This is a genomic window from Streptomyces phaeochromogenes (assembly GCF_001418655.1).
GTDB lineage: Bacteria > Actinomycetota > Actinomycetes > Streptomycetales > Streptomycetaceae > Streptomyces > Streptomyces phaeochromogenes.
Map to the genome: position 1 here is coordinate 1 of NZ_LIQZ01000269.1, position 43,670 is coordinate 43,670.

At 69.8% G+C, this 43,670-nt stretch carries 44 protein-coding genes; 12 read left to right on the forward strand and 32 right to left on the reverse strand.

The genetic code is table 11. The annotated features are described in order from the left end of the window. From AOK17_RS31505 to AOK17_RS31525, 5 genes are all read right to left on the reverse strand, one after another. Positions 1-501 (reverse strand): serine/threonine-protein kinase (locus AOK17_RS31505; RefSeq protein ID WP_245697495.1); only part of this gene is annotated, 501 nt, incomplete at its 3' end. 140 nt (positions 502-641) lie between these two features. Then, positions 642-2,870: a protein kinase domain-containing protein gene (locus tag AOK17_RS31510; RefSeq protein WP_245697490.1), complete on the reverse strand. Its 2,229-nt coding sequence runs from the start codon at positions 2,868-2,870 to the stop codon at positions 642-644. Positions 2,871-3,111: 241 nt separating this feature from the next. Then, positions 3,112-4,395 carry a sugar ABC transporter permease gene (locus tag AOK17_RS31515; protein ID WP_055615981.1) on the reverse strand — a complete coding sequence of 428 codons (1,284 nt, stop codon included), beginning with the start codon at positions 4,393-4,395 and terminating at the stop codon, positions 3,112-3,114. Continuing rightward, a complete protein-coding gene (locus AOK17_RS31520) occupies positions 4,389-5,171 on the reverse strand; it encodes an ATP-binding cassette domain-containing protein (protein WP_055615982.1) in 783 nt (260 codons plus the stop codon). Before AOK17_RS31520 ends, AOK17_RS31515 begins: the two co-directional genes overlap by 7 nt. Before the next feature lie 42 nt (positions 5,172-5,213). After that, complete coding sequence (locus AOK17_RS31525) at positions 5,214-6,302, reverse strand: sugar ABC transporter substrate-binding protein (protein ID WP_055615983.1); 1,089 nt, start codon at positions 6,300-6,302, stop codon at positions 5,214-5,216. Positions 6,303-6,624: 322 nt separating this feature from the next. On the opposite strand from AOK17_RS31525, the gene AOK17_RS31530 reads away from it, so the two are divergent. Both AOK17_RS31530 and AOK17_RS31535 read left to right on the forward strand, forming a co-directional pair. Beyond that, entirely contained in the window at positions 6,625-9,300 is a 2,676-nt protein-coding gene (locus AOK17_RS31530; protein WP_055615984.1) for a SpoIIE family protein phosphatase, read from the forward strand. Beyond that, a complete protein-coding gene (locus AOK17_RS31535) occupies positions 9,297-10,379 on the forward strand; it encodes a sugar ABC transporter substrate-binding protein (protein ID WP_055615985.1) in 1,083 nt (360 codons plus the stop codon). The genes AOK17_RS31530 and AOK17_RS31535 overlap by 4 nt, the downstream gene beginning before the upstream one ends. 77 nt (positions 10,380-10,456) lie before the next feature. Here the strand turns inward: AOK17_RS31535 and AOK17_RS51370 are convergent, their stop codons facing one another. Together AOK17_RS51370 and AOK17_RS31540 are read right to left on the reverse strand one after the other, a co-directional pair. Continuing rightward, positions 10,457-10,627 (reverse strand): hypothetical protein, encoded by a 171-nt coding sequence (locus AOK17_RS51370; RefSeq protein ID WP_169801962.1) that lies wholly within the window; start codon positions 10,625-10,627, stop codon positions 10,457-10,459. Positions 10,628-10,703: 76 nt separating this feature from the next. Then, positions 10,704-11,060, reverse strand: a complete 357-nt coding sequence (locus AOK17_RS31540) for a PRC-barrel domain-containing protein (protein ID WP_055615986.1) — start codon at positions 11,058-11,060, stop codon at positions 10,704-10,706. A 302-nt stretch (positions 11,061-11,362) separates the two neighbouring features. Here AOK17_RS31540 and AOK17_RS31545 point away from each other — a divergent pair, with 302 nt between their 5' ends. Further along, entirely contained in the window at positions 11,363-11,713 is a 351-nt protein-coding gene (locus AOK17_RS31545; protein WP_245697492.1) for an ANTAR domain-containing protein, read from the forward strand. Between the two features lie 189 nt (positions 11,714-11,902). On the opposite strand, the gene AOK17_RS31550 is transcribed toward AOK17_RS31545, so the two are convergent. Next, positions 11,903-12,562: a hypothetical protein gene (locus tag AOK17_RS31550; protein WP_245697494.1), complete on the reverse strand. Its 660-nt coding sequence runs from the start codon at positions 12,560-12,562 to the stop codon at positions 11,903-11,905. A gap of 280 nt (positions 12,563-12,842) precedes the next feature. Between AOK17_RS31550 and AOK17_RS31555 the strand changes: the two genes are divergently transcribed. After that, positions 12,843-13,661 (forward strand): SigB/SigF/SigG family RNA polymerase sigma factor, encoded by an 819-nt coding sequence (locus tag AOK17_RS31555; protein WP_055615988.1) that lies wholly within the window; start codon positions 12,843-12,845, stop codon positions 13,659-13,661. Positions 13,662-13,763: 102 nt separating this feature from the next. Here AOK17_RS31555 and AOK17_RS31560 read toward each other — a convergent pair whose 3' ends face one another. The 13 genes from AOK17_RS31560 to AOK17_RS31615 form a co-directional block, all read right to left on the reverse strand. Continuing rightward, complete coding sequence (locus tag AOK17_RS31560) at positions 13,764-14,480, reverse strand: GAF and ANTAR domain-containing protein (RefSeq protein WP_055615989.1); 717 nt, start codon at positions 14,478-14,480, stop codon at positions 13,764-13,766. Positions 14,481-14,558: 78 nt separating this feature from the next. Then, on the reverse strand, positions 14,559-15,320 hold the full coding sequence (locus tag AOK17_RS31565; RefSeq protein ID WP_079053387.1) for an ANTAR domain-containing protein: 762 nt from the start codon (positions 15,318-15,320) through the stop codon (positions 14,559-14,561). Beyond that, positions 15,317-15,538 (reverse strand): hypothetical protein, encoded by a 222-nt coding sequence (locus tag AOK17_RS49055; RefSeq protein ID WP_079053384.1) that lies wholly within the window; start codon positions 15,536-15,538, stop codon positions 15,317-15,319. Before AOK17_RS49055 ends, AOK17_RS31565 begins: the two co-directional genes overlap by 4 nt. A gap of 213 nt (positions 15,539-15,751) precedes the next feature. Next, on the reverse strand, positions 15,752-16,240 hold the full coding sequence (locus tag AOK17_RS31570) for a DUF5994 family protein (RefSeq protein WP_055615990.1): 489 nt from the start codon (positions 16,238-16,240) through the stop codon (positions 15,752-15,754). A gap of 6 nt (positions 16,241-16,246) precedes the next feature. After that, positions 16,247-16,516, reverse strand: a complete 270-nt coding sequence (locus AOK17_RS31575) for a hypothetical protein (RefSeq protein WP_055615991.1) — start codon at positions 16,514-16,516, stop codon at positions 16,247-16,249. Between the two features lie 5 nt (positions 16,517-16,521). Further along, positions 16,522-17,142, reverse strand: coding sequence for a DUF5994 family protein (locus AOK17_RS31580; protein ID WP_055615992.1), 621 nt, complete (start codon positions 17,140-17,142; stop codon positions 16,522-16,524). A gap of 167 nt (positions 17,143-17,309) precedes the next feature. Further along, complete coding sequence (locus tag AOK17_RS31585; protein WP_055615993.1) at positions 17,310-17,984, reverse strand: 4-carboxy-4-hydroxy-2-oxoadipate aldolase/oxaloacetate decarboxylase; 675 nt, start codon at positions 17,982-17,984, stop codon at positions 17,310-17,312. Between the two features lie 38 nt (positions 17,985-18,022). Next, entirely contained in the window at positions 18,023-19,255 is a 1,233-nt protein-coding gene (locus AOK17_RS31590) for an aspartate transaminase (protein ID WP_055615994.1), read from the reverse strand. A 1-nt stretch (position 19,256) separates the two neighbouring features. Then, positions 19,257-20,000 carry an SDR family oxidoreductase gene (locus tag AOK17_RS31595; protein ID WP_055615995.1) on the reverse strand — a complete coding sequence of 248 codons (744 nt, stop codon included), beginning with the start codon at positions 19,998-20,000 and terminating at the stop codon, positions 19,257-19,259. A gap of 74 nt (positions 20,001-20,074) precedes the next feature. Next, positions 20,075-21,391 carry an MFS transporter gene (locus AOK17_RS31600; protein WP_055615996.1) on the reverse strand — a complete coding sequence of 439 codons (1,317 nt, stop codon included), beginning with the start codon at positions 21,389-21,391 and terminating at the stop codon, positions 20,075-20,077. A gap of 24 nt (positions 21,392-21,415) precedes the next feature. Then, positions 21,416-22,420 carry a 5-oxoprolinase subunit C family protein gene (locus AOK17_RS31605; RefSeq protein WP_055615997.1) on the reverse strand — a complete coding sequence of 335 codons (1,005 nt, stop codon included), beginning with the start codon at positions 22,418-22,420 and terminating at the stop codon, positions 21,416-21,418. Beyond that, positions 22,413-23,168 (reverse strand): 5-oxoprolinase subunit B family protein, encoded by a 756-nt coding sequence (locus AOK17_RS31610; protein ID WP_055615998.1) that lies wholly within the window; start codon positions 23,166-23,168, stop codon positions 22,413-22,415. Before AOK17_RS31610 ends, AOK17_RS31605 begins: the two co-directional genes overlap by 8 nt. A gap of 1 nt (position 23,169) precedes the next feature. Then, positions 23,170-23,952, reverse strand: a complete 783-nt coding sequence (locus tag AOK17_RS31615) for a LamB/YcsF family protein (RefSeq protein ID WP_055615999.1) — start codon at positions 23,950-23,952, stop codon at positions 23,170-23,172. Positions 23,953-24,262: 310 nt separating this feature from the next. On the opposite strand from AOK17_RS31615, the gene nac reads away from it, so the two are divergent. From nac to AOK17_RS52645, 3 genes are all read left to right on the forward strand, one after another. Then, positions 24,263-25,231, forward strand: a complete 969-nt coding sequence (gene nac, locus AOK17_RS31620) for a nitrogen assimilation transcriptional regulator NAC (protein WP_079053385.1) — start codon at positions 24,263-24,265, stop codon at positions 25,229-25,231. A gap of 140 nt (positions 25,232-25,371) precedes the next feature. Next, complete coding sequence (locus AOK17_RS31625; protein WP_055616000.1) at positions 25,372-26,391, forward strand: 2-hydroxyacid dehydrogenase; 1,020 nt, start codon at positions 25,372-25,374, stop codon at positions 26,389-26,391. Positions 26,392-26,950: 559 nt separating this feature from the next. Beyond that, a complete protein-coding gene (locus AOK17_RS52645; protein ID WP_063997321.1) occupies positions 26,951-27,256 on the forward strand; it encodes an ATP-binding cassette domain-containing protein in 306 nt (101 codons plus the stop codon). Positions 27,257-27,388: 132 nt separating this feature from the next. Here the strand turns inward: AOK17_RS52645 and AOK17_RS31635 are convergent, their stop codons facing one another. From AOK17_RS31635 to AOK17_RS31655, 5 genes are all read right to left on the reverse strand, one after another. After that, complete coding sequence (locus AOK17_RS31635) at positions 27,389-28,267, reverse strand: geranyl diphosphate 2-C-methyltransferase (RefSeq protein ID WP_055616002.1); 879 nt, start codon at positions 28,265-28,267, stop codon at positions 27,389-27,391. Between the two features lie 50 nt (positions 28,268-28,317). Beyond that, on the reverse strand, positions 28,318-29,370 hold the full coding sequence (locus tag AOK17_RS31640; protein WP_055616003.1) for a family 2 encapsulin nanocompartment cargo protein terpene cyclase: 1,053 nt from the start codon (positions 29,368-29,370) through the stop codon (positions 28,318-28,320). Then, positions 29,367-30,794, reverse strand: a complete 1,428-nt coding sequence (locus AOK17_RS31645; protein ID WP_055616004.1) for a family 2B encapsulin nanocompartment shell protein — start codon at positions 30,792-30,794, stop codon at positions 29,367-29,369. The genes AOK17_RS31640 and AOK17_RS31645 overlap by 4 nt, the downstream gene beginning before the upstream one ends. Before the next feature lie 472 nt (positions 30,795-31,266). Further along, complete coding sequence (locus tag AOK17_RS31650) at positions 31,267-32,283, reverse strand: zinc-dependent alcohol dehydrogenase (RefSeq protein WP_206190867.1); 1,017 nt, start codon at positions 32,281-32,283, stop codon at positions 31,267-31,269. Positions 32,284-32,388: 105 nt separating this feature from the next. Continuing rightward, entirely contained in the window at positions 32,389-33,213 is an 825-nt protein-coding gene (locus AOK17_RS31655) for an IclR family transcriptional regulator (protein ID WP_055616006.1), read from the reverse strand. 47 nt (positions 33,214-33,260) lie between these two features. Between AOK17_RS31655 and AOK17_RS31660 the strand changes: the two genes are divergently transcribed. Beyond that, positions 33,261-34,976: a dihydroxy-acid dehydratase gene (locus AOK17_RS31660; RefSeq protein ID WP_206190866.1), complete on the forward strand. Its 1,716-nt coding sequence runs from the start codon at positions 33,261-33,263 to the stop codon at positions 34,974-34,976. A 14-nt stretch (positions 34,977-34,990) separates the two neighbouring features. Here AOK17_RS31660 and AOK17_RS31665 read toward each other — a convergent pair whose 3' ends face one another. Genes AOK17_RS31665 through AOK17_RS31680 form a run of 4 tightly spaced genes read right to left on the reverse strand, consistent with a single transcriptional unit; the run spans position 34,991 to position 37,896 of the window. Beyond that, positions 34,991-35,485, reverse strand: a complete 495-nt coding sequence (locus AOK17_RS31665) for an SRPBCC family protein (protein ID WP_055616007.1) — start codon at positions 35,483-35,485, stop codon at positions 34,991-34,993. Next, complete coding sequence (locus tag AOK17_RS31670) at positions 35,482-35,859, reverse strand: metalloregulator ArsR/SmtB family transcription factor (protein WP_055616008.1); 378 nt, start codon at positions 35,857-35,859, stop codon at positions 35,482-35,484. The genes AOK17_RS31665 and AOK17_RS31670 overlap by 4 nt, the downstream gene beginning before the upstream one ends. 22 nt (positions 35,860-35,881) lie before the next feature. Then, positions 35,882-37,207, reverse strand: a complete 1,326-nt coding sequence (locus tag AOK17_RS31675; protein ID WP_055616009.1) for an MFS transporter — start codon at positions 37,205-37,207, stop codon at positions 35,882-35,884. Then, on the reverse strand, positions 37,204-37,896 hold the full coding sequence (locus AOK17_RS31680) for an ArsR/SmtB family transcription factor (RefSeq protein WP_055616010.1): 693 nt from the start codon (positions 37,894-37,896) through the stop codon (positions 37,204-37,206). The genes AOK17_RS31675 and AOK17_RS31680 overlap by 4 nt, the downstream gene beginning before the upstream one ends. Before the next feature lie 101 nt (positions 37,897-37,997). Between AOK17_RS31680 and AOK17_RS31685 the strand changes: the two genes are divergently transcribed. Next, positions 37,998-38,609 (forward strand): NUDIX hydrolase, encoded by a 612-nt coding sequence (locus AOK17_RS31685; RefSeq protein WP_055616011.1) that lies wholly within the window; start codon positions 37,998-38,000, stop codon positions 38,607-38,609. A 19-nt stretch (positions 38,610-38,628) separates the two neighbouring features. On the opposite strand, the gene AOK17_RS31690 is transcribed toward AOK17_RS31685, so the two are convergent. Next, complete coding sequence (locus tag AOK17_RS31690; RefSeq protein WP_055616012.1) at positions 38,629-40,203, reverse strand: hypothetical protein; 1,575 nt, start codon at positions 40,201-40,203, stop codon at positions 38,629-38,631. Positions 40,204-40,456: 253 nt separating this feature from the next. Further along, complete coding sequence (locus AOK17_RS31700) at positions 40,457-40,864, reverse strand: RidA family protein (RefSeq protein ID WP_055616013.1); 408 nt, start codon at positions 40,862-40,864, stop codon at positions 40,457-40,459. Between the two features lie 150 nt (positions 40,865-41,014). Here AOK17_RS31700 and AOK17_RS31705 point away from each other — a divergent pair, with 150 nt between their 5' ends. From AOK17_RS31705 to AOK17_RS31715, 3 genes are all read left to right on the forward strand, one after another. Continuing rightward, on the forward strand, positions 41,015-41,395 hold the full coding sequence (locus tag AOK17_RS31705) for a winged helix-turn-helix transcriptional regulator (protein WP_055616014.1): 381 nt from the start codon (positions 41,015-41,017) through the stop codon (positions 41,393-41,395). Positions 41,396-41,513: 118 nt separating this feature from the next. After that, positions 41,514-42,764, forward strand: coding sequence for an NAD(P)/FAD-dependent oxidoreductase (locus AOK17_RS31710; RefSeq protein ID WP_079053386.1), 1,251 nt, complete (start codon positions 41,514-41,516; stop codon positions 42,762-42,764). Between the two features lie 151 nt (positions 42,765-42,915). Next, positions 42,916-43,670 (forward strand): SAM-dependent methyltransferase (locus AOK17_RS31715; protein ID WP_055616015.1); only part of this gene is annotated, 755 nt, incomplete at its 3' end.

Genomic DNA, 43,670 nt, shown 5'->3' on the forward strand with positions numbered 1-43,670 from the left:
GACACCGAAGTCGATGACGCGTGGGCCGTCGTCGGCGAGCAGCACGTTCGACGGCTTGAGGTCCCGGTGCACGATGCCCTCGCGGTGCACCGCCTGCAGCGCCTCGGCGACACCGGCGATCAGCCGCAGCACGGTGTCGACGGGCAGCGGCCCGTGGTCGCGTATCGCGTCGGCGAGCGACGGGCCCGGCACATAAGCCGTCGCACACCACGGGACGGAGCCTTCGGTGTCGCTGTCCACGACCGGGGCCGTATAGAGCCCGTGCACCCGGCTCGCGGATGCCACCTCGGCCTGGAACCGCTTGCGGAACTCGGCGTTCTCGGCCAGCTCGGGCCGGATCACCTTGACCGCGACGGCCCGTCCGCCCGGCGTGTGCGAGAGATAGACCCGCCCCATGCCGCCGGACCCGAGCCGCGCCACCAGCCGGTAGCCGCCCACGATCCGCGGATCGCCGTCCTCCAGCGGCTGGAAACCTCCCGCGCCGGGCCCACCGTTGCTCAACACGCCCACTCCGCCCCAAGATCTGTTCGGTGGCCCCATTGCATCACGGGTCACTGGGGTCCCGTCGCACAGCCGTTCAAGTGGGCGCCGGATCGGGGATCTGTGGTGAAGGTGGTGTGCGGAACGTGGTCCCAGGGCCTTCAGGCCCGGGGTATCGGGAGGGCGTACACCTTGTTGAAGTGCTGGGCGATCAGCGGGCCGTCGCCGGCGCAGGCGAGTTGCCAGTCGTTGATGCCGGTGTCCTGGCCGTCGGTGAAGTTCCAGAGCAGCTCGCCCTGTTGGGCGTCGATCGCGTAGAACCCGTCCTTGTTGCGGGCGGCCGTGACGAACACCGAGCCGCCGCCCGCCACGAGGGCGTTGCCCAGATCGAGCCGAGGGGTGCGGCGGAACCAGCGCCGGGTGCCGTCGGCGGCGTCGAACGCCTGGACGCCGTGCGGGTTCCTGGTGGTGCAGTACACCGTGCCGGCCGCGGCGGCCACGGAGGCGAATCCGCCCTTCTCCTCCTTCACCCGCCAGCGCACCGCACCGGACTCCACGTCCACGGCGATGAGTTCGCTGTCGACGGCGAAGACGGTAGCGCCGAGCACCACCGGGGCCGAGCGGGCGTCCGAGTCGGAGTTCATGGGCCGGCGCCACAGCACGTTCCCGCGGCTCGCGGTGCCACGAGCCGTGAGCCGGTGCAGCCCGTCCATGTAGACGAAGCGGCTGGCTGCTATGACGGGCTTCAGATCGAGGCCGATGTCCTCCTCGCTGATGGGGATGACATTGGCCCGGCGCGCCCGCAGATCCGTGTTGAGGACGACGTTCGTGGAGGTGGCCGACCCCTGCGACCCGTCCGGGCGGCTGAACCGCAGACCCGAGATGGTGACCCGCTGGTCGCTGAACCCGCCGAGCAGCGTGTCGAACCGGAAGTCCTCTCCGAAGTCCAGGGAGAACCGCTCGACGCCCGTGGCCGGGTCGACGCCCAGCACGGTCGCGCCGGTGCCGAGGGCGACGACATCGCCCGAGACGAGGAGGGGCGGGGTGGGGGACTGGCTGATGCCCCGGTAGGTCCACCGGGGACGGGTGCCGTCGGCGAGGCCGAGGGAGAACAGCGTGCCCGACTGCGACTTCAGCAGGGCCGTGTCCTTGTAGAAGGCCGCCGGTGCCTTGACGAGCGCGGCACCCTGGTAGACCCACAGTGGCTTCGGCGCGGGACCGGCCGGCTTCGGGGCCGACCCGGTCCGCTCCTCCGGCTCACCGAGCAGTGCGGCGACGCCGGAACCAAGAGTGACGGCGCCGAGCGCGGCTGCCGCGAGGACCGTACGGCGGGAGGGGCGCGGCCGGGACCGGCGCCGTGAGCGGTGGGTGACGGGGTCCGCGTCGGGCGCCTTCTCGGGCGGCGGGCTGGGCGTCGGCACCTCGGGGAAGACGACACGGCTGGGGCTGGGGCGCTCGGTGACGAGCTGCTGAACGGCCACGCGCGGGTCGGTGCGGACACCGGCGGCGGCCGTGCGGCCGGTGGTGGCGCGGGCGGGCCCGCGCTCGACGACGTCCGCACCCGATCCGGGCCCGAGGTCCAGGTCCATGAGGTCGGCGGCCTGCCGACTGATCTGGGCGGCCACGGGTTTCGGCAGCCAGCCCTCCCAGTCCAGGGCGTCGGCGCCACCGGGCGCGCACGCCGCCGACACCCGGTCCGGAGTGGGCCGGGCCGTCGGGGACTTGTCGAGACAGAGCTCGATGATCGTGTCCAGCGGATCCGGAACACCCGTCAGATCGGGCGTACCGTGCACCACTTGATACAGCAGCGTGGCCGCCGAAGAGCCGTCGAAGGGCGCGTTCCCGGTGGCGGCGAAGGCGAGGACCGAGCCGAGGCAGAACACGTCTCCCTCCGGGCCCATCGGGTCACCCGTGGCGTGCTCGGGGCACATGTAGCGCGGGGAGCCCAACAGCACACCGGACAGCGTGAGTTCGTAGCCGTCGGTGGCCCGGACGATGCCGAAGTCGATGACCCGGGGGCCCTCGGCGGAGAGCAGCACATTGGACGGTTTCAGATCGCGGTGCACCAGCCCCGCGGAGTGCACGGCGATCAGCGCCTCGGCGAGTCCGGCCCCGAGGGCCAGTACCGACTTCGGCGGCAGCGGCCCGTGTTCCTCGACCGCGTCGGCCAGCGTCGGACCGAGGATGTGCGCGGTGGCGAGCCAGGGGACGGGGCCGTCCGGGTCGGCGTCCACGACGGTGGCCGTGTACCTGCCGCTCACCGCCCGCGCCGCGTCCACCTCGCGCCGGAAACGGATCCGGAAGTCCCTGTTCGCGGCCAGCTCCGGCCGGATGACCTTGACGGCCACGGTCCGCTGCTGATCGTCCCGGGCGAGGAAGACCTCCCCCATCCCTCCGGCGCCGAGCCGCGCGACAGGACGGTACGGTCCCAGGTGCTCCGGATCCGTGGGACGAAGTGGCTCCATTGCCCTCAGCTCGCCTGTTCATCGTCGAATGGACTTGGGGCGAGAGTAGGTGCTGGAGGGACAGTTGGTGTACGCAACCGAGCAACCTATGGCCATTACTTGACGTTTCAGATAGATACCGCCCGGACGGTCTTCCAGGCGGTCGCGACGGATGCGTACGAGTGCGTCAAGCCCTTCCGCGGGCCTGCTGGGAGCGTCGCGACAGCGAGTCGATGAGCACCGCGGCGAAGAGCACCCCGCCCGTGATGATGAACTGGACGGCCGTCGGGGTGTCCGTGATCGCCATGCCCGAGGCGATCGACTGGATGATCAGCATGCCGAGCACCGCGGACCAGGTGGTGCCGCGTCCGCCGAACAGGCTGGTGCCGCCGATGACGGCCGCCGCGATCGCGTTGACCAGCAGGACGCCGGAGCCCGAACCCTGGCTCACCGACGTGATGCGCGAGGCCAGGAACAGGCCGCCGATCGCGGCCATGGTGCCCGAGACCGCGAGCACCGCGGTCTGCACCCGCGTCACACTGAGGCTGGCGCGCCGGGCCGCCTCCATGCTGCCGCCCAGTGCGTAGACCTGCCGCCCGTAGTGCGTACGGCGGAGAAGGACGTCGAGGCCGGCCACCATCACGAGGAAGATCAGGAGCGCGAGCGGCAGCCCCTGGAAACGGTTGAGGAGATACGCGGCGGCGAACGCGACCACCGCGACCACTCCCGTGCGCACCGTGATCCACCGGAGCGAGCGGTGCGGCATACCGACGGCCTTGCGTCGCCGCATGTCCTGGTAGGACACCAGGAAGACCATGCCCGAGGCGATCGCCGCCAGACCGTAGGCCGCGGCGTCGTTGGTGAAGTAGTAGCTGGTCAGCTTGGCGACCAGCCCGTTCTCGTCGAGGTTGACGGTGCCACTGGTCCCGAGGATGTAGAGCATGAGGCCGTTCCAGGTGAGCAGCCCGGCGAGCGTGACGACGAACGCCGGCACCCGGGTCCTGGCCACGGAGAAGCCCTGGACGGTTCCCGCCAGCGTTCCCGCGAGCACCGCAATGATGACGGCGAGCCATTCCGGCACGCCGTGGTTGACGTTCAGCACGGCGAAGGCCGCCGCCGCGAGACCGCTGATCGAGCCGACCGACAGGTCGAGTTCACCGAGCAGCAGTACGAAGACGATGCCGACCGCGATCAGACCCGTACCCACGATGTCCACGCTGAGGTTGGACAGGTTCCGTGGGGAGAGGAAGTTGGAGTTGAGCGACTGAAAGGTGATCCAGACCGCGGCGAGGACGAGGACGACGGGGAGCGAGCCCAGTTCGCCGGCCCGCAGCTTGCGCCGGAGGTAGGCGATCGCCCTCTCCGCGGCACGGGCGACGGCCCGTCGGCGGTGCGGCCGACCGGCCCCGGCGCCGGGTGGGGTGGGCTCGGACCTGGTGGTGTCCGCCGTGTCGCGCGTCCCTTTCACCATCCCGCCTCCTGGGAGGCCGTCCGGCGGGGCACGTTCTCCGTGGCGCCGGTGATGGAGGAGATGATCTGTTCCTGGGACGAGGTGTTCACGTCGAAGAAGCCGTTGTTGCGGCCCAGTCGCAGGACGGCCGCCCGGTCCGCGAGAGCCTTGATGTCACCCATGTTGTGGCTGATGAGCAGGACGCCCAGACCACGGTCGCGCAGCTGGTCGACGAGGTCCAGGACCTCGCCGGTCTGCTCGAACCCCAGCGCCGCGGTCGGTTCGTCCAGGAGGAGCACCCGCGGGTCGCCGAGCAGCGAACGGGCGATGGCGACCGTCTGCCGCTGACCGCTGGACAGCGAGACGACGGGGGCACGCAGATCGGGGATGCCACGGGTCAGGCGGTCCAGCAGGCCCCTGGTGCGGCGCTCCATCTCCACCTCGTCGAGGAACCCGAGCCTGCGGATCTCCTGCCCGAGGAACAGATTGCCGACGACGTCGAGGTTCCCGCACAGCGCGAGGTCCTGGTAGACGGCGGCGATGCCGAGGTCCCGGGCGTCGTGGGGACGCCTGATGTGGACCGCCCGGCCCTCCCACTCGATGGAGCCCTTGTCCGCGGGGGAGACCCCGGAGATCACCTTGACCAGGGTGGACTTGCCCGCACCGTTGTCGCCCAGCAGAGCGACGACCTGCCCGGCGTGGATCTCCAGCTCGATGTCGTCGAGGACCTCGATGACGCCGAAGCGTTTGCATACGCCGTGCAGTGCCAGCAAAGGGGGACTCGGCACGGAAACCATCTCCTTCCCGGGGGCGGGCCGGACCTGGTCGGAACCTCTTTGTCAGGTGAGTCCGGCCCTCTCGCAGGCGGCCCCGAGTTGGGGGGTGCAGATCTGCTCGACCGTGTACACGCCGTCGTCGACCAAGGTGTCCTTGATCGTGTCGACCGTCACGGACACGGGGGTGAGCAGGACGGCCGGAACCGTGTGCCCGCCGCGGGGCGTCACCTCGCCCTTGGCGACCCGGTCGAGGCTTTCGTGGCGGGCCGCGGCCACGGCCATGGCGGCGCCGGCGGAGGCCTCGGGTTCGAAGGGCTTGTAGACGGTCATGTACTGATCGCCCTCTACGATGCGCCGTACGGCTCCGAGCTCGGCGTCCTGCCCGGTGACCGGGGGCAGCGGGGCGACCTTGTTCGCCTTGAGGGACGAGATGCAGCCGGCGGCGAGGCCGTCGTTGGCCGCGTACACCCCGTCGATGTTCTCGACACCGAGGGCCGCGATCGCGGCGGACATGTTCATGTGCGCGGTCTCCGTCCTCCACTGGAGGGTGTCGTACGCCTCGCCGATCTTCACCCGCCCCTGGAGCACGGACAGTGCGCCCTTCTTGAACGACACCGCGTTGGGGTCGGTGGGATCGCCGTTCATCATGACGATCTGGTCGTCGGGCGCCCTGTCTCCCATCGCTGTCAGCAGCGCCCTGCCCTGGAGCCTGCCGACCTCCTCGCCGTCGAAGGAGGCATAGCCCGCGATCGGGCCTTCGGCGAGGCGGTCGTAGGCGATGACCGGGACGCCCGCCTCGTCCGCCTTCCTGACGGCGGGGCGCAGAGATCTGGCGTCCACGGCCACGAGGATGATCGCGTCGACGCCCTTGGTGAGCATCGAGTCCATCTGTTCCTGCTGGATGGCCACGTCGCCCTTGGCGTTGGCGTTCTCGACCTCGCAGTCGTCGCACAGCTCCGTGATTCTCTCCTGGAGCAGGCGCCGGTCCTGTGTCTCCCAGCGGGCTGTGGTGGAGTCCGGAAGCAGCACGCCGATTCTCAGCGTGTTCCCCGTGTCGGAGTTGTCCTCGGCGTCCTGCCCGCAGGCCCCAAGGGCGACAACCGTCGAGATCACGGTCATGACGATGGCCGCGCCCCGGATGCAGGCCTTCATGTGAAAGACCTCCCTTGTCCTTCACCTCGCGTGACGAGGGGCGCTCACGGTTGTCCGCGCCCGGCCTGAAGCGGTCAGGGGGACCGGCGCCTCGTGGCGTCAAGGGCTGGCGTGTGACCGGCGTGGCAAGACGAACACGTCTTAACTGTGGCACCGGCCGTGGTGATCTGCGAACGCAGCGGCCCGGCTCCGGCCGTCGGTCGCGGCGGTGACGGCAATCAGCCGGATCTGTCGTGTTTGTTCTTCTATGCGATTCTGGTAGATGGGCGCCTGATCTCAACCCAGCGGCACCTGCCGCATGGACCGGAGGTAGGTCGCGGACATGCATCATGACGGCCGCGCCCTGGCCGGAGTCTCGGAGCCGCGGGAGTCCCGGACCGGCGCCGACGACAACGGTTCACGGCCACCCCTGCCGAAGCCCGCCGCGAGCGACAGGTCCCTGACCTTCGCCGGAGTGGCTTTGGCGGCGGTCTATGTGCCCGACGCCGCGAACGGCGATCTCCGGCTGGTGGAGACCGCCGGGCGCGCCACCTCCCAGTACCTGCCGCCGGAGCGGCTGCCCCTGTCCGGTGACTCACCTGCGGCGCACGCCTTCCGCACCGACCGGCCGCTGTGGCTGGACCTCGCGGAACTCGCTCCCCGCTCGGGGGACCGGGACTCCGAGGATCGGCACTCCGAAGTCCGGGACTTCGAGGTCCGGGATTCCCCGGGCCGGCATCCCGGGGGCGGGCCGGCGCCCTCGTCGACACAGGCGCAGCAGGCACAGGCCCCGCCAGCAGAGGCACCGCTCGCCGCCCTGCCGCTCGGGACGGAGGGCAGGCGGCTCGGCTGCCTCGTCGTCGTGGGAGCGTCTCCGGTCGGCTTCGAGGCCGAGCAGCGGCGTTTCCTGGAACGGTACGCGGACGCGATCGCCGGACTGCTCCGGACCGAGGACGGCCGCCTCGCGCCGTCGTCGCTGCTGAGTCCCGCCCTGCTGAGTCTGGGCGTCGGCTCGTTCGTCCTGATGCCGGAGACCGGTCTGATCGAGGCGGACGAGGCTCTGCTCGATCTGGTCGGCATCACACCGGACGACTTCGACGGCAAGGTCGACACCCTGCTCGCCCACGCGCTCCCGGAGGACATGCACGCGCTGATCTCGGTACTGGAACCGTCCACGGAGGCGTTCGGCCGCCGGGAGCTGGAGTTCCGTGTCCGCCGTCCCACCGGTGGAATGCGCTGGCTGAGCCTGACCTGCCGGGTGGTGGCGAGCACCGACGACAGTCCGGAGCAGGTGCTGGGCGTGGTGACGGCGACCTCGGTCCTGCGGCAGAGCGCCGACGACGTGTCCAGGATCCAGTGGCTGACCGCCGCGCTCGACGACGCGACAACGGTCCGTGACGTCGGCCGGGTGGTGGTCACCGCCCTGCGCGAGCCGCTGGGCGCCGACCGGGTGGCACTCGCCGAGTTGCGGGACGACCGGCTCATGGTCACCGTGCTCGACCCGCCCCAGCCCGCCGCCTGGCCGGAGTCATGGCGTTCCGAGTGGCGTTCGGAGTGGCCCGACGCACCGGTCAGCGCCCTGCCCACCCTTCAACTGGCGCTGCGGGACGGGCGGATGAACCTGTGGTCCGCCGGCACCGCCCTCGAACCCGCGCTCGCGGGCATCGGTGCCGGAGGTCTGGCCGTGCTGCCGCTTCCGGCCAAGGGCCGGGTCGCGGGCGTGTGCCTGGTCGGCTGGGACGAGCCCCACGACTTCGTCCCCGAGGAGCGGTCCCTGTTCACCGCCACCGCGGCGCTGGTCGGACAGGCCCTCAACCGCGCGCACGCGCACGACGCCGAGCAGGAACTCGCGACGATGCTGCAGCGCAGCCTGCTGCCCCGGCGCCTCCCGGAGCTGCCCGGCGGGACGGCCGTCGCCCGCTATCTGCCCGCCCGGCGGGGACTGCAGGTGGGCGGTGACTGGTACGACGTCATCGCCCTGTCCGAGGACCGGGTGGCGCTGGTCATCGGAGACGTACAGGGACACAGCGCCGGAGCCGCGACGATCATGGGCCAGATGCGTACGGCGGTCAGGGCCTACGCGGTCGAGGGCCACCCGCCCGACGTGGTCGTCTCGCGCGCCAACCGGCTCCTCGTCGGCATGGAGACGGATCTCTTCGCCACCTGCTGCTACGCCGAACTGGACCTGGAGGAGGGCAACACCCTCTTCGTCCGGGCCGGGCACCTCTCACCGCTGATACGCCATCCCGACGGCAGGACCGAGGAGGTGCAGGTCGAGGGCGGGCTCCCGCTGGGCATTCTCGCGGAGGCCGAATTCCCCATGACCACCGTCGCGTTGACCCCCGGCACGGTGCTCGCCCTGGTCACCGACGGACTGGTCGAGGCGGCCGACCTGCCTCTGGACGAAGGCATGCGGCGCACACGCGACGCGCTCGCCGCCGCCGATCCCACGGATCCGGGGCGGATGGCCGACGAACTGCTCGGCGGTGTCGACCGTCGCGAGGACGACGTGGCGCTGTTGCTGCTGCGCTACGACGGGATGAAGTCCCGGCCGATCCGGGCAGGTTGGGCGGTGTGGCGGCTGCCCGACGCTGTCATGCACGCCCGCCGGTTCACGGCGCGCACGCTGCGCAAGTGGCGGGTCGAGGACGTGGCCGACGCGGTGCTGCTGGTCGTGTCCGAGCTCGTCACCAACGCCCTGGTGCACACCCAGGGCCCGGTCCGCGTCGATCTGATGCTCCGCGGGGACCGGCTCCGGGTCTGCGTGACCGACTCCTCGCCGCGCGCGCCCGCCAAGCCCGTGTCCGTGGACTGGGAGTCGACGGGCGGTCGGGGCCTGCTCCTGGTCGAGGCGATGTCCGAGTCCTTCGGCTCGATGCCGGTGGCCGACGGCAAGCAGGTGTGGAGCGAGATCGTCGTGCCGCGACGCGAGCCGACCTCCGCGGACCCTGAGTCCGGGACGGGACAGGAACCCGGGACGGGACCGGAGCCCGGGACGGAACGAGGGGCCGCGCCATGAGAACCCGTACGCGGCAACTCCTCGCGGCGCTCGTCGCCGGGCTCATGGCGATGTCCCTGGCCTCCTGTGGAGGAGACGACGCGGCCGACATGGACAGCTTCACCGTCGGTCTGCTGCTCCCGAGCCGGGCGGTCCCCCGCTGGGAGCATTCCGACAAGCCCTTCATCGAGCAGCGCCTCAAGGAACTGTGCCCCCGCTGCACCGTGGAGTACGTCAACGCCGAGAACGACGCGGCGAGGCAGCGGCAACAGATGATGTCCATGATCACCAAAGGAGTCGAGGTCCTGATCCTCGATGCCGCCGACACCCGGGCGATCCGCTCCTCGATCCAGGAGGCACGCAAGGCGGACATCCCGGTCGTCTCCTACGACCGGCTCGCCGAGGGCCCGATCTCGGGCTACGTCACCGTCGACGGCGGACAGGTCGGCAAGCTCCAGGGCGAGGCCCTCCTGAAGGCCATGAGTGACAGGGGGAACGGCGAGAACGTCGTCATGCTGAACGGCGATCCGACCAGCCCCAACGCGGCCTGGTACAAGCGGGGCACCCTGTCCGTCATCCGAGGCAAGGTGACGATCAGCAGGTCGTACGACATCCTGGGCTGGAGCAAGGACAACGCCCACACCAACATGTCCGCCGCCATCGCGGCCCTCGGCCCCGACCGGATCGACGGTGTCCTCGCGGCCAACGACTCCATCGCCGCGGGCGCCATCGCCGCCTTCAAGAGCGCCGGTGTCAGGAAGCTGCCGCCCATCACCGGCCAGGACGCCGACATCGAGGCCGTGCGGCGCATCCTCAGGGGCGAGCAGTACATGACGGTGTACAAGCCCTTCGCGGCCGAAGCCGACGCGGCCGCGACCATGGCCGTCGCCCTGGCCCGCGGCGAGGAACTCGACGACGTCGCCAGGACGACGACCGACAGTCCCACCACCGAGGACATCCCGTCCGTTCTGCTCACGCCGAGCGCGGTGACGGTCGACACCATCAAGCAGACACTGGTCAAGGCCGGTGTGTACACCGTCGACCAGATCTGCACCGTGGAACTCCGGCGCGCCTGTGAGAAGGCGGGGCTGACCGACTAGGCGGGGCTGACCGACTAGTGGGGATGTGGGCCCCGATCTCCGGGACCTTCCACGACGACGCCCTGCCGCCGCCCCTGTCAGCGAACGGGACGCCGCCTGGCGCGCCGGGACCAGACGACGGCGGCGACGATCACGTCGGCCGCCAGGAGCATGATGCCGATGACCAGCAGATAGCCCAGGCCGTCCGCAGCCACGCCGATGATCCCCAGGACGACTGCGGCGAGGACGACCAGCAGGAAGAGCACCATCGCGGGCACACCTCCCTTCGGGTTCCTTCGAGCTGATTGCCGTCTCAGTAGATTGCCGTCTCGGCGGAGCGCGGTCTCAACGGCGAGCGAGTTGCCGTTCGCCGTTCGCACCCGGCTTGTAGGCGATGCCGTAGTAATGGAAGATCTCTTCCTCCTGCTCGGCGGGCAGAATGTCGTCCGTGCCGATCGACGGAGCCTTCTTCACCAGGCTCTTGGCATAGGAGACCTTGAGGTAGCCCGGCCCGAGGGTCGTCTCGTCGAGGGGGACGAAGACAAGACGCTGCCGGGTGGGCAGTCCGGTCCGGACGGTGGCCACGGCCGGTTCGTCGGTGGCGGTGTCCACGTAGATCGCTTCGAGCACGCCGATCCTGTGTCCCTTCGGATCGACGACATCCTGGTTGCGCCATTCTCGGATGTCGGCTGCTTGGATCATGCCGTTCCCCTCTGAGTGAGGCGCCTGCCGGTGCGCGTGAGCGTGCACCAACCGCAACAATTTTACTACGGTCCGTGCTGGTCGGACATTCGCGAGTGCCCCATCGAAAGGGTCCTTCCCGCGTGGTGCGCCAGGGGCGGAAGCCGGCGATCGGGGCCGGTGCGGCAGCCGTCCATCGCAGCGAGTACCCGCAGACGTCGCACCGTATCCGCAACCTTTGGGCAGGACTACGCTGTCGAGTGAGGCCCCAGTCCCCGGCAGCGATGTCCTGTTCCGCTCCTGGGAGGCCCACCGTGCACCAGGTGACCACGCACCGCGAGGAAGAGCGGCCGGTGACGGCTGTCGCTCCGGCGAGGGACGCGGCTCTGCTGGCCGAGATCGTCGAACTACGAGCCAGGAACGAGCAGTTGGGGCGGGCGCTGGTGACGCGTGCGGTCATCGACCAGGCCCGCGGGATGGTGATGGCCATGGCGCCGTGCTCCAGCGAGAGGGCCTGGGACCTGCTGGTGGGGGTGTCTCAGCACTGCAACATCAAGCTCCGGGACGTGGCCGCGGCCCTGGTCGCCACGACGGACGACGAGACGCTCCCGGAAGAGATCCGGCGCGAGTTCCGCCGGGCGCTGCGGCGCCTGCACGCGGCGGACCGGGGGTGACGGGGTGCGCCCGGCGGATGGCACCGGGAGCTGTGAACTCAACTCTCCGGTGCCTTCGTCCCGGCCGGCCGTCGGACGCCCCTGCTGAGTAGCCCTGCCGGCGAGTCCCAAACACCCCCACGATTCCTGTCCCGTTCGGTCACTCGGCCCGTTCGATTCCTGGCCCGCTCGGCTGTTCGGCCCGTGAGGCTACTCGGGCCGTTGGGTCCGGTCGTTGTGGGCGAGGCCGTCCGGATGCTCCGACGTGCGTTCTCCGAGGGGAAGAACCAGTACCTGCAAGGTAGTTGGGCCGGGAAGCCGGTGGATCTGGCCCGCCTCCTGCCAGCCCCAGGTCGTCAGGGCCGCGCAGGTCGATTGATCGGAGCGGTCCACCAATGTGACGCCGAGCGAGGCCTCGTGGTCACCGAGCAGTCGTTCCTGCAGCCGGCGGGCGAGCCCGTGGGCGTGCTGGTGGGGGTGGACGACGGTGTCGAGGATCGCGAAGACATGTCCGGACGCGGTGAGTTGCTCCAGGTTCTGCGGCAGCGGCCCGTGGAACCCCTCCCACCAGGAGCCGTCGCGCGGCACGGGGACTCCGAAGGCACAGCCGGTCAGGGACTGCGCCTCGGCCACCAGCATGTCGAATCCCGGCAGTTGTACGTCGTCAGCCAGGCGGCTCAGGAACTTCTGCCGGTCGCGGAACTCCTCACCGGGCGAGGCGGCGGACGACTCCACGTACAGATCCGCCAGGTCCTCCCGCAGGCCCTCGGCCTGCCAGCGGTTCAGTCGGCGCAGCCGCACGGTGTCCATGGTGGACGGCTCGGAAACTTCGGAGACTTGGGGGTCGTGTGGTTGCGGCGGGGTGCGCATGGGCGCCTCGGTTCCAGACACTGGGAGAGGTGTGGGGACAGGCATCGTTGCCAACTGGCAGTGCACCGCCGGGGTCTGGGACGTGTACTTCGCAGCATAGCCCCGAATCGGCCCCGGGCCGGGGCCCGTTGGGCGTTTGAAGGCGGGCTGCCCGGGAACTCGTCCGACGTGCTTCAGACCGGAGGCACGCCCGTGGGAGCGGCTGTCGCTGCTCCCCAGTGTGCTGCGGTCCGACGGCTCCCACGGTGAGCGATGCCACCGATCAGGGAGACACGTGCCCATGCCGAACGCACCCACGCAGAACCGGCCGCCCAGGCGTCTCTACGACGACGCCCCGGATACCGACGCCGCGTTCCGTCGCATCGCTGCTTTACCGAAGGGCCCGGAGCGCTCGGCACTGGAACAGGAAGTGGTGTGCGCCTGGGCGCCGATGGCCGTACGGCTGGCCCGGCGCTTCCGACATCGCGGCGAGTCCTTCGAGGACCTCAAGCAGGTCGCCCAACTGGGCCTCGTCAAGGCGGTGTCCCGCTTCGACCCGACCCTCGGCACCGCCTTCCCCAGCTTCGCCATACCGACGATCCTCGGAGAGGTGAAGCGGCACTTCCGCGACGACCTGTGGGTTGTGCATGTACCCCGGCGCGTACAGGAGCTTCGCAGCAGGGTCCGCTCCGCCGGCAACGAGTGGGCTTCGCTCAACGGCCGCGAACCCTCCGCCCTTGAGATCGCCGCGCACACCGGACTCACCGAGGCGGAGGTACGACTGGGCCAGGGAGCCCTGGAGGCGTACACGGCGCTGTCCATGGACGCCCTGCCCGGCCACTCCGCGGACGGCTACGCCCTGACCGACACCCTCGGCGGCATGGAGCCCGGCTTCGACCGGGTCGTCGACCGCGAGGCGCTCCGGCCGCTTCTGCAGGCACTGCCCGAACGGGAGCGGCAGATCCTCTACATGAGGTTCTTCTGCGAGATGACCCAGCAACGCATCGCCCTGCAACTCGGGCTCTCCCAGATGCATGTCTCCCGTCTGATCACCCGCATCTGCGCGGGCCTGCGCGATCAGGTGTGGGCCGAGGCCCACGATCTGAGGAGGGTGTCGTGACGACGTGCCGAGGGCGCGGTGACGCATGCGCGGGTGACGCGTGCACGGGGTGAGACATGCACAGGTGACATGGGGTGACTGCCGGGGTGCGGGCCCGGACGGTCAGGCGCCCAGACCGACGAGGGGTTCGGAGCCGTCGATGAACGCGCGGGCCACATCGACCAGGCGACGGTTGTGGGAGCGGGCGTAGCCGCGCAGCGCGGTGAAGGCCTGTTCCATGTCGATGTTCTGGCGCTCGGCGAGCTTCCCCTTGGCCTGCTCGATCAGCACCCGGCTGTTCAACGCCGTCTGGAGTTGTTCGTTGAGGACGGTGCTGCGGTGCGTGGTGCGCTGCTGCAGAAGGCTGATGGTGGCGACGTCGGCCAGGGCCTGCGCGATGAGTGTGGCGGCCGGGTCGAAGGGGCCCGGGGTGGCGCGGAACAGGTTCAGCGCGCCGACGACCTCGTCCCGCAGGCGCATGGGCAGGGCTTGCACGGCGCCGAACCCGCTGCGATGGGCCGCCGTGACGAAGCGCGGCCAGCGGTCGACCTCGCGGGTCAGGTCGGGGACGATCACCGGTGCGCCGGTGCGGAAGCACTCCAGGCAGGGGCCCTCGTCGTTCTGGAGCTGGAAGAGCTCCAGCAGGCGCACCTGTTCGTCGGAGGCGGCCATCACCCGCAGTTTGCCGTCCCGGTCGGCGAGCAGTACCCCGGCGGCGCCCGCGCCGAGCATGCCGACGCAGCGGTCGGTGAGCAGACGCAGGAAGTCGATGAGGTCGAAGTCGGCGACCAGGTTGTCGGCCAGCTCGACGAACGTCTTGGCCAGGAGCTGCTGATTCATCGTGACACCCTCGGTTGAGACTATTCCCGCCGGGGAGGGGCGGGAAGTGCAGCACGTTCGTCGGACGGCACCGATGCGTCAGGTTTCCTCGTCGGTCCGGTCGGGTTCCGCGTCGGGGGAGAGGCGGAGCCGGTGGGCCACCACGTCGGCGGCCACGTCGGCGAGCCGGAGCCCTTGCACATAGGCGTGGGCGCGGAGCCGGATGAACGCTTCCTCGATACCGACGCCGAGTTGGACGGTGAGGATGCCGCTGGCCTGGTCGATCTCCGCCCGGTACGTGCCCAGGTCCTCGAAGCCTCGCTCCGGCGCCGGCCCGCCACCCGTGGGGTCCGCCTCGACGATCTGCGTGTCGAGCAGGAGCAGTGTCGCGAGATCGGCGAACGCCAGCGCGTCGGCCAGCTGCTCGGCGTCGAGCACGGTCGGCACGTCGGCGTACAGGTCCAGAACTCCAGGGATGATCGCACCAATCTGCAAGGGGAGCGCGAAGACGGCGCGCGCTCCGGCTTCCAGAGCCGCGTCGGCGAACACGGCCCAGTGCTCCTGCAGTTCACCGGTGAGCAGATCGGGCGTCAAGACGGCGGAACCCCGTACGAAGGCGTCCACGCACGGTCCCTCGCCCAGCGTGAGCTGGAGCTCCTCCAGCTGTGCGCTGATGTCGTCCGTGCTGCACAGCGGATGGCTCGCCGCGGTCCGGGACATCGCCGACAGCCCGGCCCCGCCGACCGGCAGCGCGGCCACGGCCGCGGTGCACACGTCCACCACGCCGGCCCGGGCGCCGCGCCGGGCCGCCTGCTCGGCGACCAGCACCTGTATCCGGTCCGAGCGACTGCCGGGCCTCACGAGGGCCACCGCGTCCAGGCATCGGAGGCGAGACGCTTGAGAAAGCGCCGGCGGTCGGCCCGGTCGGCCCGGTCGGCCCGGTCGGCCCGGTCGGCCTGGTCGGCTCGGTTGGCCTGGTCGGCTCGGTTGGCCTGGTCGGCTCGGTTGGCCAGCCGGTGCGGCTCCCGGTGCGGCATCTCGCGGGAGGCAACGTACGGATCCGCCAGTTTCCCGCTCATGTCCTCCGCCTGGGACGAACACCCATGGTTCCCACATCCTCACGTCGAGGCTGTCTCCCGGACCCGAGTGGTCCGGGAGACACTCGGCACGGGAAGACCCCGGCCTGTTGTCCGTGGTGCGGCGGCCGGGGTCATGGGCTGCGGGTGGTGCCACTGGCTGAGCGCTGCCGCTCCTGCCGGAGCCGTCAGTCGTCAGTTGTCAGCCGTGCGTGGTCAGCCGGGAGAGCGGGACGGTACGACGGTCCGGGCGGCCGGGGTGACACCGGCGGCGGCGAGGACATGTTCGGCCGAGACGGCGTTGTCGTCCCGTACGGCCATGGCCATCGCGGTGTGGGCGGGGCCGGGGGCCGTCTGGGGAGGGACCACCAGGAACAGGAAGTGGTCCTGGGCGCCCCGGGTGACGATCATCGTGCTGTCCCCGACGGCGGACCAGTCGATGTGGACCGTGTGCCCGGCGACGACCAGATGGCCCGGGGTCTCGTCCCAGCCGCTCGTGTCGAGGCCGACGCGGGAGATCGTGCCGAGGCGGGCCGTCAAGGCGATGAGCAGGCCGGACAGCTGGCTTCCGATGTCGCGGGATCTTGGCCACCATGCGCCGTCGAACGTCCCCGTGCGCCTGGAGGTCGTCTCCAACCGCAGCACCGCGGTGCCCGGACGCACCGGCTCACTGCTGGTGTCCGCCAGGAGCTGGACGGGGTCCATGACGACTCACTTCCCTTGTGTGCGGGCCCAGGCCCAGGACCGGAGTCGCCCACGGCCTCCGCCGTCATGGCTCCGTCGATCACCCGCTCCGCTCGTCGCGGCGCGACCCGGAACCTGCTCAGGAGCTGATGGCGCCGGTCCCCGTACAGCCGGCAGCGAGCGGCTGAAGCGGAACGCCGCGATGCGCTCGTCGTGCTGGTTGTTGAGCCGATGGATCAGGAACGCGCCCAGAGCGACCATCGCCACGATCACCACTACGGTCACGAAGGTCTCCATGGCCGTCACACCTCCTTCGCCGGACGCGGCGTCGCAAGAGCGACCGCCGATGTGCCGATTACCGGAGCAACCACTGCCGGGATCCGGGGAGTTGAGGGCAGGCCACCGGCCTCATGGCCTCCTTCGGAGTCCCAGACCGCCTCCACGGCCCGGTCGGTCTCCGTCACTGTGCCGAGGTGCGCCGCCTCCGCCATCAGTTCGCTGGCGGTCGACGTACGTATCGGATCGCTCGCGGCGGCGAGCAGCCAGGCCGCCGCGACGGGATTCGTCTGCGGAGGGATCACCAGCAGGTCCCAGCGGCCCACGCGGTAGGAGAGCAGCAGCATCTGGTGCGGGTCCTGCTGGGCCATGAACGAGCCGACCTTCACCACATGGCCCGCGACGGGCACTTTGCGTGGGACGGTCGGCCAGTGTGCGGGATTCACCGTGACCCTGGTGATCCGCCCCCACAGAGAATCGAGTACGGCGGTCAGTGCGGGAAGTTCCGCCCCGAGGTCGCGGGAGCGGGGCCACCAGGCGCCGTCCAGCAGAGCCGGTGCGGAACCGGCGGGAGCCAGCGACATACGCAGAGCTGGAGGAGAAGGCCGGTCTTCGAGTGTCGGCGCGTACGAAACGGTCGCAGTCATGATGCGAACCCTGCTCCGGGCGGTCGGAACCGGCCCCGGGGTAGTCAATCGCCGAAAACGACACGAGCATGGAGGCCGGTGCGCGAAGTACTCTCGGTAACCCCAGCCTACTCCTCCGACAAGCCTCACGGACTGCTGTGCCCGGGCGCAGCGGCGGAGGCGGGCGGCTACGCGTCGATGACGAGCCCCTTCGCCTCAAGGACGGCGGCGAGGTTGCTGACCTCGATGACGCTCTTCCCGGAGCGGTAGGCCGCGATGTAGGCGTCCTCGGCCTCGACCCGTTCCTGGGACTTGCGCACGACGTCCGCCAGGTCGTCGCGCCGTACCACCACCACGCCGTCGGCGTCGGCGCGCACGACGTCGCCGGGATGGACGATCTCGCCGCCGATCAGCACCGGTTCGGCCATCGGCCCCACGGTCTCCTTGACGGTGCCCTTCATACAGACGCTGTACGAGAAGACCGGGAAGCCGAGTTCGCGGAGTTCCCGGGTGTCCCGGACGCCGGTGTCGGTGACCAGGCCGCCCAGGCCCTTGGCGACACACGCGTTGGCCAGTACGTCGCCGAAGGAGCCCGCCTCGGCGTACTCGCCGGCGGAGACCACGATGACGTCACCGGGCCGGGCGTGGGCGATGGCGACCTGCAACATGATGTTGTCGCGGGGAGCGCAGCGCACGGTGAACGCGGGGCCGCACAGCGACATCGCGGGGTCGACCGGCTTGATGGTCGAGTCGAGGGCACCCAGGCGGCCCTGCGCCTCGTGGATCGTGGCGGCGGAGTACTTGCTCAACTGCTCGACCAGGTCCGGGTCGGGCCGGTCGAACTTCGTGTTGACGCGGATCATGACGCTCCTTCGGGTCTTCAGGAGGGGCGGGCAGGAATTCAGGAGGGATCGGCCGGGGACAGGTCCGCGCAGGCGCGGCCGATGCGCTCGCAGGCCTCGGTGAGGACATCGGTGGAGGTCGCGAAGGAGATCCGGAAGTAGCCCGGTGATCCGTACGCGGCACCGTGGATGACCGCCACCTGCTGCGACTCCAGCAGATGGCGGGCGAAGTCCTCGTCCGAGCCGATCACTTCACCCGTCGGAGTCCGCTTGCCCAGTACGCCCGTGCAGTTCACGAAGGCGTAGAAGCCGCCGTTGGGCGGGGTGCACGACAGACCGGGGATGTCGTCGACCAGCTTCACGGTCACGTCGCGACGGCCGCGGTAGACGGCCACACACTCGCGTACGAAATCCTGGTCGCCGGTGAGGGCGGCGGCAGCCGCGGCCTGGCTGATGGACGACGGGCAGGACGAGATCTGCGACTGCAGGGTGTTGACGGCGGCCACCAGCGAGGCGGAGCCGGCGCCGTAGCCGATCCGCCAGCCGGTCATCGCGTACGACTTGGAGACACCGTTGGTGAGGAACACCCGGTCGGTCAGGCGAGGTTCGACAGCGGCGAGGCTGGGGACCCGGCCCGGCTCGAACCAGATCTCGTCGTAGATCTCGTCGGTCAGCACCTGGACGTGCGGGTGCGCGAGCAGCACATCGGCCAGGGCGCGGAGTTCGTCGACCGTGTACGCGGCTCCGGTGGGGTTGCCGGGGGCGTTGAGGATCACCCAGCGGGTCCGGTCGGTGATCGCCGACTCCAGCCGTTGCGGAGTCAGCTTGAAGCCCTCCTCCTCCGGGCAGGGCACGACGACCGGTGTGCCGTCGTTGGCGAGGACCATGTCGGGATACGACACCCAGTACGGAGCGGGGACGATCACCTCGTCGCCCGTGTCCAGCGTGGCCATCAGCGCGAGGAAGATGACCTGCTTCGCCCCTCCGCCGACAGCGATCCGGTCGGCGGAGTAGCGCAGTCCGTGCCGCTGCTCCAGCTTCTGGGCGATGGCGGCCCGCAGTTGGGGGGTGCCGTTGACCGGGGTGTACTTGGTGTCGCCCCGCCGGATCGCCTCGACGGCGGCTGCCTTCACATGCTCGGGGGTGTCGAAGTCGGGCTCGCCGACAGTCAGGTCGAGGATGGCGAGTCCCTGTGCCTTCAGTTCGCGGACGCGCTGGGCCGCCGCGGTGCTCGCCGAGGGCTTGATGCGCTGGACGCGCAGGGCGGTCGTGGAGCTCGTTGCCGTCGTCATGTCAGTCGGTCCGCCTCTCGAAGTTCAGGCCACCCGGCACCTGGAACGTCGGCAGGATCTCGACATGGCCGATGTTCACGTGGCGCGGCGAGCCGACGGCGAACTCGATGGCGTCCGCGATGTCCTCCGGCTTGAGCGACTCGTAGCCGTCGTAGAACTGCTTCTGGGCCTCCTCCATGTCGCCGAGGAGCCGGCCGAAGATCTCCGTCTCCACCCGGCCGGGGCAGATCTCGGTCACGCGGATCCGGCGGCCGTAGCCGTCGACGCGCAGCTGCCGGGAGAGGGTGTGCACGGCCGCCTTGGTGGCGTGGTAGACGGTGTTCCCGCCGAAGTTGTAGACGCCGGCGATCGAGCTGATGTTGACGATGTGCCCGAGGTCGCGCTCGACCATCCCGGGCATGATCAGGCGGACGAGGTGCAGTACGGCCTGGAGGTTGACCGCGATCTGCTCGTCCACGGCGAACTCGTCGGCGGAGAGGATGTTCCCGGTGCGGGAGACCCCGGCGTTGTTGACCAGGACGTCGACCTCGATGCCCCGCAGGGTCTCGGCGAGGGCGGCGGTGTCGGTGATGTCGACGGCGTGCGGGATGCAGCCCGTACGCCGGGCGAGGTCTTCGAGGCGTTCGGCGTTACGGGCGACGGCGTGGACTTCGAGCCCCTGCTTGGTCAGCCGCTCGACGACCACCGCTCCGATTCCGGTGGAGGCTCCTGTCACCAGGGCGGTGTTGTAGTCGGAAAAGGGCATGTGGATGCACTCCTAGAGATCCTGGAGAGAGGTGGGGGGTGAAAGAGAGTGGGGGGTGAGGGCGTTCCGCCGGGCTACGCGTCGCGCAGCGGCAGGTGGGCCCTGTCCTTGACCCGGGACACGGCGATGAGCGTGCCGATCGAGGTGACGACCGCGTAGAAGGCGGGCATGTTGACGTTGCCCGTCTTGTCGATGAGGTAGGTCATCAGCAGGGGAGCGGTACCGCCGAAGAGGGCGGCCGAGACGTTGTAGCCGAGCCCGTAGGCGGAGTAGCGCACGCGGGTGGGGAAGAGCTCGACGAGCATGACGTGGATGACGCCGGTGTGGCCGGCGAAGATGACCGCCATGATGCAGGCGCCCAGGATGGCGAGCGGGACGCTGCCGGTGCCGATGAGCAGGTAACAGGGAATGCCGGCGATGGCCATGGCGACGGCGGCGCCCGCGAGGACCTTCTTGCGGCCGATGCGGTCGGAGAGGCTGCCCATGTACGGGATGGCGATCGAGATGGCCACCAGGCTGGTCGCGGTGACGAGCAGACCCTGCACCTTGCTGAAGTCGAGCTCGGTGTTCATGAAGGTCGGCATGTAGCTGAACAGGACGTAGTAGCCGGAGCCGTTCATGAGCGGGATGAACAGGGCGAGCAGCATGGCCCGGCGGTGCTCGGGGGAGGAGAAGGCCTCCTTGAGCGGGTTCTTCGACAGGCCGCCGGTCTCCTTCAGGCGGGTGAAGTTGGGGGTGTCGCTGATCCGCTTGCGGATGTAGATGCCGGTGATGCCGAGCGGCACGGCGAGCAGGAACGGGATGCGCCAGCCCCACGACTCCATACGGTCCTGGCCGAGGCCGCTGGTCATGGCGGCGGCGATCAGGGTGCCGGTGAGCAGGGAGAGGAAGGAGGCGATCTGGGCGTAGCTCGTGTAGAGGCCGCGCTTGCCCTCGGGGGCGTGCTCGGCGAGGAAGCTCATCGCGCCGGAGGCCTCGCCGCCGACCGAGAAGCCCTGCGCGACACGCAGCAGGATCAGCAGCGCCGGGGCCGCGATGCCGATGCTCGCGTACGTCGGCAGGATGCCGATCGCCGCGGTCGCGACGCTGATCAGCATGATGACGAAGACGAGCATCCGCTGGCGGCCTATGCGGTCGCCGAGGTGGCCGCAGATGATCCCGCCGAGCGGGCGGAAAAAGAACGAGACGGCGTAGCCGAGGAAGACGAACTGGACGGCGGTCGCGTTGTCCGCGTTCGGGAAGAACACGACGGCCAGGGTGCCCGCCATGAAGCCGAAGATCCCGTTGTCGTAGAGCTCGGCGAAGATACCCACGCACCCGGCGAGGGTGACTTTTCGCGCGGTTTTCGGATCGACGGTGTTCGGCACCGGCTGAGCGGCCACGGTACTCATGACGTTCTCCTGTCTGCAGGCAGGTTACGGGGAGACGGGGACGGTGCGTGCGGGGCTCGAGGGGATGCGCAGGGCGTCGAAGACGGTGCGCACCCGGTTCTGGAGGGCGTGGACGGCGTTTCGCTGGGAGCGGTGGGCGGCCACCGCCTCGGCGACGGTCCGGCGCCGGAAACGGACGGTCTGGCCCGGTCCGACCTGGCCGAGCGAGGACAGGCCGGTCGCGGTCACGACGGCCAGTACCGGATAGCCGGCGGTGACGCCGCGGCCACGGTGCAGGACGAGCAGCTCGTCGCCCGCGGGGACCTCGACGGCGCCGACGGGGACGCCGCGCGAGAGCACCTCGCCGGTTGCCACGCGCCGGGGCACGTCACCGGCCATCCGCAGTCCGATGTGGTTGCTCTGCGGGCTCACGGTGAACTCCGACCGGAACAGCCGGTCCGCCGTGTCACCGAACTCGGCGAGGTCGGGGCCGTCGGTCACGTCGATCGTCCAGGGCGTCGGCAGGCGCGGCACCGGTGCCCGCAGCCGGAACAGCGGGATGCGGTACTCCGGGTGGTCCACGGGCGGGCAGTGCCGCTGAAGACCGAGCTCGTCCCCGTCCCGCAGCGAGCGGCCGAAGCCGAGGATCGTGTCGGGGGCGCAACTGCCTTGTAGGTAAGGGGTGTCGAACGAACCCAGCACGGCCAGGTAGACCCGGATGCCGCTCCGGATCCCGCTGATGCGGATCGTCTCGCCGGACCGCACGGAGAGGGGCTCCCACCGCGGTCGTACGACACCGTCGACGGTCAGGTCCGCGGGCGCGCCGGTCACCGCGACGAGTACGTCGGTCGACGGAGTGCAGCTGAAGTCAAGGGCGGTGATCTCCAGCAGCGGCGCGCCCTCGTCGTTGCCGCAGAGCACGTTGGCGACGCGGGCGGAGTGCTGGTCGAGCGCGCCGTTCACCGGCAGGCCGTAGCGGGAGCGCCCGAACCGGCCCAGATCCTGCACGGTCGCCATACCGGCCCGGAGGATGTTCAGGGTGTCAGCCATGCGACACCGCCAGGGAGCGGCCCGCGTGGTCGTCCCACTGCTCGGGTGTGATGGGTACGAAGCGGAAGGTGTCGCCGGGCCGGTACGCGGTCAGCGGGTCGGCGTCGAGGTCCTCCAGGACGCGCAGGGGCGTGCGGCCGAGCAGCGGCCAGCCGCCGGGCGACGGCATCGGGCAGATCACGGCCTGCCGCCCGGCCACCGCGACCGAGCCGGGCAGCACCCGGATGCGGGGCGAGGACAGCCGCGGTACGGGCCGGGGGAACGCCGGGCCGTCCATCATCGGGGCGCCGGCCGGTGCGCCGAGACAGCGGACGGTGAGGTCCGCGGCGGAGTGCAGCTCCACGACCTCCCGCTCGCTCAGCCCCAACTGGTCGGCGACGACGGGAAGATCGGGGCCGAACTCGCCGCCGTAGACCACCGGGACGACGAAACGCCGGGCCGCGGGCGGCGTCACCGGACCCTCGCCGAGCCGGTCCGCCTCGTGCCGCAGCACACGCCGTACCGTGTCGTGATCGGTGTCGGCGCAGTCGAACTCGACGAGCAGCGAGTCGTAGGTGGGCACGATGCCGTGCACCCCGGCCAGCCGCACCGCGTCGAAGGCGTCGGCGAGGGCGTGCACGGTCCGCCAGGCACGCTCGGCGTCCATGCCGACGGCCTTGGCCACGACGCCCGAATCACCGCAGTCCACGATCACGACGCTGCCGCGCGCGGTGTCGGCGCCGTCCACGACGCCCGTGCCGCTGTCCATGTCAGGCGGCCTTTCCGTCGAGTACGTCGGCCAGGGCCGTGATCTCGACGTCGGCGGCGAGCAGGTCCTGGCGCACGCGGTGGGCCAGGGAGATCGCGCCCGGGGTGTCTCCGTGCAGCAGCACGGTGTCGCAGTCGACGGGGATGTCACGCCCGTCGACGCTGCGTATGACGCCCTCGGTCACCATGCGGATCGTCCGCTCGGCGATCTCCTTCTCCTCGTGGATGACCGCGCCGGGCTCGCTCCGCGGCACCAGCGTGCCGTCGTCGCGATAGGCCCGGTCGGCGATCCCGACGATGCCCACCCGCAGACCGCGGGCGCGTGCGGCGTCGGCGAGCTCGCCGTCCTGGGCCAGCACGATCAGCGACGGGTCGAGGGAGGCGACCGCGTCCGCGACGGCCGCCGCGTAGTCGGGCCGGGTCGCGACCAGGTTGCCCAGCCGGCCGTGCGGCGCCACATGCCGAAGCCCGGTGCCGTTCGACACGGCGAACGCCTGGAGCGCCCCGACCTGGTAGAGCACGTCGGTGCGGACCTCGTCCGGTGTCACGTCCATCGCACGGCGGCCGAACCCGACGAGATCGGGAAAGCTGGGGTGGGCGCCCACGGCCACGCCGCGCCGCACGCAGTGGCGGACGGTGGAGTCCATGATCCGTGGATCGCCCGCGTGGAATCCGCAGGCGATGTTGGCCGATGTCAGCACATCGAGGAGGGCCTCGTCGTCGCCCATCGTGTAGGCGCCGAACCCCTCGCCGAGGTCGGCCACGAGATCAACCCTGTGCGTCATGACATCCTCCGGACAGAAGAAGAAAACGGCGGCGCCGCATTGCCGATCCGGCGCTCTCCGGGCAGCGTCTGTACGCTGCCTGAAAAGAGGGATTAACGGGGCCGTTACATTTCCTGCGAGATATGCGAGCCGTTCGCTCGAGCGACCTGGAAATCGCGTTTCGGTGAACGTAGTCCGAACGAGAGGAGGCGGCAAATACCCGTTGTGCGTGACGTAATCACCGTTGGGTATGACGTCGAGCACACGCGCCAAGGGTCGTCCGGCGGCCCCGCGCCTACCATGAGGCTCCGCCCCCGCTGGAAGGCCGCACATGGACACCAGGCGTCTCTACTCGTTCGTAAAGATCGTGGATGCCGGGAGCATCACGCGCGCGGCGGACATCCTGCACATCGCGCAGCCCGCACTCAGCCAGCAGCTGTCGGCGCTGGAGGCCCAGTTCAAGCAGCAGCTGTTGATCCGCAGCAAACGAGGGGTTGCCCCGACGGAAGCGGGCCGCGCGCTGTACCGGCACGCGCAGCTCATCCTGCGCCAGATCGACCTCGCCCACGCGGCGGTCGACATCTCCGGACGGGCGCCCGCGGGCAGCGTCTCGGTGGGCCTCGCCCCCTACAGCATGGGCGCGGCCCTCGCGCTGCCCCTGCTCAGGAGCGTGCGCGAGCGCTACCCCGACATCCTGCTGCACATCAACGAGAACTTCGGCGGGGTGATCAGCGAGGCGATCATGACCGGCCGGATGGACATGGCGTTCATCTACGGGGCCGGGCCGCTGCGGGGCGTGCAGTTCGAGCCGCTGCGCACCGAGGACCTGTTCCTGATCGCCGCGCCGGGCGGGGCGGTGCCCTCCGGAGACGGCGACGTCTCCCTCGAAGAGCTGGCCGGCGTCCCGCTGCTGCTTCCCAGCCGCATCCACACCATCAGACAGGTCGTCGACGCCGCGTTCCAGCACGCCTCCCTCGAACCGAGGGTGGTCGGCGAGATCGAGTCGGTCCTGACCCTGATCAGCGCGGTGGGCGCGGACGTCGGGGCGACGGTCCTGCCCTGGTCCGCGGCGCGCGCCACCCTCGACGTACAGAATCTGGTGGTACGCCGGATCGTCAATCCGGCGATCACGGTGAAACTGTCGCTGTGCACCTCCGACCATCAGCCGCTCTCGGAACCCGCGCACGCCGTGCACGACCTCTTCCATGAATTGATCACGGAATTCGGTGAGGATGTCGCCTTCGGAGACGCGGAGATGGAGTCTTCGGCGTCGTCGGATTCTTCGGGGGTGTCGAAGTAATGCATCCCGATTTTCTATGACGTCACGCAAATTGGCTATTTGTTGCTCTGGTATGTGCTGACTAGCGTCTTCACGAATCGAATCGAGTCAAATCGATGTCACTGATTTCGTGAAACGCGGATCAAGTACGGGAGAAACAGATGAAGCAGCGTGTGCTCACCACCCGGGCCGCCCTCCCCGGCGGGGGAATCGCCCGCCTGGCGTCCCACGCGGAGGTCGTGGCGTGGCCGGGGACGAGCAAGCCCGAGCCAAGGGATCTGGCGGAACTGGCGAAGGGCGCGAGCGCCGTCCTGGCCCTGGGCAACGACCGGGTGGACGCCGCCCTGCTGGACGCGGCCGGACCCACGTTGCATGTCGTCGCGCTGGCGAGCATGGGCTACGACGCGGTCGACCGGGAGGCGGCGGCCGAACGCGGCGTCGTGGTCACCCACACCCCCGGAGTTCTCGCCGAGACCACCGCCGACCTCACGTTCGCGCTCATCCTCATGGCCCGCAGGCGCCTCGGCGCCGCCCGCGACTCGCTCGTCGCCGGCCAGTGGGGTCTGTTCCGGATGGACGACTACCTGGGCCTGGACGTGCACGGCGCCACGCTCGGCCTGATCGGCTACGGCCAGATCGGACGAGCCGTGGCGCGCCGCTCCCAGGGCTTCGGGATGCGGGTCATCCACCACGACCCTTACGCGCCCGACGACGCCCTCTCCACATCGGTGGACCTGCCCACGCTGCTCGCCGAGGCCGACGTGGTCTCGCTGCACGTCCCGCTCACCCCGCAGACGCGGCACCTCATCGGCGCCGCCGAACTGGCCGCCATGAAGCCCACCGCCACCCTCGTCAGCACCTCGCGCGGTGGTGTCGTGGACGAGGACGCCCTGCTGCGGGCCCTGCGCGACGGCGTCATCCACTCGGCGGGTCTGGACGTCTTCGAGCGCGAACCCATGGGCCAGGAACTCTCCCCGCTGGTCGCCGAGCCCCACGCGGTCACGCTTCCGCACATCGGCTCCGCGACCGAGGCCACGCGGGCCGCGATGGTGGACCTCGCCGTGGACAACATCCAGGACGTACTCGCCGGAGGCCCGGCACGCACACCGATCCCGGGCGGCGCGGCCACCCCGGGACACGACAGGGCCCCGCGCCCGGTGGGCGGGCGCGGGGCCAGGTGACGCGGGCGGGCCGCAGCCGCGGCCCGCGGGTGGGTCGGAGCGCGGCGGCTGCGCTGTGCAGGTTCTTGGCCGCCAGCGCGAGTCCCTCGGTCTGGGAGTAGGCCGCGTCCTCGTGCTCGATGTTCACGGCCATGTCCGGGTCGATCTCCGCGAGGGCACGCAGGAACTCGGTCCAGTAGGGGACGTCGTTGCCGTTGCCGACGGCGACGAACTTCCACGCCGGGTTCTTGGGCCAGGCGTTGCACCAGAAGCCGTAGCCGGTGGGCACCTTGTCGGGCGCGTCGGCGGGCACGCGCGTGAACGACGTGTCCAGTACGCCACGGATGTCGGCGCCGGCGCAGAGCGTGGCGTCCTTCGCGGCGGCGTGGAACACCAGCGGGCCCAGCCACTTGATGGAGGCGACGATGTCCATGCCCTGCCACATCAGGTGGGAGGGGTCCATCTCCGCGCCGACGTTCGTCAGGCCGCCCGCGTCGACGAGGCGCTTGAGGGTGACGGGGGAGAACACCACCAGCACACCGCGCGACTGGTCAGCGCCGGTGTCCTCAAGGAGGGCGAGGTGACAGGGCTCGGCGCGCTGGGCCTGCTCAGCTCACGTGACGCCAACAAGGCCGTGGCCGAGCTGTCCATGGGACAGCAGCGCCGACTCGACCTCGCCCTGGCCCTCGCCGCCCGCCCACACGTCCTGCTGCTGGACGAGCCCACCAACCACCTGTCCATCGCCCTGGTCGACGAACTCACCCAGGCTCTCCACACCACCGAAGCGGCCATCGTCCTCGCCACCCACGACCGCCAGATGCAACGCGACATCCACACCTGGCCGCACCTGTCGCTGACCCTCCCCGTTGAGGCTGTTCGCGTGTAGGAGCGGCCGACGGAGTACGGGAACCTGACAGCCCAGTTGCCCTGACACAGGCAACGGCACGGCGCAGACCGGTCCTGGTGACCGGTCTGCGCCGACTCCTCGGTGGTACGTCGGTGGTACCTCGGGGGTACGTCAGACGCGGTCGGCCGCGATCAGCAGGTACTGGAAGCTGCCGTTCTTGTACGCGGTCAGGAACGTGTCCTCGATGCCCGTGACCAGGTGGTCGGCCTGCTTGCGGAGTTCCCAGTAGGGGAGGGCGTCGGCGGTCAGGTCCTGTACGTGGACGGGCACCAGCCGGTTCCGGGCCATCGCGCGGAAGTACTCCGACCGTGGGTGGATGTCGCAGATGTAGTGGGCGTTGATCAGGGACACCTCGCGGGAGGCCCGCCCGTACGCGTCGTTGTAGCAGCCGGTGATCGTCACATAGCGTCCACCGCGGCGCAGCAGCCGGGCGTGCTCGGCGAACAGCAGGTCCAGTTCCACGTACATGGTGGACTCGTTGTTCCAGGACGCCGCGTACGCGCCCGACGGGAAGCCGGTGTCCAGCATGTTCCGGTGGTGATAGGCGACCTTGTCGTCGATGCCCCGCTTACGGGCCTGCGCGTTGGCGAACTCGGCCTGCTTGGCGGAGATGGTGACTCCGTCGGCGTGGCAGTCGTACCGCAGGTTCGCCACGACACTGCCGCCGCCGCGTCCGCAGCCGGCGTCGAAGACACGGTCGTCGGGGGAGAGAGGGCCGAGGTGGCTGGAGAGGAGAACGGCCTGTTCCTGCTCCAGACGGTGCAGTTCGGCGGTGAGCCGCTCCCGGTGCAGGTCGGGGTCGGTCTCGTCGAGCACGGACCGGTCGGCGGCGCCGATGCCGTAATGATGGTGGTACAGGTCGTCGATCCTGCCGAGTTCGAGGTTGACCGGGTTCTCCTCGGCGTTCCAGTAGTCCGCGACGCGGGTCTGGTACGTGGACTGGGTCGGCACCGGGGCTGTCGTGATGGAGGCGTGGGGGGCGGTGGTCAACGGTGACTCCTCATGCTGGTGCGTGTGACGATGTGTCAGTTCAGTGCGCTTCACCAGTAGTTGGGCAAGTGGTAGCGGTGGGTGTTGGTGGCGTGCCACTCGTGGTTGCCGGCCACCCAGTCGGACAGTCCCTGTGCGTAGCGCTCGACCAGGGGGGAGGTGGCGGACAGGAGCGCCGACTCCTCCTCGAACGCCGCCATGACCTTGTTGTGGATCTCGACCGCCTTGAGATAGGCGGCCTTCAGACCGCGCTTCTCGTTCGCGGCGATGACCTGGGGCAGATTCAGATGTGTCGGATCGCTGGCCAGCTCCTTGGTGAAGGAGTACAGGTCGTTGACGATCGTGGTGGCGTTGCACGCGAGGGCGGTGATCCGCTGGATCTCGGGTCGCGCGTACACGGCTTCGGGCAGTTCGTAGCCGTCCACGGCGTCGACGATCGACAGACAGGGCCGGAAGTTGTTGAACTGCCGCATCACCAGGTACTCCCACACCTTCGGCACGTACCGGATCTCCGACCAGGCGGCCTCGCCCAGGTAGCCCAGATGCAGCCGGGCGATGTCGTGCACGAACCTGTCGGTCTGACTGGGAGTGGCGAGGACGGCGTAGTCCCGCAGCGCGAAGTGGTACGAGCGCAGCGGCCCGTCGGCCCGTACGCCGCGGCGCCACTCCTCCTCCAGCTCGGGAGTGCCGTGGTAGGGATCGAGTGCCGCCTGCGCCATGATCAGCCGGCCGCCCAGCCCGCGTGGTGAGCCGCCCTTGCCCTCGTCCTCCTCGCAGTAGAGGTTGTCGACGAGGTTCTCGGCGAGGAGCAACTTGCCTGCCGAGGTGAGGCGTTCGAGGTCGGCCGCGCAGGGATGCTGGAGGACGACGGCCCGGCCGAACTGGAAGCCCGAGAAGTCCCCCTTCCACGCCGCCGGGAACAGATCCAGCCCGTGCGCCCACTCCTCCAGTCTGCGGTCGACCTCGGCGGCCTTGGCCGGGTCGGCGGGGGCGACGGGCCGGTACCGCAGCCCGGGGATCGCCCCGCCCCGCCGGGGCGGGCGGGCGAGGCTCGGCGGACCGGGCAGCCGCGACGGCGAACCGGAAGCCGGCGGTGTGCTCATTCCGCGGTCCGCCCGACCTGGACGTTCTCCAGGATCCCCGCGGCATCGGGCACGAGGATGGCCATCGAGTAGTAGGCGGTGACGAGGTAGCTCATGATCGCGGTGGTGTCGATGCCCATGAACCGCACGTTCAGACCGGGCTCGAACTCCTCGGGAATGCCGGTCTGGTGGAGACCGACGACGCCCTGGTCCTTCTCTCCGGTGCGCAGCGCGATGATGCTGCTGGTGTGCTGCGGACTGATCGGGATCTTGCCGCACGGAAAGAACGGAACACCCCGCCAGGAGGGCACCTCATGGCCCTCGACGTTCACCGTGCCGGGCACCAGGCCCCGCCGGTTGCACTGCCGGAAGAAGGCGGCGATCGCCTTCGGATGGGCCAGGAACAGCCGGGTCTTGCGGCGCATCGACAGCAGCTCGTCGAGGTCGTCGGGTGTGGGGGCACCGGAGTACGTGCTGACGCGCTGGCTGTAGTCCACGTTGTGCAGCAGACCGAACTCGCGGTTGTTGACGAGCTCCCACTCCTGGCGCTCGCGGATCTCCTCGACGGTCAGGCGCAGTTGCTGCTCGGTCTGGTCCATCGGGTGGTTGTAGAGGTCGGCGACCCTGGTGTGGACGCGCAGCACGGTCTGGGTCAGGGACAGTTCGTACTCGCGAGGCACGAGGTCGTAGTCGACGAAGCCGCCGGCGAGGACCGGCTCGCCCACATGACCCGCCTGTACGGGGACATCGGCCTCGCCCTTGCGGTTCATGGGTTTGCTCTGCTGCTCCGCGAACGCGGCCAGCTGGGCGGCGAGGGACGGGGTACGGTCCACGAACTGCCTCAGGGAGTCCCAGTTGAGGGCCAGGACCACGCCCGCGGTCTCGGCCCGCACCGAGTTGAGCCACAGGGGGTCGGCCTGGCCGATCGCCTCGTCCCCCATTCCGTCGCCGTCCGTGATGACGCCGGTGACCTCCTCCTCGCCGTACTTTCCGATGGTGTAGCGGGTGAACCGGCCGTGGACGACCAGGTAGGCCTCCGTGACGGGCTGCCCGGCGTCGAAGATGATCTGGCCGGCGCGCACCTCCCGCACCCGGAACCGGGAGGAGATCTCCTTGAGGGCCGCGGTGTCGGAGTAGCCGCGCAGGGCGGGCAGTTCGGTCAGCGTCTCGGGGATGACCTTGATGTCGTCCGCGCCGTTCTGCTCGAACTGCACCCGGCCCCGGCCGACGCGGAGTTGGAGTCGCCGGTTCACCCGGTAGGTGCCGCCCTTGATGTCCACCCACGGCAGCATCTTGAGCAGCCACCGTGAGGTGATGGCCTGCATCTGTGGTTCGGACTTGGTGGTGGTGGCGAGCTGACGCGCCGCCTGGGTGCCGAGGCTGGTGAAGCGTTGTTCGTCGGTGGGCCCGGCGGCGCTTTCGGGCGAGCTTTCCGGGGCAGACACATTTCCTCCCAAGGCATGAGCGGACGTGAGGGGACGCGCACGAACATGGCTGAACAGGGTGGTGTCGGGGGCATCGGGACTCGGGAAGGGTGCGGGCGGCTCGGACCTGACGCGCTGTCAGGGAGGCCGGGTGGGGGAACGCCCGGTCGGCACCCTCGTGTTGGTCCGGGCAACTTGGCAGCACGCGCTGCATGTCAAAGCCAAACAGCCCCGGCCGCCACTCGGGAACCGCGCGAAAGGGGCGTGTTCACGCCCCGACGACGCCACCCCACGGTCCGAAGCAGCCCCTCGACGAGCGCGCACCCCCACGCCGGTCGAGTGCTCCCTCCCACCGGCGCGGAGGGCGCACACATGCCTCGAAGCCTCTACGGACGCTCCGCGCCACCGTGGTCCGTGATCGTGACTGTGTCCGTGTCCGTGTCCGTGTCCGTGTCCGTGCCCGATTCCGCGTTCACCGCGGACCGGCTTCTGCTCAGGTCGGTCGGGGATCTACGTGGATCTTGGGACCGGGCCCGGCATGGGTCGGTCGGACGCCGGCCAGGACGTCACCGACCTTATCCAGGCCGACGGTCGCGGCGACGAGGGGGCCGGGGTCGACGGATCCCTCGGCGTAGGCGCGGATGGTGGCGTCGAGGCCGGGGGAGGCGGACAGGATGCCGACCGCCGTGACGTCCTTGAGGGCGAGGGTGCGGGTGTCGATCCGGCTCGGTTCACCGGACAGTCCCACGTACACGACGCGGCCGGCCGGCTCGACCGACTCCAGGGCCAAGCCGGGCAGATGGACGGCGTTGGAGGCGTCGATCACCGCGTCGAACGGCAGGTCCGGGACGGAGTTCTCCGTCCAAATGTGTGCGAAGCCCAGCGTGCGGGCGAAGGAGAGCGACTCTTCGGTGCGGCCCATCAGATGCACCTCCGCACCGGCGGCGCGGGCGAACATCGCGACCAGCAGCCCTATGGTCCCCGGACCGAGCACCAACGCCCGGTCACCGGGCCGCAGTTCGGCGGCCTGTGCGGCGCGCAGGGCGTTGCCGCCCGGCTCCACCAGCGCGCCGAGTACGGGACCGACGGAGTCGGGCAGAGCATGCAACGAGGAGGCAGGTACCGCGAGTTGCTCCGCCAGAGCGCCCGGCCGCTGTCCGCGTATGCCGACCTCCTGCCGCTGCTCGCACACGTGCTGATGACCCCGACGGCAACGCCGGCAGTGGCCGCAGCCCAGCATGGTGTCACCCATGACCCGCCTGCCGATCCAGGCGGGATCGACGCCGTCGCCGACCGCGGCCACGCGACCGGCCCACTCGTGGCCGATCCGCGTCGGGTAGGTGGAGTGGCCCTGGTGGAGGTAGGCCATCGCGCCGGTGAAGAACTCCACGTCGGTGCCGCACACACCGACCCGCTCGACATCGACGACGACCTCGCCGGGAACGGCCACCGGCACCGGAACCTCCTGGACCGCACACTTCCCGGGCCCGGTCAGTACGAAGGCACGCATGAGGGACACGAGGTCAGTCTCCAATGGTGGGGCGGTGAGGCATAGGAGGGGGAGATGGTGGATGACCGGGCCCGGCTTGGACAGTCGACCCCGGTGGTGGGTCGGTCACCGGTGCGGCTCTCCCAGAGGCCCGAGTACGGCACGAATCTCGTCGAGGGCGCCGACCAGGGTCTCCAGGGGTGTCCGGTACGCCAGTGCGCTGATGCTCAGAGCGCCGGAGGGGGCGGTCGGCGAGGTCGCGTACACCGGCAGGGAGAGACAGTTGACACCGGTCTCGTTCTCCTGGTCGTCGACGCCGTAGCCCCGCTCGCGCGTGATCCGCAGTTCGCGGTGCAGGGCGGCGGCCGAGCACAGGGTCCGCGGAGTGCGGGGCACCAGTGGCGTCGAGCCGATCCAGGCCTCGACGTCGTCGAGCGTGTCCAACTGCTGGGCGAGCAGCAGCTTTCCGACGGCGGTGGTGTGCGCGGGATTACGGCCACCCACCGTCGAGGTCAGCCGGACGGCTCCGGTGGGCGGGTCGACCTTGGCGCGGTAGACGACCTCGCGGCCGTCCAGGACCGCGTAGTGCGAGGTCTCGCCGAACCGGTGGGCCAGTGCTTCCAACGCCGGACGGATACGTACGTGCTCGGGGCGGGCCTCGTGGTGGGCGAAGGCCATCCGGAGGAACTCGTCGCCGAGCACATAGCGACCGCGGACGTCCTGGTCGGCCAGACCGGCCCGGCGGAGGGCACCGAGCGCCCGGTGCACGGTCGGCTTGGGACTGCCGATCACCCGTGTCAGCTCCTCAAGACCCACCCCGTCGGGAAACCGGGCGAGTTCCTTGAGGACGGCGAGCACCCGGTCCGATCCCACAAGTCGGCTGCTCTCGGCGCCTGTTGAGCCGTCCGCGCCGAGGTCTGTCGATCCTTCGAACGCCTGCGTATGCTTCATGGCGTTCCAAAGATTAGACCCCTGTGTCGATTATTGGAAGGAGCTCAATGGTGACGCTCCGCAGCGCCCAGTGGTACGCGGGCCAGGACCGCAACGCCTACATCCACCGGGCGTGGATGCGCCGAGGTGCGCCCGGTGACGCCTTCGACGGCCGCCCCCAGATCGCCATCGCCAACACCGCCTCGGACCTGACCCCCTGCAACGCGCATCTGAACGAGGTGGCGGCATCGGTCCGCAACGGCGTCTACGAGGCGGGCGGCATTCCGCTGGACCTGCCCGTGGTGTCGCTGGGCGAGACACAGGTGCGGCCCACGGCGATGCTCTGGCGCAACATGGCGGCGATGGCCACGGAGGAGATGCTGCGGGCCAACCCCATCGACGGCGTCGTCCTGTTGGGAGGCTGCGACAAGACGATCCCGTCGCTGCTGATGGCCGCCGCCTCGGTGGACCTGCCCGCCGTCGTCGTGCCCGGCGGCCCCATGCTGACCGGCACCTTCCGCGGTACGCCGCTGGGATGCGGCACGGACGTATGGCGGCTGTCGGAGGAGGTCAGGGCAGGCACGCTCTCCCAGGAGCAGTTCACCCGCTCCGAGTCGGCGATGATCCGCAGCCGCGGGCACTGCAACACCATGGGAACCGCCTCCACCATGGCGTTGGTGGCCGAGGCACTCGGCACGGTCGTGCCCGGTGTGGCCGGCACTCCCGCCCCCGACAGCCGGCTGCTGGAGGCCGCGCACGGCACCGGCCGACTGGCGGTGGACATGGTCGCCGCCGACCGGCGGCCGGGCACCTTCCTGACCAAGGCGTCCTTCCACAACGCCATCGTCGCGCTGGCCGCGATCGGCGGCTCGACCAACGCGGTCGTCCATCTCCTGGCGATCGCGGGGAGGTTGGGGATCGACCTGTCCCTCGACGACTTCGACCGCATCGGCTCCAGGGTGCCGGTCCTGGTCGACCTCCAGCCCGCCGGACGCTTCCTCATGGAGGACTTCCACCGCGCCGGAGGCCTCGCCGCCGTCCTGCGCGAGGTCCGCGACCTGCTCGACCCGGACGCCCTCACGGTCACCGGCGAACCGCTCGTGAACCACCTCGACGACGCGCCGATCTGGGACGGCGAGGTCATCCGCACCCGCGCCGAACCGCTTGTCGCCGAGGGCGGCATCGCCGTGCTCCGCGGCAACCTCGCCCCGGACGGCGCGCTCATCAAACCCGCCGCCGCCTCCGCCCACCTGCTGCGCCATCGCGGCCGGGCGGTCGTCTTCGACTCGATCGAGGACTTCCACGCCCGCATCGACGACCCCGACCTCGACGTCGACGCCGACTCGGTCCTCGTGCTGCGCGGCTGCGGCCCCAAGGGATACCCGGGCATGCCCGAGGTCGCGAACATGCCCCTGCCGAAGAAGCTCCTCGAACAGGGCGTCCGCGACATGGTCCGCGTCTGCGACGGCCGCATGAGCGGCACGGCGTACGGCACCGTCGTCCTGCACGTGGCCCCGGAGGCCGCGGCCGGCGGCCCGCTCGCCCTCGCCCGTACGGGGGACCACATCAGCCTCGACGTCCCGGCCCGCCGCATCGACCTCGACGTACCGGCCGACGAACTGGCCCGCAGGACCCCCACCAAGGCCACCGTCACGGGTTTCGCGAGCCCCCGGCGCGGCTGGGAGCGCCTCTACGTCGACCACGTCCTGCAGGCCGACACCGGCGCCGACCTGGACTTCCTCATCGGCTCCAGCGGCTCGGAGGTCAGCCGCGAATCGCACTGACCTATGAAGAACTGCTAGTCGGCCAGGGCCTCGAAGTAGGCCTGCTGCGAGGGGTAGTAGTCGTCGAAGCTCGGCGCCGGAGTGCCGTCGCGTGAGGCGACGAGCATGTCGAGGTAGTACTCCCAGCCCGGTCCGATCTCGCCGATCCCCTTCGTGGTCGTGAGGTGGTGGACGAACTGGAGCTCCGTCGTCCCGGCCGACTCGGACAGTCGCAGTTCCATGCGCCAGTCGCCCGCCTCGTCGGACGTGGAGACGGCGAGGTGCCGCGGCGGCTCGCACGTTTCGATGCGCACCTCGGTCCACGCCTCGCCCTCCTCGAACGCCATCCGGACCCGGATGGTACGACCCGGCGCCGCGTCCCCCTCCCAGGGACCGAACCACCGTGCCGTGCGCTCCGACTCGGTGACGCTCGCCCAGACGTCATCGATGGGCGCCCGGAAGGTACGGGTGAGGATCAGGTCGTTGCCGTCGGCGGTGGGCATGAGCCGGCCGCTGGGTACTGGTTTCATGCGGTGTCCTCCGTACGTTCTCCACGTTCTCCATGTGCTGCCGTGCGACGCATGGACCTCTCACGGCGAGTGCGACGAACCTCCGTCTCAAGGGCGTCCAGCCGCTGATCCCAGCCGCCCGGCGCGCGAATCAGAGCGACCCACTCGGCGACTTCCGCCAGGGGCGCCGCATCGAGCCTGTAGATCCGCCGCCGCCCCACCAACTCGTCCCGAACCAGCCCGCACTCCCGCAACACCCGCAGATGACGACTGACCGCCGGCCGGCTGATGGTGAAACACCGCGCAATCTCCCCCACCGTGAGCGTGGCCCCACGCAGCATGCCGAGGATCTCCCTGCGTACGGGATCCGCTATCGCGTGGGCCACGTCGTCCATGCCTGAAAGCGTAACCCCGTAGTTACGGATTGACCTCCAGTGGGCGTGCCTCGGACGATTCCTTCGGGGCTCTGCGCCCACGCCCGAGGTCCATCTCCCGCCATTCCGGCCGCAAGCCGGTCAGGTTCGTGGCGAGAAAGTACGTGACCCCGCAGGCGACCAGTACCGGCACGAGCCCGACGGCGGCCACCGCTGCCCCGGCGATGAGCCCGCCGATGGGGATGCCGGACCAGGCCAGCGAATCGCCGAGCGCGTTGACCCGGCCCAGTACGGGGCGGGGCACCCGTTCGAAGAAGACGGCACCGATGATCGGGTTGAGGAAGCCCGCGCCGAGCCCGCTCACGGCGAACACGGCCAGCACGACGCCCATCGGCGCGTCGGCGGCGAGGGCCAGAAACCGCGGTGCTCCGGCGAACAGGAACCCGGTGAAGAACACCGCCCGCCGCCGCAGCCGGTGCGCGACCGCTGTGGCCAGCAGGCTCCCGCCGATCGCCGCGACTCCCGCCATGCCGCTCATCAGGCCGATCGCCGTCGGCCCGTTGCCGGATTCCCTGGCCCAGACAGGAACGAGTACCGCACTGAACGCCGCATCCAGCAGGTTGGTGATCCCGACCATGACGATGAGGGCGAGGAGCAGCGGGTCGCCGCGCAGGAAGGTGAAGCCCTCGCCGAACCGTCGCCAGTAGCTCGGCTCCGGCCCTCCGTCCGGCGAGCGGGGTGCCGCGGTTGCGCGTCCCATGTCCCGGGGCAGCGCCACCGCGATGATCACCGATCCGGCCGCGAAACAGGCCGCGTTGACCACAAGCCCCGTCAAGGGGCCGAGCAGAGCCACCAGGGACCCTGCAGCCGCGGGGCCGACCGTGGAGGCGAGCCGCTCGATCACGCCGGACAGGCCCGCGGCCCGCTCCAGCGGTACCCGGCTGCGATCGGCCGCCTCCGGCACCATGACCTCCTTGGCCAGGTCGCCCGGACCACGGGCCGCGCCGATCAGCGCGACCAGGGCCAGCAGCAGGGGAAAGGAGAGCAGGTTCAGGCCGTGGAGGAGGGGAACGACAGCGGCGGCCGTCGCACTGGCCAGGTCGGTGACCCAGGAGACGACGCGCGGGCCCACCCGGTCCACCACCGGCCCGGTGAGCGCCTTGACCACCACGTACGGGGTCATCTCACAGAAGGCGACCAGTCCGGTCTGGGTGGCGCTGCCGGTCGTGACGAGCACGAACCAGGGCAGCGCGATGCCGGAGATCCGAGTGCCCGTCAGCGACACCGCCATCGCCGCGAGCACCCCGCCCAGCGCACGTAAGGTGCGCGCGTCGGCTAAGTCGTCCGTACCGGAGGCCTTCTTCGTCATGGCCTCTCCGTGTCCGCGTCCGTGCCTGCGTCTGTGTCCGTGCCCGCGTTCGTGCCTGCGTTCGTGTCCGTCGGCGTGGCGGGTGCGTCGGGCTCGGGCAGGAGGTGGGTGATCACGGAGAACCGTTCGGCGCCCTCGGGGGCCTGTGCCGCCGCCCCCGGTGTGTCCTGCCGATAGCGGGACATGACGGCTCGCAACTCCTCGTAGAGCGCGGAAGCCTCCTCGGGGGTGATCCGCAGTGGCCAGTCGCTCATGTCGAAGGTGTCCCGCCAGACACGAGGCATGGTCTGAAGCTCGTTGAGTGCCTGCTGGGTGCGTGAGGTGTGGGTGGCGGCGACGGACTGCAGGTAGGCCAGTGTGGCCTCGGGCTCCCGCTCGACCAGCTCCTGATCGTTGAACCACGTCCGCTGGTGCACCGAACGCCACCAGCGCTCCCGCGCGTTGCCGCGTTCGGTGTCCTCCTCGACGAGACCGGCCGCGCCGAGCTGGCGCAGGTGGTAGCTGGCCGTCCCGGAATTGACGCCCAGCCGCTCCGCGAGCCGGGTGGCCGTCGACGGGCCGTGCTTCCGCAGCAGTCCCACCAACTGCACCCGCACCGGGTGCGCGAGGGCACGCAGCCCCTTGGCATCCAGAACGACCGCGTCCGGCTGGGGAGTCGAGTTCTGGAGCTGCTCGCTCGGTTCAGTCATACCGAGTGATTCTAGACCGCAAAGGGTTCTTCGCAAAGACCTCTTTGCGAAGAACCCTTTGCGGTCCATGTCACCCCTCGGCACCACCGCTTCTTGGCATCATGAACTCAGTGAATGCGACCGGTGCTTCAGACGAACGTGACCAGCTTCTTCGTGCACGGCTGACGAGTCTGCTGGAGGGTGTTCGTCCCTGGGACGAACAGGAGCGTGCTCATCTCGCCGAGGCTGTGGAGTGGGTTGCCGGCGGAGCTCCGCTCTATCGGGTACGGAAGCCCGATGTGCCGCCGGTCCATCTCGTCAGCTACTTCGTGGTCCTGGACGAGAAGCAAGGCGAACTCCTGCTGGTCGCCCACCGGAAGGCCGGTCTGTGGCTTCCCAGTGGTGGTCATGTCGAGCCGATGGAGGACCCGTGGGACACGGTGGTGCGTGAGTGTCGCGAGGAACTGTTCATCGACGCCGTGCCGTCGGCGGTCGCCGGTGGTGAGCCGTTCTTCCTGACCATCACGCAAACGCGCGGGCAGGGACGGCACACCGATGTGTCGCTCTGGTACGTCCTGGAGGCAGAGGTCGGCAGCGTCGTCACCTTCGACGAGGATGAATTCTCGGCGATCAAGTGGCTGTCCCTGTCACAGGTCCTCGCCGAACCCGGGGACACTCTCGACCCTCACATGCACAGGTTCACCCGCAAGCTCATGGCCGCGCAGCCAGGGTGAGTGCAGCTCCTCCGTCCGGTCACCGCTCACGTTCAAAGCGCGTCAGCCACCAGGACGTTGGTGTCGGACCCGATCGCGACGCGTTCCTGCGTCGGTGTCCGGCGACGAGCAATGCCGAGCCGGCGAGGGCCGCGATTCCGGTGCCGACGGCCCAGCCGCCAACGCCGCCGCTGCCGTCCTCCTCGGGCAGAGCGCAGGAGACCGTGTCGTTCTCGGCCACCTCGACGGGTGCCGTGTCGTTGCTGCCTTCGGTGTCCTTGACCGGGGTGCCGCCTGGCCCTGATTCGCCGGTCCAGGCCGAGACGGACGCGCAGCCGGAACGGGTGTCGTCGCTGGTGGTGCGCAAGGTGAACTCGTAGAAGACCTTCTGGCCGACCTTGCTGTACTGGCTGCAGGTGTAGCTGCGGCCGCGATTCTTCGTCCGGCAGACCTGGTCGGCCATCTCCTCCTCGGCTTCGGGGTCGTAAGGCGCCCGGATCACCTCGGTGCCGGGCGGTGCGATGAACACGGTCCGGATCTCGCCCGTCTCGGCGGGGCCGTTGTTGCGGTAGCCGACGCGGATGCGGTGGGTCGTGCCGACGTTGCCGCGCAGCGCTGCGCCGATCGCCTCGATGTCGGCGGTGTTCCGCACCGGCACCTTCACCTCCGTCGGCTCAGGGGTGGTGGTGAACGTAGTCCCTCTGCCGCCGGTCGGGTCCGGAGTGAGGGAAAGGAGCGTCCCCTGCCCCGGCGTGAGGCCGGGGCCGGGGTCGTCCACGCAGCACGGCGGGCCCGGGTGTCGTCCGGAGGAGTGGAAGGACCACGCCCCGTAGGACAGTCGCTCGGCAAGTGCGGCACGGCTCGGCTCGACCCGTAGCACCGGCTTCACCCGCATCGTCCCGCCGGGAGCTATGACGGCGTCGGGAAGGAGGCACTGGATGGTGTCGGCGTCCTTGGCGTAGCGGCAGTTGCTGTGCCGGGTGGCCACGGACAGAGCTGCAGTGCCTTCGATGAGCAGGACGACGCCGCGGGCAGGGACATCGCCGGTGTTGCGGATGACGATGGGCACGCTGAAGGTCTCACCGGCAGCGGTCGTCTTGAGCGCGTCACTCTCGTTCACCCGCAGTTCGGGCCGTCCGGCGATCACCTTCAGGCTGCCTCGGACGGCGGGAAGGCCTTCCGGCTTGAGGGTGTAGCTCAGGCTGCCGGAGTCCCCGGCACGGGCCCCGGCTGCCGGGCGGAGCTTCAGCTCCTGCATGTTCCAGCCGTCGGAGTCGGGGTGCAGCTGCTTGGAACAGGTGAAGGACGGCATCCTCGGCCTGCAGCCGTCGGCCCCCGACGCGATGACCGCGACGCCGTCGATCCCCGCCGCGTCCACGGTGAGTTCGGCACTCCGTGGCGGCCCGTCGTACGCGAACTCAAGGCCGAGCACATCGGAGGTGTACGGCTCCTGAGAATGCAGCGGTACGTAGAAATAGTCCTGTGTGATGTCGCGCGGCCCCCTCTCCGCTGCCGTTGCCTGGTCAACGCCCGTGAGAGCGGTCAGCAGGGTCAGGACAATGGCCACCACACACCGGACGGCGACCTCGCGCCGACGGTCCCGTATCCCGAACATTGCGGCAGTATCCCGCACCGCCTCCCGTGCGACCTGCCGCCTGTGGAGCCGAAACAGGGTGGCCGGCCCGGGCGGTTGGGGCCTACGATCATGACCAAGGCGGGGTCGTAGCACAGAGGTAGTGCGCCGCGACATCATCTCGGAGGACGTCGGTTCGAATCCGGCCGCCCCGCCCCTTCAGCGCACGCGGTTCGAGGCCCGCGGCCAAGAACAAGCCACAGGTCGAGAACAAGCTCCAGGCGGAGACGCCTGTTCAGTCGATGATCGCGGTGGCTTCGACCTCGACCAGGAGGTCGGGCGCGGCCAGAGCGGCGACGCCCACCCCGGTGAGCGGTGCGGCCGGGGTGACCCCCAGCTTCGCGGCGGCGCGTGCGACCCCTTCCGCGAACAGGGGCATCTTGTCGGGGGTCCAGTCGACGAGGTAGACGGTCAGTTTCACCACGTTGTCGAAGGAGGCACCGACCTCGGCCAGGGCCGTGCCGACGTTGAGGTAGCACTGCTCGACCTGTGCGACGAAGTCACCCTCGCCGACCGTGACCCCGTCGGCGTCCCAGGCGACCTGCCCGGCGAGGAAGACCATCCTCGACCCGGTGGCGACCGACACCTGCCGGTACAGGTCGACCTTCGTCAGTCCTTCGGGGTTCACCAGAGTGATGGCCATGCTGACTCCTTGGTGAGAGTTCGGAGCCCTTGCGCTGAGGGCTCGTTTCCGTCAGACCACGGTTCCCGTGGTCTCTTGTGGTTACTGGGAAACCGTAGGAGAGTGAGCGCTGACATGGAAGAACGCACTTTTCAGTGACTGGGGAACCTTATGGTGACCAAGCAGTTCAGCGACTCGCCGGACGAGGCGGACTTGACGCGCGCGGACTCTTTGGCGCGGGAGATCTTCTCGGACGTCGCCAACAAGTGGGCACTTCTGATCATCGAGTCCCTTGGTGAGCGCACCCTGCGCTTCAGCGAACTGAGGGACGAGGTCGAGGGCATCAGCCACAAGATGCTCACGCAGAATCTGCGCATGCTGGAGCGCAACGGCCTGGTCGACCGGAAGGTGCACCCCACCGTGCCGCCGCGGGTCGAGTACACCCTCACCGAGCCGGGGCAGGGCCTGCGGGCGACGGTGGACGGAATGTGTGACTGGACCCACCGGTACTTCGGCCACATCGAAGCCTCCCGCCGCAGCTTCGACGGCTGACGCCAACTGCCTTGCCTGCCAGGCAATTTGACGGTCCGGTATTGGACCTGCCGATGGGCATCGCCTACTCTCGAAAATACCTACGGGGGTATCGCGTGGAGATCGTGAGGAGCGCTTCATGCCGTCCATGCCGTCCATGTCCTCCGCCCGCCGTTCCGCTCGGAGGCACCACCGGGTGCTGGTCGTCGGAGGCGGCACCGCCGGTATCACCGTCGCCGCCCGCCTACGCCGAGCCGGCGTCACCGACGTCGCGGTGCTCGAACCGGCGAGCACCCACTGGTACCAGCCGCTGTGGACCCTGGTCGGCGGCGGTCAGGCCCCGCTGGACATCACCCGCCGCCGCGAAGCCTCCGTGATGCCGAGGCGGGTGTGCTGGATCCGCGGGGCCGCCGCGTCCGTCGACCCCGAGGCGCGGACGGTCACCACCACCGAGCACCGCCCCATCGGGTACGACCACCTGGTGCTGGCCCCCGGTCTCCAACTGGACTGGGACGCGGTCCCCGGCCTGGACACCGCCGTCGGACACGGGGCTGTCTCCAGCAACTACTCCTTCGAGCATGCCCCGTACACCTGGGAACTGATTCGTGGCCTGCGCTCGGGCACCGCGGTCTTCACCCAGCCCGCCGGCCCGGTCAAGTGCGGCGGCGCCCCGCAGAAGATCGCCTACCTGGCGGCCGACCGCTGGCGCAGGCAAGGCGTTCTGGACCGTATCCGAGTCGTCCTCGTCCTGCCTACGGACTCCATGTTCGCCGTACCGGTCTGGCGCCGGGCCCTGGAACGGGTCGCGGAGCGCTACGGCATCGAGGTGCGACTGAACTCGGAGATGACCGCTGTCGATGGCGCTGCCCGTCGGCTTACCGTGACCGATCACTCCACAGGCGACGAGGAGACGCTCGCGTTCGATCTGCTCCACGCCGTCCCGCCGCAGAGTGCCCCCGACTGGGTCAAGCGCAGCCCGCTCGCCGATCCCGCCAGTCCGTACGGCTATGTGGAGGTCGACAAGTTCACCCTCCAACACCCGCGCCACCGCAATGTGTTCGCCCTGGGTGACGTCGCGAACCTGCCCACCTCCAAGACTGGCGCCGCCGTCCGCAAGCAGGCCCCCGTCGTGGTCTCCAACCTGCTGGCCGAGATCGAGGCTGATCCCAAGGGTGAGCCCCGTGACCTGCGCCGGTACGACGGCTACACCTCCTGCCCGTTGGTGACGGCACGCGACAGGATGCTGCTCGCCGAGTTCGACTACGACCTGCGCCCGGCACCCAGCATCCCCTTGGTCGACACCACCAAGGAGCGCCGGGACATGTGGCTGCTCAAGCGCTACGGCCTGCCGGCCCTGTACTGGCACGGGATGCTCAGGGGCCTTGCCTAGAAGGCCGGGTGATCCGCGTCCTGCCCAGCCCCTCCACGAAAGCCGCCGCTCGAACCTGTGGGATACGTGAACTGGTCTACGCACCAGGCCAGTTGGGACGTACGTTGTGCGTTGAATCATCCACGCCTCGGCCGAGAGACGGGCTGCACTCATGACCGACCACGCGACGCCGCCCGGACCCGACGTGCACCAGAAGATCGACACTTCGGTGCCGCACTCCGCGCGGATCTGGAACTACTGGCTGGGCGGCAAGGACAACTACCCCGTGGACAAGGAGGCCGGCGACGCGTACACGGCCGTCTTCCCCGGCATCGTGACCATCGCCCGCAGCAGCCGCGCCTTTCTGCGCCGCAACATCACGTACCTGGTCGCCGAGGCGGGCATCCGGCAGTTCCTGGACGTCGGAACCGGTCTGCCGACCGCTGAGAACACCCATGAGGTCGCCCAGCGCATCGCGCCGGAGTCCAGGATCGTCTACGTCGACAACGACCCGCTGGTGGTGGCCCACGCCCGCGACCTGCTCCACTCCACCCCGGAGGGGGCGACGGCCTTTGTCGACGCCGACGTGCTGGACCCGGAGCGCATCCTGGCTGCCGCCGCCGAGACGCTGGACCTCACCCGCCCCACCGCCCTTGTCCTGAGCAACATCCTGGGTCACGTCGCCGACCACGACCAGGCGCGTTCCATCGTCACCCGCCTGATGGACGCGCTGCCGTCCGGCAGTTTCCTCTCCATCAACGACGGCTCGCGGGGCATCGATCCGGTCTTCGAGCAGGCCCAGGACGCCTACAACGAAAGCGGCGCCGTCCCGTACAACCTGCGAACCGTCGACGAGATCACGGCGTACTTCGACGGCCTGGACCTCATCGAGCCCGGGGTCGTCTCGGTCCCCCTCTGGCGCCCGGA

What these genes read in the sequence shown, in the direction of transcription:
- AOK17_RS31510 (WP_245697490.1), bottom strand. Translation starts at nt 2,870, where the DNA reads ATGGGGGAGGTCTTCCTCGCCCGGGACGATCAGCAGCGGACCGTGGCC.
- AOK17_RS31515 (WP_055615981.1), bottom strand. Translation starts at nt 4,395, where the DNA reads ATGGTGAAAGGGACGCGCGACACGGCGGACACCACCAGGTCCGAGCCC.
- AOK17_RS31520 (WP_055615982.1), bottom strand. Translation starts at nt 5,171, where the DNA reads ATGGTTTCCGTGCCGAGTCCCCCTTTGCTGGCACTGCACGGCGTATGC.
- AOK17_RS31525 (WP_055615983.1), bottom strand. Translation starts at nt 6,302, where the DNA reads ATGAAGGCCTGCATCCGGGGCGCGGCCATCGTCATGACCGTGATCTCG.
- AOK17_RS31530 (WP_055615984.1), top strand. Translation starts at nt 6,625, where the DNA reads ATGCATCATGACGGCCGCGCCCTGGCCGGAGTCTCGGAGCCGCGGGAG.
- AOK17_RS31535 (WP_055615985.1), top strand. Translation starts at nt 9,297, where the DNA reads ATGAGAACCCGTACGCGGCAACTCCTCGCGGCGCTCGTCGCCGGGCTC.
- AOK17_RS51370 (WP_169801962.1), bottom strand. Translation starts at nt 10,627, where the DNA reads ATGGTGCTCTTCCTGCTGGTCGTCCTCGCCGCAGTCGTCCTGGGGATC.
- AOK17_RS31540 (WP_055615986.1), bottom strand. Translation starts at nt 11,060, where the DNA reads ATGATCCAAGCAGCCGACATCCGAGAATGGCGCAACCAGGATGTCGTC.
- AOK17_RS31550 (WP_245697494.1), bottom strand. Translation starts at nt 12,562, where the DNA reads ATGCGCACCCCGCCGCAACCACACGACCCCCAAGTCTCCGAAGTTTCC.
- AOK17_RS31555 (WP_055615988.1), top strand. Translation starts at nt 12,843, where the DNA reads ATGCCGAACGCACCCACGCAGAACCGGCCGCCCAGGCGTCTCTACGAC.
- AOK17_RS31560 (WP_055615989.1), bottom strand. Translation starts at nt 14,480, where the DNA reads ATGAATCAGCAGCTCCTGGCCAAGACGTTCGTCGAGCTGGCCGACAAC.
- AOK17_RS49055 (WP_079053384.1), bottom strand. Translation starts at nt 15,538, where the DNA reads ATGAGCGGGAAACTGGCGGATCCGTACGTTGCCTCCCGCGAGATGCCG.
- AOK17_RS31570 (WP_055615990.1), bottom strand. Translation starts at nt 16,240, where the DNA reads ATGGACCCCGTCCAGCTCCTGGCGGACACCAGCAGTGAGCCGGTGCGT.
- AOK17_RS31575 (WP_055615991.1), bottom strand. Translation starts at nt 16,516, where the DNA reads ATGGAGACCTTCGTGACCGTAGTGGTGATCGTGGCGATGGTCGCTCTG.
- AOK17_RS31580 (WP_055615992.1), bottom strand. Translation starts at nt 17,142, where the DNA reads ATGACTGCGACCGTTTCGTACGCGCCGACACTCGAAGACCGGCCTTCT.
- AOK17_RS31585 (WP_055615993.1), bottom strand. Translation starts at nt 17,984, where the DNA reads ATGATCCGCGTCAACACGAAGTTCGACCGGCCCGACCCGGACCTGGTC.
- AOK17_RS31590 (WP_055615994.1), bottom strand. Translation starts at nt 19,255, where the DNA reads ATGACGACGGCAACGAGCTCCACGACCGCCCTGCGCGTCCAGCGCATC.
- AOK17_RS31595 (WP_055615995.1), bottom strand. Translation starts at nt 20,000, where the DNA reads ATGCCCTTTTCCGACTACAACACCGCCCTGGTGACAGGAGCCTCCACC.
- AOK17_RS31600 (WP_055615996.1), bottom strand. Translation starts at nt 21,391, where the DNA reads ATGAGTACCGTGGCCGCTCAGCCGGTGCCGAACACCGTCGATCCGAAA.
- AOK17_RS31605 (WP_055615997.1), bottom strand. Translation starts at nt 22,420, where the DNA reads ATGGCTGACACCCTGAACATCCTCCGGGCCGGTATGGCGACCGTGCAG.
- AOK17_RS31610 (WP_055615998.1), bottom strand. Translation starts at nt 23,168, where the DNA reads ATGGACAGCGGCACGGGCGTCGTGGACGGCGCCGACACCGCGCGCGGC.
- AOK17_RS31615 (WP_055615999.1), bottom strand. Translation starts at nt 23,952, where the DNA reads ATGACGCACAGGGTTGATCTCGTGGCCGACCTCGGCGAGGGGTTCGGC.
- nac (WP_079053385.1), top strand. Translation starts at nt 24,263, where the DNA reads ATGGACACCAGGCGTCTCTACTCGTTCGTAAAGATCGTGGATGCCGGG.
- AOK17_RS31625 (WP_055616000.1), top strand. Translation starts at nt 25,372, where the DNA reads ATGAAGCAGCGTGTGCTCACCACCCGGGCCGCCCTCCCCGGCGGGGGA.
- AOK17_RS31640 (WP_055616003.1), bottom strand. Translation starts at nt 29,370, where the DNA reads ATGAGCACACCGCCGGCTTCCGGTTCGCCGTCGCGGCTGCCCGGTCCG.
- AOK17_RS31650 (WP_206190867.1), bottom strand. Translation starts at nt 32,283, where the DNA reads ATGCGTGCCTTCGTACTGACCGGGCCCGGGAAGTGTGCGGTCCAGGAG.
- AOK17_RS31655 (WP_055616006.1), bottom strand. Translation starts at nt 33,213, where the DNA reads ATGAAGCATACGCAGGCGTTCGAAGGATCGACAGACCTCGGCGCGGAC.
- AOK17_RS31660 (WP_206190866.1), top strand. Translation starts at nt 33,261, where the DNA reads ATGGTGACGCTCCGCAGCGCCCAGTGGTACGCGGGCCAGGACCGCAAC.
- AOK17_RS31665 (WP_055616007.1), bottom strand. Translation starts at nt 35,485, where the DNA reads ATGAAACCAGTACCCAGCGGCCGGCTCATGCCCACCGCCGACGGCAAC.
- AOK17_RS31670 (WP_055616008.1), bottom strand. Translation starts at nt 35,859, where the DNA reads ATGGACGACGTGGCCCACGCGATAGCGGATCCCGTACGCAGGGAGATC.
- AOK17_RS31675 (WP_055616009.1), bottom strand. Translation starts at nt 37,207, where the DNA reads ATGACGAAGAAGGCCTCCGGTACGGACGACTTAGCCGACGCGCGCACC.
- AOK17_RS31680 (WP_055616010.1), bottom strand. Translation starts at nt 37,896, where the DNA reads ATGACTGAACCGAGCGAGCAGCTCCAGAACTCGACTCCCCAGCCGGAC.
- AOK17_RS31685 (WP_055616011.1), top strand. Translation starts at nt 37,998, where the DNA reads ATGAACTCAGTGAATGCGACCGGTGCTTCAGACGAACGTGACCAGCTT.
- AOK17_RS31690 (WP_055616012.1), bottom strand. Translation starts at nt 40,203, where the DNA reads ATGTTCGGGATACGGGACCGTCGGCGCGAGGTCGCCGTCCGGTGTGTG.
- AOK17_RS31700 (WP_055616013.1), bottom strand. Translation starts at nt 40,864, where the DNA reads ATGGCCATCACTCTGGTGAACCCCGAAGGACTGACGAAGGTCGACCTG.
- AOK17_RS31705 (WP_055616014.1), top strand. Translation starts at nt 41,015, where the DNA reads ATGGTGACCAAGCAGTTCAGCGACTCGCCGGACGAGGCGGACTTGACG.
- AOK17_RS31710 (WP_079053386.1), top strand. Translation starts at nt 41,514, where the DNA reads ATGCCGTCCATGCCGTCCATGTCCTCCGCCCGCCGTTCCGCTCGGAGG.